Annotated in this window: 51 protein-coding genes (2 of these 51 running past the window's edge); 22 read left to right on the forward strand and 29 right to left on the reverse strand. The window is 61.4% G+C overall.

Annotated features, from left to right (window positions below):
- Positions 1–456 carry the 5' portion of a tRNA pseudouridine(38-40) synthase TruA gene (gene truA / locus DRW39_RS11595; RefSeq protein ID WP_116107206.1) on the reverse strand. Its footprint begins 306 nt before the window's first position, so the window shows 456 of its 762 coding nt (coding positions 1–456); it begins with the start codon at positions 454–456; its stop codon lies off the left edge, out of view.
- A gap of 114 nt (positions 457–570) precedes the next feature.
- Between truA and DRW39_RS11600 the strand changes: the two genes are divergently transcribed.
- Both DRW39_RS11600 and DRW39_RS22640 read left to right on the forward strand, forming a co-directional pair.
- Positions 571–1953: an NAD(P)/FAD-dependent oxidoreductase gene (locus DRW39_RS11600; protein ID WP_116107207.1), complete on the forward strand. Its 1383-nt coding sequence runs from the start codon at positions 571–573 to the stop codon at positions 1951–1953.
- The gene (locus DRW39_RS22640; protein ID WP_232830136.1) at positions 1943–3919 is read left to right on the forward strand and encodes a 4Fe-4S dicluster domain-containing protein; all 1977 of its coding nucleotides are present in this window, start codon (positions 1943–1945) and stop codon (positions 3917–3919) included. The genes DRW39_RS11600 and DRW39_RS22640 overlap by 11 nt, the downstream gene beginning before the upstream one ends.
- A gap of 508 nt (positions 3920–4427) precedes the next feature.
- On the opposite strand, the gene DRW39_RS11610 is transcribed toward DRW39_RS22640, so the two are convergent.
- On the reverse strand, positions 4428–4916 hold the full coding sequence (locus tag DRW39_RS11610) for a hypothetical protein (RefSeq protein ID WP_157976065.1): 489 nt from the start codon (positions 4914–4916) through the stop codon (positions 4428–4430).
- A 595-nt stretch (positions 4917–5511) separates the two neighbouring features.
- Here DRW39_RS11610 and DRW39_RS11615 point away from each other — a divergent pair.
- Positions 5512–6495: a ThuA domain-containing protein gene (locus tag DRW39_RS11615; RefSeq protein WP_116107209.1), complete on the forward strand. Its 984-nt coding sequence runs from the start codon at positions 5512–5514 to the stop codon at positions 6493–6495.
- Between the two features lie 194 nt (positions 6496–6689).
- On the opposite strand, the gene DRW39_RS11620 is transcribed toward DRW39_RS11615, so the two are convergent.
- Positions 6690–8831, reverse strand: a complete 2142-nt coding sequence (locus tag DRW39_RS11620; RefSeq protein WP_116107210.1) for a catalase — start codon at positions 8829–8831, stop codon at positions 6690–6692.
- 408 nt (positions 8832–9239) lie between these two features.
- On the opposite strand from DRW39_RS11620, the gene katG reads away from it, so the two are divergent.
- Complete coding sequence (katG, locus tag DRW39_RS11625) at positions 9240–11540, forward strand: catalase/peroxidase HPI (RefSeq protein ID WP_116107211.1); 2301 nt, start codon at positions 9240–9242, stop codon at positions 11538–11540.
- Between the two features lie 296 nt (positions 11541–11836).
- Here katG and DRW39_RS11630 read toward each other — a convergent pair whose 3' ends face one another.
- Positions 11837–12802, reverse strand: a complete 966-nt coding sequence (locus DRW39_RS11630; protein WP_116107212.1) for a pectinesterase family protein — start codon at positions 12800–12802, stop codon at positions 11837–11839.
- A 403-nt stretch (positions 12803–13205) separates the two neighbouring features.
- Here DRW39_RS11630 and DRW39_RS11635 point away from each other — a divergent pair, with 403 nt between their 5' ends.
- A complete protein-coding gene (locus DRW39_RS11635; protein ID WP_198664856.1) occupies positions 13206–13802 on the forward strand; it encodes a DUF7010 family protein in 597 nt (198 codons plus the stop codon).
- Here the strand turns inward: DRW39_RS11635 and DRW39_RS11640 are convergent.
- The 3 genes from DRW39_RS11640 to DRW39_RS11650 all read right to left on the reverse strand — a co-directional run bounded on the left by DRW39_RS11640 (position 13774) and on the right by DRW39_RS11650 (position 15403).
- Complete coding sequence (locus tag DRW39_RS11640) at positions 13774–14154, reverse strand: VOC family protein (protein WP_116107213.1); 381 nt, start codon at positions 14152–14154, stop codon at positions 13774–13776. The genes DRW39_RS11635 and DRW39_RS11640 overlap by 29 nt on opposite strands.
- Positions 14155–14164: 10 nt before the next feature.
- On the reverse strand, positions 14165–14899 hold the full coding sequence (bla, locus tag DRW39_RS11645; protein WP_116107214.1) for a subclass B1 metallo-beta-lactamase: 735 nt from the start codon (positions 14897–14899) through the stop codon (positions 14165–14167).
- Positions 14900–14989: 90 nt separating this feature from the next.
- Positions 14990–15403: a hypothetical protein gene (locus DRW39_RS11650; protein ID WP_116107215.1), complete on the reverse strand. Its 414-nt coding sequence runs from the start codon at positions 15401–15403 to the stop codon at positions 14990–14992.
- Positions 15404–15521: 118 nt separating this feature from the next.
- On the opposite strand from DRW39_RS11650, the gene DRW39_RS11655 reads away from it, so the two are divergent.
- Complete coding sequence (locus tag DRW39_RS11655; protein ID WP_116107216.1) at positions 15522–15788, forward strand: autorepressor SdpR family transcription factor; 267 nt, start codon at positions 15522–15524, stop codon at positions 15786–15788.
- Positions 15781–16401, forward strand: coding sequence for an SdpI family protein (locus DRW39_RS11660; RefSeq protein WP_116107217.1), 621 nt, complete (start codon positions 15781–15783; stop codon positions 16399–16401). Before DRW39_RS11655 ends, DRW39_RS11660 begins: the two co-directional genes overlap by 8 nt.
- A gap of 13 nt (positions 16402–16414) precedes the next feature.
- Here the strand turns inward: DRW39_RS11660 and DRW39_RS11665 are convergent, their stop codons facing one another.
- The gene (locus DRW39_RS11665) at positions 16415–17287 is read right to left on the reverse strand and encodes a thioredoxin family protein (protein ID WP_116107218.1); all 873 of its coding nucleotides are present in this window, start codon (positions 17285–17287) and stop codon (positions 16415–16417) included.
- Between the two features lie 233 nt (positions 17288–17520).
- On the opposite strand from DRW39_RS11665, the gene DRW39_RS22245 reads away from it, so the two are divergent.
- Positions 17521–17670, forward strand: coding sequence for a hypothetical protein (locus DRW39_RS22245; protein ID WP_157976066.1), 150 nt, complete (start codon positions 17521–17523; stop codon positions 17668–17670).
- A 100-nt stretch (positions 17671–17770) separates the two neighbouring features.
- On the opposite strand, the gene DRW39_RS11670 is transcribed toward DRW39_RS22245, so the two are convergent.
- From DRW39_RS11670 to DRW39_RS11695, 6 genes are all read right to left on the reverse strand, one after another.
- Positions 17771–19237 carry a S41 family peptidase gene (locus DRW39_RS11670; protein WP_116107219.1) on the reverse strand — a complete coding sequence of 489 codons (1467 nt, stop codon included), beginning with the start codon at positions 19235–19237 and terminating at the stop codon, positions 17771–17773.
- A gap of 71 nt (positions 19238–19308) precedes the next feature.
- Complete coding sequence (locus DRW39_RS11675) at positions 19309–19986, reverse strand: phosphonatase-like hydrolase (protein WP_198664857.1); 678 nt, start codon at positions 19984–19986, stop codon at positions 19309–19311.
- Positions 19987–20008: 22 nt separating this feature from the next.
- On the reverse strand, positions 20009–21211 hold the full coding sequence (locus tag DRW39_RS11680) for a TIGR03364 family FAD-dependent oxidoreductase (RefSeq protein WP_116107220.1): 1203 nt from the start codon (positions 21209–21211) through the stop codon (positions 20009–20011).
- A gap of 3 nt (positions 21212–21214) precedes the next feature.
- Positions 21215–22312, reverse strand: coding sequence for an alkaline phosphatase family protein (locus tag DRW39_RS11685; RefSeq protein ID WP_116107221.1), 1098 nt, complete (start codon positions 22310–22312; stop codon positions 21215–21217).
- On the reverse strand, positions 22309–23589 hold the full coding sequence (locus DRW39_RS11690) for a DUF5690 family protein (RefSeq protein WP_116107222.1): 1281 nt from the start codon (positions 23587–23589) through the stop codon (positions 22309–22311). The genes DRW39_RS11685 and DRW39_RS11690 overlap by 4 nt, the downstream gene beginning before the upstream one ends.
- Positions 23586–24173 (reverse strand): helix-turn-helix domain-containing protein, encoded by a 588-nt coding sequence (locus DRW39_RS11695; RefSeq protein WP_116107223.1) that lies wholly within the window; start codon positions 24171–24173, stop codon positions 23586–23588. The genes DRW39_RS11690 and DRW39_RS11695 overlap by 4 nt, the downstream gene beginning before the upstream one ends.
- 270 nt (positions 24174–24443) lie before the next feature.
- Here DRW39_RS11695 and DRW39_RS11700 point away from each other — a divergent pair, with 270 nt between their 5' ends.
- The 8 genes from DRW39_RS11700 (at position 24444) to DRW39_RS11735 (ending at position 38897) form a co-directional block, all read left to right on the forward strand.
- Positions 24444–27722, forward strand: a complete 3279-nt coding sequence (locus DRW39_RS11700; RefSeq protein ID WP_116107224.1) for a SusC/RagA family TonB-linked outer membrane protein — start codon at positions 24444–24446, stop codon at positions 27720–27722.
- Between the two features lie 100 nt (positions 27723–27822).
- Positions 27823–29262, forward strand: coding sequence for a SusD/RagB family nutrient-binding outer membrane lipoprotein (locus tag DRW39_RS11705; RefSeq protein WP_116107225.1), 1440 nt, complete (start codon positions 27823–27825; stop codon positions 29260–29262).
- A 137-nt stretch (positions 29263–29399) separates the two neighbouring features.
- Positions 29400–30317 carry a hypothetical protein gene (locus DRW39_RS11710; protein WP_116107226.1) on the forward strand — a complete coding sequence of 306 codons (918 nt, stop codon included), beginning with the start codon at positions 29400–29402 and terminating at the stop codon, positions 30315–30317.
- The gene (locus tag DRW39_RS11715; protein WP_198664858.1) at positions 30317–30994 is read left to right on the forward strand and encodes an ATP-binding cassette domain-containing protein; all 678 of its coding nucleotides are present in this window, start codon (positions 30317–30319) and stop codon (positions 30992–30994) included. The genes DRW39_RS11710 and DRW39_RS11715 overlap by 1 nt, the downstream gene beginning before the upstream one ends.
- Positions 30995–31208: 214 nt before the next feature.
- Positions 31209–34166, forward strand: a complete 2958-nt coding sequence (locus tag DRW39_RS11720) for a SusC/RagA family TonB-linked outer membrane protein (RefSeq protein WP_198664859.1) — start codon at positions 31209–31211, stop codon at positions 34164–34166.
- Between the two features lie 24 nt (positions 34167–34190).
- Positions 34191–35939, forward strand: coding sequence for a RagB/SusD family nutrient uptake outer membrane protein (locus DRW39_RS11725; RefSeq protein ID WP_116107229.1), 1749 nt, complete (start codon positions 34191–34193; stop codon positions 35937–35939).
- A 72-nt stretch (positions 35940–36011) separates the two neighbouring features.
- A complete protein-coding gene (locus DRW39_RS11730) occupies positions 36012–37109 on the forward strand; it encodes an alkaline phosphatase (protein ID WP_116107230.1) in 1098 nt (365 codons plus the stop codon).
- Between the two features lie 24 nt (positions 37110–37133).
- Positions 37134–38897, forward strand: a complete 1764-nt coding sequence (locus DRW39_RS11735; RefSeq protein WP_116107231.1) for an alkaline phosphatase — start codon at positions 37134–37136, stop codon at positions 38895–38897.
- 253 nt (positions 38898–39150) lie between these two features.
- Here DRW39_RS11735 and DRW39_RS11740 read toward each other — a convergent pair whose 3' ends face one another.
- The 4 genes from DRW39_RS11740 to DRW39_RS11755 all read right to left on the reverse strand — a co-directional run bounded on the left by DRW39_RS11740 (position 39151) and on the right by DRW39_RS11755 (position 42538).
- Complete coding sequence (locus DRW39_RS11740; protein WP_116107232.1) at positions 39151–39573, reverse strand: DUF5946 family protein; 423 nt, start codon at positions 39571–39573, stop codon at positions 39151–39153.
- A 33-nt stretch (positions 39574–39606) separates the two neighbouring features.
- Entirely contained in the window at positions 39607–40710 is a 1104-nt protein-coding gene (locus DRW39_RS11745; protein ID WP_116107233.1) for a Gfo/Idh/MocA family protein, read from the reverse strand.
- 250 nt (positions 40711–40960) lie between these two features.
- The gene (locus tag DRW39_RS11750; protein ID WP_116107234.1) at positions 40961–41452 is read right to left on the reverse strand and encodes a YdeI/OmpD-associated family protein; all 492 of its coding nucleotides are present in this window, start codon (positions 41450–41452) and stop codon (positions 40961–40963) included.
- An 81-nt stretch (positions 41453–41533) separates the two neighbouring features.
- Positions 41534–42538 (reverse strand): family 43 glycosylhydrolase, encoded by a 1005-nt coding sequence (locus DRW39_RS11755; RefSeq protein WP_116107235.1) that lies wholly within the window; start codon positions 42536–42538, stop codon positions 41534–41536.
- A 303-nt stretch (positions 42539–42841) separates the two neighbouring features.
- On the opposite strand from DRW39_RS11755, the gene DRW39_RS22250 reads away from it, so the two are divergent.
- Positions 42842–42994 (forward strand): hypothetical protein, encoded by a 153-nt coding sequence (locus tag DRW39_RS22250; protein ID WP_157976067.1) that lies wholly within the window; start codon positions 42842–42844, stop codon positions 42992–42994.
- Between the two features lie 99 nt (positions 42995–43093).
- On the opposite strand, the gene DRW39_RS11760 is transcribed toward DRW39_RS22250, so the two are convergent.
- Genes DRW39_RS11760 through DRW39_RS11770 form a run of 3 tightly spaced genes read right to left on the reverse strand, consistent with a single transcriptional unit; the run spans position 43094 to position 45970 of the window.
- The gene (locus DRW39_RS11760) at positions 43094–44665 is read right to left on the reverse strand and encodes an MFS transporter (protein ID WP_116107236.1); all 1572 of its coding nucleotides are present in this window, start codon (positions 44663–44665) and stop codon (positions 43094–43096) included.
- Between the two features lie 30 nt (positions 44666–44695).
- Complete coding sequence (locus DRW39_RS11765; protein WP_198664860.1) at positions 44696–45154, reverse strand: SRPBCC family protein; 459 nt, start codon at positions 45152–45154, stop codon at positions 44696–44698.
- Between the two features lie 39 nt (positions 45155–45193).
- Positions 45194–45970: a hypothetical protein gene (locus tag DRW39_RS11770; RefSeq protein WP_116107238.1), complete on the reverse strand. Its 777-nt coding sequence runs from the start codon at positions 45968–45970 to the stop codon at positions 45194–45196.
- Positions 45971–46097: 127 nt separating this feature from the next.
- Between DRW39_RS11770 and DRW39_RS11775 the strand changes: the two genes are divergently transcribed.
- From DRW39_RS11775 to DRW39_RS11785, 3 genes are read left to right on the forward strand one after another with little or no spacing between them, the layout of a single operon-like run.
- Positions 46098–47105 carry a helix-turn-helix domain-containing protein gene (locus DRW39_RS11775; RefSeq protein WP_116107239.1) on the forward strand — a complete coding sequence of 336 codons (1008 nt, stop codon included), beginning with the start codon at positions 46098–46100 and terminating at the stop codon, positions 47103–47105.
- Between the two features lie 57 nt (positions 47106–47162).
- Positions 47163–47849 (forward strand): hypothetical protein, encoded by a 687-nt coding sequence (locus DRW39_RS11780; protein WP_116107240.1) that lies wholly within the window; start codon positions 47163–47165, stop codon positions 47847–47849.
- The gene (locus DRW39_RS11785) at positions 47846–48826 is read left to right on the forward strand and encodes an alpha/beta fold hydrolase (protein WP_116107241.1); all 981 of its coding nucleotides are present in this window, start codon (positions 47846–47848) and stop codon (positions 48824–48826) included. Before DRW39_RS11780 ends, DRW39_RS11785 begins: the two co-directional genes overlap by 4 nt.
- On the opposite strand, the gene DRW39_RS11790 is transcribed toward DRW39_RS11785, so the two are convergent.
- The 3 genes from DRW39_RS11790 to DRW39_RS11800 all read right to left on the reverse strand — a co-directional run bounded on the left by DRW39_RS11790 (position 48805) and on the right by DRW39_RS11800 (position 50812).
- The gene (locus DRW39_RS11790) at positions 48805–49437 is read right to left on the reverse strand and encodes a DUF6624 domain-containing protein (RefSeq protein WP_116107242.1); all 633 of its coding nucleotides are present in this window, start codon (positions 49435–49437) and stop codon (positions 48805–48807) included. The genes DRW39_RS11785 and DRW39_RS11790 overlap by 22 nt on opposite strands.
- Positions 49438–49532: 95 nt before the next feature.
- Entirely contained in the window at positions 49533–50138 is a 606-nt protein-coding gene (locus DRW39_RS11795) for a YdeI/OmpD-associated family protein (RefSeq protein ID WP_116107243.1), read from the reverse strand.
- A gap of 59 nt (positions 50139–50197) precedes the next feature.
- Positions 50198–50812: a hypothetical protein gene (locus DRW39_RS11800; RefSeq protein ID WP_116107244.1), complete on the reverse strand. Its 615-nt coding sequence runs from the start codon at positions 50810–50812 to the stop codon at positions 50198–50200.
- Between the two features lie 236 nt (positions 50813–51048).
- On the opposite strand from DRW39_RS11800, the gene DRW39_RS11805 reads away from it, so the two are divergent.
- Positions 51049–51903 (forward strand): S1/P1 nuclease, encoded by an 855-nt coding sequence (locus DRW39_RS11805; RefSeq protein ID WP_157976068.1) that lies wholly within the window; start codon positions 51049–51051, stop codon positions 51901–51903.
- Between the two features lie 64 nt (positions 51904–51967).
- Here DRW39_RS11805 and DRW39_RS11810 read toward each other — a convergent pair whose 3' ends face one another.
- The 5 genes from DRW39_RS11810 to DRW39_RS11830 form a co-directional block, all read right to left on the reverse strand.
- A complete protein-coding gene (locus tag DRW39_RS11810; RefSeq protein ID WP_116107246.1) occupies positions 51968–52870 on the reverse strand; it encodes a helix-turn-helix domain-containing protein in 903 nt (300 codons plus the stop codon).
- A gap of 5 nt (positions 52871–52875) precedes the next feature.
- Positions 52876–53766, reverse strand: a complete 891-nt coding sequence (locus tag DRW39_RS11815; RefSeq protein ID WP_116107247.1) for an NAD(P)H-binding protein — start codon at positions 53764–53766, stop codon at positions 52876–52878.
- A gap of 341 nt (positions 53767–54107) precedes the next feature.
- Entirely contained in the window at positions 54108–54680 is a 573-nt protein-coding gene (locus tag DRW39_RS11820) for a histidine phosphatase family protein (protein WP_116107248.1), read from the reverse strand.
- A gap of 131 nt (positions 54681–54811) precedes the next feature.
- A complete protein-coding gene (locus tag DRW39_RS11825; protein ID WP_116107249.1) occupies positions 54812–55471 on the reverse strand; it encodes a hypothetical protein in 660 nt (219 codons plus the stop codon).
- A gap of 87 nt (positions 55472–55558) precedes the next feature.
- Entirely contained in the window at positions 55559–55990 is a 432-nt protein-coding gene (locus DRW39_RS11830; protein ID WP_157976069.1) for a DinB family protein, read from the reverse strand.
- A gap of 205 nt (positions 55991–56195) precedes the next feature.
- Between DRW39_RS11830 and DRW39_RS11835 the strand changes: the two genes are divergently transcribed.
- A protein-coding gene (locus tag DRW39_RS11835) for a PQQ-dependent sugar dehydrogenase (RefSeq protein WP_198664861.1) crosses the window boundary here: on the forward strand, positions 56196–57671 show its 5' end (the start). 1887 nt of this gene lie beyond the right edge of the window; the window shows 1476 of its 3363 coding nt (coding positions 1–1476); it begins with the start codon at positions 56196–56198; its stop codon lies off the right edge, out of view.

A 57671-nucleotide genomic window follows, 5' to 3' on the forward strand; every position in this document is an offset into this window, starting at 1 on the left:
GGCCATTTCCATCGCCCAGGTATCCAATTCACCGGGATCCAGCAGGGTGCTGGTGAGGTGGAGGAAGGGATCGGGGCGGGTGTGAAGGTGATAGTCGTAGGTCCTTTCCGCGGCGTCGTAGCGTACGTGGGCACCAGAATCTACCTCCCATACTCGGTAGAAGACGATGTCGTCCGGCAGTAGCTTGTTGAGGATGAAGAGCCAATTGTCGCGCAGGGGTTGCTCGACGTCGAAGTGGAGGTAGTAGTCGCTGGCGTGGACACCGGCGTCGGTACGGCCGCAGCCGACCACTCGAATCGGACGCTGATCGGACCTCAGCTCCCGCGATTTACCGGCTACCTGCGCAACGGCGCCCTCAATCGTTTCCTGTACCGACGGCACGTCGCCCGACTGCCGCTGCCAACCCCGGTAACGGGTGCCGCGGTAGGCGAGCTGTACGAAATAGCGGTGAGGCATGGGCCTAAGATAATCGGCAATTCGGAAGCTGCACAAAACCGTACTCCCGTCCGCGCCGTAACCCTGTCATAATCCGCCGGTAAGACGTAGCTTACCGTCCTACACCAATCGACCATGCACGTAGCCATCATCGGAAACGGCATCGCCGGCATCACCTGCGCGCGTTGGCTGCGCAAGCTAAGCGATGACGTGCGCATCACCGTGATCTCCGCCGAGAGCGACTATTTCTTCTCGCGCACCGCCCTCATGTACGTCTACATGGGCCACCAACGCTGGGAGGACCTGATGCCCTACGAGCCTTTTTTCTGGTCGAAGAACCGCATCGACCTGCGGCGCGGCTACGTGGAGCGGGTCGACTTCAGCGGCAAGACCCTCCACTTCGACGGCGGCGATACCCTCCGATACGACAAGCTGGTACTCGCCACCGGCAGTACGTGGAATAAGTTCGGCTGGCCCGGCCAGGACCTTAACCGAGTAGGCGGTATGGTCAGCGCGCAGGACCTGGAATACCTCGAGGAAGTCACCCCCGCCATCCAGCACGCGGTGATCGTCGGCGGCGGACTCATCGGCGTGGAACTGGCGGAGATGCTGCACAGCCGCCATATTCCGGTCACCCTGCTCGTGCGCGATGCGAGCTACTGGCGCAACACCCTGCCGAAGGAGGAAAGCGAGATGGTCAGCCGCCACATCCGCGCGCACGGCATCGATGTGCGCCACGACACCGAACTGGAAGAGATCGTAGACGACGGTTCCGGCGCGGCGGGCGCCGTAGTAACCAAAAACGGCGAACGCATCGACTGCCAGTACGTAGGCCTCACCGCCGGGGTCAGACCGAACGTCGGCTTCCTACGGGGAACCAGTCTGGACATCGATAAGGGCATACTCGTCGACGAATATTTGCGGACTTCCGCATCCGACGTCTACGCCATCGGCGACTGCGCCCAGCTCCGCAACCCCCGCCCGGGCCGCCAGCCCATCGAGGCCGTTTGGTACACCGGCCGGATGATGGGTGAAACGGTGGCCTATACCCTACTCGACCGCCCGGTAGCCTACGACCCCGGCATCTGGTTCAACTCGGCCAAATTTATGGACATCGAGTACCAGGTCTACGGCGAGGTGCCCGCCCACGGCCGGGAAGGTCTGGCCACGCTCTACTGGGAGCATCCGGACGGAGAGAAGGCCGTGCGCATCAACTACGAAGAAGACGGGGGGGCCGTGCGCGGCTTCAACCTGATGGGCATCCGGTACCGGCAGGAGGTCTGTGAAAAATGGATCCGGGAAGGGGCAAACATCGAGGAGGTGCTCCAGGACCTGGGCATGGCCAACTTTGACCCCGAATTTTACGCCGAGTACGAATACGACATCGTTGCCCTCTTCAACGAGCAAACGGGCAGCAACCTGAAGCTTCGCCGCAAACGCGGACTGGACGCCGTGCTCCGCTTTCTTCATTTCAAAACCCGCACCCCGCGTGCCATCTCCAGCCCCGATGCCCGATAAGCGCACGCATAAGTCTACCATACAGTACATCGGCCTGGGCCTGTTCGTCCTGTCGCTGCTGGTCTTTACGGCCATGCTCGCCCTGGAGCGCTACCGCCTGACCGAGGAAGACCTGATCGCCACGATGGCCCCCGAGCCGGGGGCGGAGGGTGCCGGCACGCCGGAAGCCGGGACCACCGTATCGGCCGGCTCCTCCGGCGGGGCAAGCGAGGGCTCCACGGAGGAGGAGGCGCCGACCGAAGATCCGCTCGCCCGGCTGATCTACGACGTGCAGGCACCCGCCTTCCGGCGGGCTGCCGTAGCCCTCGACCTGACCGGGCAGACCTTCGGCAGCAGCTTCAGTTTCCAGGATAAGGTGGAGGAGGTGTTTCAGGCGGCACGCAGTAGCGTGGACGAAAGCGTCGACGGGCTGATTGCCGCCGGCGAGCTACCGGAGGGAATATCGGAATGGGACGTACGGCTGTCCGAGCCGGTATACTACAGCGATAAGTTCGCCGCGCTCACGGCCACGGCCGAGATCGGACCGGTGGTCGATAACCCCTGGCTATTCCTGGGCCTGACGATCGGCCTGGGCGTGCTGGGCGGGATTCTCTACATCCTTCCCAAGTTCGGCCCCCACCCCGGTATCAAGCACGACCACATCTACCACTCCCAGGTCACGAAGGGCTTGAACCTGGGCTGGCGCGGTTTTTTCCTGGCCGCCACCATCCTCGGTATCCTCCTGTACGGCATCCGGTACATGGCGGGCGACTGGTTCTGGCCGGCGGTGACCGTCGGTATCGCGTTGCTTATCCTGGCCCTGGTGCTCTGGTACGAAGGTTCCTGGCGCAATTCCCCCGCCCGCCCCGCGGATCCGGCCGGGCTGTCGGCCTACATCGGCATATTGGCGGGCACCTACCTCATCGGCTTTTACGTGCTGCTGTACTGGACCCCGGCCCACGTTACCCCCTGGATCACGATGGTGGAACCGCTGAAGACCGCGCTGTTCGGGGGTACGGCCAGTCAATGGTTTCTGTACGGCCTGCTGTACACCCTGGTGATCCTGGTGATGGGCGTACGGATGATCACGAAGTACCGCCATAATAAGTACCAGCTACTCCGTACCGGCTCGGTGATGTTTTTCCAGCTGGCCTTCGCCTTCCTGATCCCGGAGATCCTCGGGGCACTGAATAAACCGCAGCAGGACCTGAAGAACATCTGGCCGCTGGACTACGACTTCTTCTTCGGCTGGCAACTGGAACAGTTCCAGAGTGCCGGGGCGGTAGGCATCTTCATGCTCGTATGGGGCGTCGTGCTGATCATCGTAGGGGTGCCGCTGATGGTGCACCTCGTCGGCAAGCGCTGGTACTGCAGCTGGGTCTGCGGCTGCGGCGGCCTGGCCGAAACCATGGGCGACCCCTGGCGGCAGCTCAGCGACAAGAGCCTCCGCGCCTGGAAGTTCGAGCGGTGGATCGTCCACGGGGTGCTGCTGGCGGCGATCCTGATGACGGCGCTGACGCTCTATTCCTACTTCACCGGCGCCGGCAGCCTGCTCGGCTTCGAGACCTGGAAGGTGCAGAAGTGGTACGGTTTCCTGATCGGGGCGGGCTTCGCCGGCGTGGTCGGCACGGGTTTCTACCCGCTGATGGGTAACCGGGTGTGGTGCCGCTTCGGCTGTCCGCTGGCGGCCTACCTGGGCCTGGTGCAGCGCTTCCAGAGCCGCTTCCGTATCACCACCAACGGCGGGCAGTGCATCAGCTGCGGTAACTGCAGCACCTACTGCGAGATGGGCATCGATGTGCGGGCCTACGCCCAGCGGGGGCAGGACATCGTTCGCGCCAGCTGCGTAGGCTGCGGGGTGTGCGCGGCGGTATGCCCGCGGGGCGTACTCCGTCTGGAAAATTCGAGCGTGGACGCAGGCTACCGCACGGTTCCGGAGCGGGTGATCCACGTTAGCGAGGAGGAGGGGGTTAGCTTGATGGGTTGAGCCGGACACTCGAAGGTGCGAGCACGCTTCGAGGTCCTGATACTTTCCCCGTAATCGATGAGCCCAGGACCTCGGAGTGTCACCTGGCGCTAGCCGGGGACCTGCGAGTGTCCGGAACAAGCATGACCTTCAACTTGGCCGGACACTCAGAGGTGCAAGCACTCTCTGAGGTCCTAGCTCTCTTCCGTTTGGCGATGTATACAGGACCTCGGAGTGTCACCTGACAATAGCCGGGGACCTGCGAGGGTCCGGAACAAGCGTGACCTTCAACTTGGCCGGACACTCGAAGGTGCGAGCACACTTCGAGGTCCTGATACTTTCCCCTTAATCGATGAGCCCAGGACCTCGGAGTGTCACCTGGCAATAGCCGGGGACCTGCGAGTGTCCGGAGCAAGCAAAGCAGATGACTATCAACCCCACGCAATCCGCGTCAGCTATTTGCGGCGGAGCGCAGGTAAAATGCTTTTGAAGGACGGATCAAGTGCATCCCGCGAAGACGGGCCCTTCCTTAAAACCGGACACCGATTCCCATGCCCTCACGCGTACCGCCGGCGTAGAAGATGGGATCTCGTTCCGGTATCTTCCCCAATGCAGGTCCGGAATTATATAGTCCAACGGCTTGCTCGATTCGCTTGTCGGCAGTCGATATGAGCGGGAAGGATACGCCCACTAATACGCCGGCCGCGACGTAGGTCTGCCAGTGGTTCAGGCTTTCATCCCCATCGTCGTCGGAAAGAGCGTCGGCGAGGGCCGTACCGATCAAGAAAGCACCGGCGAAACCCAATGAGCCTCCCCACAACCTGTTCCGGCGACCGCTGCGCAGCAACCGTCGCAACTCCGTGCCTTTCGGCTGATCGCGGATCATTTCGTTCAGCGAGTAGATCTGATTGTCCAGCGTGAATACATAGCCGCCGTACAGCACCCGTGAAGTAAGCTCTTGGGAGGTGCCGGAAGCGGCCAATCCCAGCAAGAAGAAAAGAAGTAGGACATGCTTCATTATCGCAAAACGGCCCTGGCGAAGGGATGTTCCGGTGTATCTGTACGTCCGCGGACGGTTCGTGACATATTCTGAATGGCAATCCTCAGCGATGAATCCAGCTTTTCGTTGCTGCTTACCGGCAGTGGGAAGTTGCCCGGAGCTGGAGCTCCGGGACCCTGGAGGCCGGGTGGCGGAGCTCCAGCTCCGCCCCTATCGCGAGCGTAGCGAGCGACAAAGTAGACTGCATGGTGGCTACTGGAATCCGAGCTGCTTACCGCCATAGAGCGATACCCCCCGGAACTAGAGCTCCGGGACCCTTGGCGCCGGGTGGCGGAGCTCCAGCTCCGCCCCTATCGCGAGCGTAGCGAGCGACAAAGTAGACTGCATGGTGGCTACCGAAATCCGAGCTGCTTACCGCCATAGAGCGATACCCCCCGGAACTGGAGCTCCGAGACCCTGGACGCCGGGTGGCGGAGCTCCAGCTCCGCCCCTATCGCGAGCGTAGCGAGCGACAAAGTAGACTGCATGGTGGCTACCTAAATCCGAGCTGCTTACCGCCATAGGGCGATACCCCCTGGAGGCCGGGTGGCGATACCACGCAATCCATTACCTTATGGCGCTCAAATCGACGATCGTGCGCTTTACCCTCATTCTATATCTCACCTTGCTCTCCGTAACCACCTCCGCCCAAATCAAAGTCCTCATCGTAGACGGCCAGAATAACCACGTGGTCTGGCCGAAGTCTACGATGATGATGAAGCAGTACCTAGAAGATTCCGGTCTGTTCACCGTCGACGTTCAACGCAGCGCTTTTACCTGGAACGCCGACGAGGAGGCCGACTTTCTGCCCCTCGCCGACGCCGGCCCGAGCGAAGACCTCCCCAAACCACAACCCGACCCGGACTTTGCCCCGAATTTCAGTGCCTACGACGTGGTCGTCTCCAACTTCGGCTGGCAGGCCGCTCCCTGGCCGAAGGCCACGCAGGCCGCTTTCGAGGCATTTGTAAAGAATGGCGGCGGCTTCGTCTCCGTCCACGCGGCCGATAATTCCTGGCCGGAATGGAAGGCCTACAATGAAATGATCGGACTGGGCGGCTGGGGCGGCCGCGACGAAAGCAGCGGGCCGTACGTCTACTACACGCACGACGGCGAACTCGTCCGGGACGATAGCCCCGGTAAAGGCGGCATCCACGGCGCCCAGCACGAATTCCCCATAACCGTGCGGGAGAAAGATCACCCCATCACCAAGGGGATGCCCGACACCTGGATGACCACCGCCGACGAGTGCTACGCCATGATGCGCGGTCCCGCCGAGAATATGACCGTACTGGCCACCGGCAAAGATCTTTCCGACACCGCGCCGACCGACCGCCATGAGCCCATGCTGATGGTGCTCACCTACGGCGACGGCCGCGTCTTCCACACCACCCTCGGTCACGACACCGAGTCAATGGAGGGGGTTGGTTTCATCACCAGTTTTCTACGGGGGGTTGAGTGGGCGGCCACGGGCGAGGTGACCCAGGAAATTCCCGACGACTTCCCGACCGCCGACGAAGCTACGCGGCGGAGGTACGAAGCGGTCTCCCGACCGCGGTAGTACAACGCGGTCTCCGACCGCGCAGTAGGATGCGGCCTCCGGCCGCGCCGTTCGAAGCATTTTCCAAATGCGAAGAGCCGAATCTCGCCCCCCATAAAAAAGGTCCCGCCTGCAACAGGCGGGACCTTCCATTTCTGCATCACTAAGTAGATGCCGTAAATCAACGCCCGGAGCTGGAGCTCCGGGACCCTACCCTAAGCCGGCACCATTTTAGCCACCTCCATCCGGTCGTAATTCCGGTGCTGGGCAATGGCGTCTACAAACGCCTGCGGCTTACCGTCGACGAAGACGGCTTTATCGTCGTTCATATACTCGCCTACGTGGGTTGCTTCCAGCAGTTGCACGCCCTCCCCGTCCACGGCGATGGCCTTACAGTGCATGAAGGCTTCGTCCACGAATTTCTTGTACTTGGCCTTCTTCAGCAGCGCGTCGACGGACTTCTGACCGCCGGGGATGTACACCGCGTCGAAGAGGACGCTCTCGGTCATCATGATGCCGGAAAAGACCTCATGCTCGTGTCCCTTGCTGCAGGTGATCGTACCGCCGTGGGGGGCAACGATCTTCACCACGGCGTTCTCGGCTTTGAGCTTGTCGGTCATGGCGGTAAAATCTTCCGCGTCGAAACTGTCGGAGGCCAGCACGGCAATCTGCCGGGTGGCGATGCCCTTACCCATGCGGTGGGTCAGGCTCAGCGCGTCTGATTTGTCGAGGTAGATCTTCTTCTTGGGGGGCTGCATCTTCTCGACGTCCGCGTCGGCGCTGATGGCCTGGTTGACGGGGCCGTCCACGCTGTCGGGCACTTCCAGGCCGAGACCTTCGGCTACCTGCTGCGCGAGTGCTTCGTCGATCTGGCTGATCTGGTAGAGCATGCGCTGCTGGATGTGGGGGTAGGTACACTTGCCGAGTTCGAAAGTGTAGGCATCGGCGGTGTGGGCCTTTTCCCAGTCGGTGAGGCTGCGGTAAAACAGGGCGGGCTGGCTGTAGTAGTCGACGAAGCTTTCGCTGCGGGCCCGGATCTTATTCCCGTCGATGCGCTCGGTGTAGGATTCGAAAGCACCTTCTTTCATCGAAGTGAGGAAGGGACATCCGCCGCCCAGCGTATTCGGGAAGTAGGCGGTTTTGCCTTTGGGTACCGACATCTGCATGTGGCCGTCGCGCTGATTATTGTGCGCATCGGCCAGGGTGCGGTTGATGGGGAGCTGCTCGAAGTTGACGCTACCCAGGCGGCTGAGCTGGGTATCGCGGTAGCTGAACAGGCGGCCCTGCAGCAGGGGGTCGTTGCTGAAGTCGAGGCCCGGCACCATATGGGTGGGCAGGAAAGCCACCTGCTCGGTTTCGGCGAAGAAGTTGTCGGGGTTGCGGTTCAGGGTCATCTTGCCGACGACCTTCAGGGGGACCATTTCCTCGGGGATGAGCTTGGTGGCATCGAGCAGGTCGAAGTCGAACTTATGCTCGTCCTCCTCGGGGATGATCTGCAAGCCGAGCTCCCATTCGGGGAACTGACCGGCGTCGATGGCGTCCCAGAGGTCGCGGCGGTGGAAATCGGGATCGGCCCCGTTGATCTTGACGGCCTCGTCCCAGGTGACGGAGTGGGTACCCTGCACGGGGTTCCAGTGGAAGCGGACGAAGTGGGCGACGCCTTCGTCGTTGATCATCCGGAAGGTGTGGATGCCGAAGCCCTGCATCATACGCAGGCTGCGGGGGATACCGCGGTCACTCATGACCCAGATGTGATTGTGCAGGGCCTCCGGGGTGAGCGATACCCAGTCGTAGAAAGTATCGTGGGCCGACTGGGCCTGTGGGATCTCGCGGTCCGGTTCCGGCTTGACGGAGTGGATCAGGTCCGGAAACTTCATCGCGTCCTGGATGAAGAATACGGGAATGTCGTTGCCGACGAGGTCCCAGACGCCCTCCTCGGTGTAGAACTTCACGGCAAAGCCGCGGACGTCACGCGCCAGGTCGGGCGAGCCCTTGGAGCCGGCTACGGTGGAGAAGCGGGTGAAGACGGGGGTCTTTCGCGAGGTATCATTGAAGATGCCCGCCTTAGTGAACTGGGGAATGGCCTCGTAGAGCTCGAAAATCCCGTGGGCGGCGCTGCCCCGGGCGTGGACGATCCGTTCCGGGATCCGCTCGTGGTCGAAGTGGTTAATCTTCTCGCGCAGCCAGAAATCCTCGAGGAGGGTACCGCCCCGGATGCCCGCCTTGAGGGAGTTACCGGCATCGTTGACCTTAAGCCCGTTATTGGTGGTCATGGGCTGGTCGGTACCGTCGGTGCGGTACTGGTCCAGCTGCTGTTGTTTGGCGTCCGTCCGGACGCCATTGTTCTTGGCACTCATCGTTGATAGATATATTAAATGGCCGGTTAATAGTAGTTATCAACTTTGACGGCCACGGGGTAGAGAGTTTCATCCGCTCCCGGTGGTACGAACTGGATTTTAGGCCAGCAACGGGAAGGATGCTGCGAGAAGTGGTCCCGCCGTATACTGGTCAACCCCAGTAATTACCGGCGTGTTTGGGTGTCCGGGCGGTGAAAAAGGTGGTGGTGAGCGTTTCCGTTCTTTTTGTCGCATTTATCCTGCGCTCCGCCGCAAAAAGAATTTGTGCCGGCTCCGATGGCAGCGTTGAACGTGGTCCGGTGGGCCGATGATTGAACTACGGCCGAAGCATAATCCTTATCATTGATACAAGATGAATCATCGCGCGAGGCCGGCCATTCGGCTTCCCTTCACTAAAATTTAGCCTACATGGAAGACACCAATAATTCGGGAATCAAACAGGAGGCCGCTACCCACGGCCAATCGCAGAACCAGGACAACGACCACGATAACGGTAAGGTCTGGGAAGTAAATGAATCGAGCCGTAGCTGCCCCTTCCTGAGCGGCGCCCACTCCACGGCCAGTGCCGGTACGAGCAACCGCGACTGGTGGCCGAATGCCCTCAACCTGAGCATCCTCCGCCAGCACAATGAGAAGTCCGACCCCATGGGCAAGGATTTCGACTACGCCAGGGAATTCGAAAGCCTCGACCTGGAAGCGCTGAAGCAGGACCTGCGCGACCTGATGACCGACAGCCAGGATTGGTGGCCCGCCGACTTCGGTCACTACGGCCCCTTCTTTATCCGCATGGCCTGGCACAGCGCGGGTACCTACCGCATCCAGGACGGACGCGGCGGTGCCGGTTCCGGCGATCAGCGTTTCGCGCCCCTCAATAGCTGGCCCGACAACGCCAACCTCGACAAGGCCCGCCTGCTGCTGTGGCCCATCAAGAAAAAGTACGGCCGCAAGATCAGCTGGGCCGACCTGCTGGTCCTGACCGGCAACATCGCCCTGGAGACCATGGGCGTAGAACCCTTCGGCTTCGCCGGCGGCCGCGAGGACGTCTGGGAGCCCGCCAGCGACATCTACTGGGGTAAGGAAAGCGAGTGGCTCGGCGACGAGCGCTACACCGGCGACCGCCAGCTCGAAAGCCCCCTGGCCGCCGTGCAGATGGGACTGATCTACGTCAACCCCGAAGGCCCCAACAGCGAGCCCGACCCGATGAAGGCCGCCCGCGACATCCGGGAGACCTTCGGCCGCATGGCCATGAACGACGAGGAGACCGTGGCGCTGATCGCCGGCGGACACACCTTCGGTAAGGCCCACGGGGCCGCCGATCCCGAGAACTACGTCGGTGCCGAACCCGCCGGAGCGGGCATCGCCGACATGAGCACGGGCTGGAACAGCAGCTACGAAAGCGGCCACGGCCCCCACACCATCACCAGCGGACTGGAGGTGACCTGGACCCGGACGCCCACCCAGTGGAGCAACGACTACTTCACCTTCCTCTTCCAGTACGACTGGGAGCTGTACAAGAGCCCGGCCGGCGCCTGGCAGTGGAAGCCGAAGAACGGCGAGGGCGAAGGGCTGATCCCCGACGCGCACGACCCGAACAAGAAGCTGCACCCGTCGATGTTCACCACCGACATCGCCCTGCGCGTGGACCCCGCCTACGAGAAGATCTCGAAGCGCTACCGCGACAATCCCGAGGAGTTCAAGGACGCCTTCGCCCGCGCCTGGTTCAAACTGATCCACCGGGATATGGGTCCGCTGAGCCGCTACCTCGGCCCCGACGTGCCGCAGGAGGAACTGCTCTGGCAGGATCCCCTACCCCAGCGCGACTACGACCTGATCGACGACAACGACGTAGCCAACCTGAAGCAGGCGATCGGCGATACCGGCCTTTCCGTACAGGAACTGGCGTACACCGCCTGGTCGAGCGCCGCTACCTTCCGCTCCTCCGACAAGCGCGGTGGTGCCAACGGTGCCCGGATTCGCTTCGCCCCCCAGCGGACCTGGGAGGTGAACAAGCCGGAGCAACTCAATAAGGTGCTCGGTAAGCTGGAAGAAGTACAAAAAGGCTTCAATGATTCCCAGAGCGGCAACAAGCGGGTATCGATCGCCGACCTGATCGTACTCGGCGGTAATTACGCCATCGAGCAAGCCGCGAAGGCTGCCGGTCACGAGGTCACCGTACCGTTCACCCCCGGCCGCGTCGACGCCCTGGAGGAGAAGACCGACGTGGAGAGCTTCGAGGCCCTCGAGCCCTACGCCGACGGTTTCCGCAACTACGTCAACTCCCGCAACCCGATCAATGCCAGCGGCGAGGAGCTACTCGTGGACCGCGCCCAGCTGCTTACCCTGACCGCGCCGGAAATGACGGTACTGGTCGGCGGTATGCGCGCCATCGGCCTGAACTACGACGACTCGCAGTACGGCATCTTCGGCGAAACGGGTGCCCTCACCCAGGACTTCTTTAACAACATCCTGGACCTGGGCTTCAAGTGGCGCGCCACCGACGACAGCGATACCTTCTTCGAAGGCAAGGACCTGCGCGGTAGCGACAAGACCCTGACGGGCAGCCGCGTCGACCTGATCTTCGGTTCGAACTCCGAGCTGCGGGCCCTGGCCGAGGTGTACGCCGCCGACGACGCCGCCGAGCAGTTCGTTAACGACTTCGTGAAGGCCTGGACCAAGGTGATGGATGCGGATCGCTTTGACGTGAAGTAAGGGACTTGGCTGCCGCGCAGCTCGGTTTTTTATTCAACACAGATTATGCAGATGCGCTTCGCTTAGGCACGGATTCACACAGATTTCCCCGCGCCACCGCCTGGCACAGCAATCGTACAGAGAGGCAATCCGGAAACGGGTTGCCTCTTTTTTTAGATTGAAGAAGTAAGAGGTCAGTGGGTGACGGGTGGGGACGGGGGGAGTTGAAAAGACCAGCAGAGCCGACGACAAAATCTGTGCCCAAAATCTGCGAAATCCGTGGTTAGAAAACAGCAAGCCAAAGGCGATCGAAAAGCCTACTGATCCGCAGGATCCCACCCCCCTAGTAGCGCCTCCAAATCCTGGTACCGAGCAGCATCCTCTTCACTCAGCAGGTGCGCCCACTCCACCCGCTCCCCCGTAGCCGCACCCGGGCCGGTATTCCCGTACTCCGCGTAGTAGGCTGTCCCCTCCTTCGCTTCACTACCCCAGTTATGCCAACCGGCGGGATGCACCACCTCGCCGAGCTCGCAGTTAAAAAAGACCGTTTGCGCATAATCGCGCCACGGTCGGCCCAGGTAGACACTGCCCGCCGGCGCGCTACCCTCGATCGTGCAATTGCGGAAAACGAAGCCCACCGAGTCCTGCTGCTCGGTAGAAGCGGCGGTGATGTAGCCGGGTGATTTGCAGAATATGGTGCAGCTGTCGAAGACCGCCGTCGACCAGCCGAAGATGAAGTCGACCGTACCTTCGATGTAGCAGTTTTTGTAGTACTGCCGGCTCTCCCGGCCGTGCGGGTAAAGGGTATCCTGATTACCGAGGAAGCGGCAGTTGGTGAAGGTGACCCGATCGCCATCGACGCGGACCGCCACTGCCTGCCCGACCGGGCCGGCGGAGTTTTCGAAGGTGATGTTTTCAGCCGAAAAGCCATCGCCAAACACATAGAATGCGGAGGAACCGGAGGTACCGATTTCCTCGCCGAACCTGTTCTCCCGCTGGGCGAAATCGTCGTAGGTGAGGATGGTACTGTCTTGGCTCTCGCCGATGAAGCTGACATTAGTGGCCGTGGGTGGCAAAACCAGCTTTTCCTTGTAAGTACCGTTGCGGATCAGGATGTAGGTGCGGTTCTTCCGTAGGGCGGGCACGGCATCGATGGCCGCCTGGACGGTAGTGAAGTCGCCGTTGCCACCGGCATCAACCGTAAAATCGAAGGGGCGGTCATCCTGAGCCGCCAGGGGCACGGCGTAGATCAGGAGGAAGAAAATCAGGGTCGGAATATTCATCTGTGGTGCAACTGCTTTACGCCACAGTATAGGTCCACTCATCGATTGGCATCCCGATTTAAGTCCCAATTCCTATTCATTTTATCACTATCGGCTCGGTTCTGGGGTGGAAGTCGGGGTTATGGACCTCCCCAGCCAAAAACTAATTGTCAATATGACATTTAATTCCTTATATTTGGCTTACGGCCGGTAGAGAAAAGGTATTGACCCGCCGCAGATTGAATTGACCATCTCCTGATCGCCCCAGAATTCAAGGTTCGAGTTTGTGCAGGCCCTCATCCACCGGATGGCGGCCTGTTTACTTTCAGGCAGCCCGTCGAATAAGGGCGCATATTGGCCGATGTGCTTTGCGGATACGGTCCACCGGATGCAATGTTGCTGTAGAACTTGCATCCATTCCGTTATGCCACCCTCTACACCGCCATCCGACTTCCTATACTATCGCCGCGAAATTATCGCCCGCGCTAAAAGCGGCGTCGAGTTTATGGTGGCGGCGGGAATCGTATGGGCGCTCATTACCGGTATCTGGCTGACCGGCTATTCCGCTTACGACCGTAGCGTAATGACCTTCATTGTGGGGGCGATTATGTTACCGTTGGCCTTTGGGCTGTCCAAGGTGTTTCGGACCACTTGGAAGATTCCCGGCAACCCCCTCGAACCGCTCGGACTCTGGCTTAACTTCGCCCAGCTGTTTTACTTCCCTTTTCTGGTGTACTTTTTACTTCGCGACCCCGAGGCCTTCATCATGGGCTACGCGATCATTACGGGTGCTCACCTCTTCCCCTACGCCTGGTTTTACGATGAGTTGGGCTACGCGATCGGTGCGGGAGTGATCGCGGTGGGTGCCCTGTTTTTGAGGTTATTGATCTCCCCGGACTCGCTTTTCGTCATCCCCCTGTTTGCCAGTGTATGCTTCTTTGCTCTCGCCGGATGGCTGTTTGCGCGAAGGGCGCGGTGGAAGGAAACGTCAATTAATCCTTTACCCGCCACGGCGGATTAAGCCGATATGCTCCCCCGTAATAGAGAATGAGCCGGTTGCCGTCCGGATCCCGCAGTCGCGCCTCCCGCCACCCCCAGCGGCGATCCTCGGGGGGCTCGTCGAATTCGATGCCTTGCTGGATAAGGTTGGCGACGTATCCGTCAAGATCCTCACACTCGAAGTAAACGTAAATGCCCTCGCCACGCGGTAGCTCGTCGACAAGATGAAGCGAGAAGGTCGCGCTGCCGTCCGGGCAGACGAAACGGGCGTAGTGGGGCAGCGACCGGACGATCAGTTGCAATCCCAGGCACTCGTAGAAGGGGATGGCAAGGGTGAGGTTGCGGGAAGGAACCGTGATCTGGTTGAGATTCATGAATACGAAGCTACTCGGGGCTGAACATCCGACGGGTATAGTCCAGCAGCTCCGGGCCGCCTACCGCGCCGTGGCCGGGTACGACGTAGCGGGCGCGGGGAAACTCCTCGCTCAGGCGGACTATGGTATTCGCCCACTCCGAGGTATCCGCGTCCGCCAGGTTCCCCTTGCCGGCACCCATGGCCTTCACCAGGCAGCCGCCGAAAAGTACCTCCTCGCGGGGAACGTAGCCGACGACATTATCCCGGGTGTGTCCGGGGCCGGTAAATACCGTGACCGTGGCCAGTTTGCCGGCGTTTAGTTCGAGTGATTCGTCGAAGGTGCGCAAAGGGGCTGGAAAACCCTGTTCCCGCGCCAACCGAGCCGTCTCCTCGGTCGCATAGGTAGGTATGTCCCGCTCGCGAAAGGCAGCGAAGCCACCCAGGCAGTCCACGTGAAAGTGGGTGGCTACGACGGCCTTCACCTCTGCATCCAGCGTTTCGCTGATGTAGTCAATCAGTTCGGTAGCCGCCGCGTCGGTAGCCGGGCTGTCATAGACAATGGCCTCCCCGTCCTCCACCACGATCAGGCCGTTACAAGGGACCCGTCCAAAATCGTCGGTATCCAGATAGGTGACATGCACGTAGGTGCGGTCGGTGACGCGGTCCACCCGCAGGTTCTCCGTAGCATAGCCTGCGGAAGCGGAGGGGGTGGGCGCACAGCGCAGGAGTAAAGCGAACAGTAATAGGGCGAGTGGGTACTTCATCGAGGGGCATCTTCCAATTCCTACCGGGGGGAAGGGAAGATACGATCATTCCCTTGCTATCTCAGCTAACATGGAGGGGGAGCGACAGGTCTATTCTCTGACGTAAGTGACTGCTTCGTTGCCGGGCGGATAATACATCATCAGCGTATCTCCGCTCAGGGTAAAGGCCGAACAGCTTTCGTTGTCCGGGGTGACCAGATATTGGACTCCCGTCGGCCGTGGCGGTACAGCACGCACGAAGGGACAGGTATCGGTAACCCGGTACGCCTGGAACCGCGCCGGTTCGGCCAGGCCTTCCCCGACGGCAAACTTCAGGCTATCCGGTTTGACCTGTATACTTCCGTGGGGGTAAGACAGCCGCCGCCAGGTACCGAATAGAGGGTCTGCCTCGACGGGCACCGTTTCTGGAACGTCTGAAAGAGGTACCGTCTCGCTCCCCGGGGCACCGCAAGTGGCGAGAACCGCCGCGATGATCAGTAGCAGGATTGGGCGAGCATATTCCATCGGGATGAGGCGTTTATATCAACACCAGGTTGCTCTGACAGTGTTCGACCAAACTTTCCACCTGCGCTCCGCCGCGAAAATTCGAACCTTTTATTTAGATAATTGTCTAAATGTCTAAATGAACGCAATTTTCAAGGCACTGAACGATCCGACCCGCCGCTCCATCCTGGAGTTGCTGCGGCAAGGGGACCTAACGGCCGGGGAGATCGCGGATCACTTCGACATCTCGAAGCCCAGTATATCCCACCACCTTGACATTTTGAAACGGGCGGAACTGGTGCGGGCGGAACGGGACGGGCAATTCGTGCGCTACGCGCTGAATAGTACGGTGATGGAGGACATGATCGCCTGGCTACTGACTTTAAAACCCTCCCAAGATGAGTAAATCGAATGTTTCCCAGCTGCTGTGGATCACCGTGGCGATCCCCTTCCTCTACCTGGCCTACGTATACCCTACCCTCCCGGAGGAGGTGCCAATCCGCTTCGGACCGGACGGGCAGCCGGTGGCTTACGGACCGAAGGCGATGCTGTGGCTGCTGCCGATCGCCGGCCCGCTGCTCATGGCCGTTATCTACAGCTTCGTATTGCCGGAGGCGACCTTTTCCCGGCGCCCCCGCAAACTATGGTGGATGGTGTTACTGACTACCGCTTTGCTGTCGGCCCTTATGGTATACATTATCCAGGGAACCAGCCGGGGTCAATTGATCAACATTCAGGTCATGTTCTTTATAATTGGCGGTCTGCTCATCGTAATTGGGAATTTCATGCCGGTAATTCCGCCCAATCGATGGATCGGTATCCGCCTGCCGATTACGCTGCGGGATGACGAGGCCTGGTGGCGAGTGCATCGCTTTTCCGGTCCGCTGTGGGTGATGGGGGGCGCGCTCATCATCGCGGCGAGCCTGTTCGTGTCCGAGGCAGTCATGCCGTTCGTCCTGGTGGGGACGGTGCTGACCTTGGCGGTGGGCAGTACGGTGTACGCTTACCGGATATCGTAGGATAATCTGCGTGCTACTCCCCGCCGGCCGAACGGAATTTTTCTTCGTACCTGGCGGCTACCTCCTCCGCGAAATCCGCATCCAGTGCCGCCCGCGTGTACTGCAGAGCTACAGCGAACTGCTCCCTGTTTTTTTCGGCCACGGCGGCGTCGAGCTTACTAAACGATACGAACATGAGCGCTATCTCGACATCCAAGGATCCGTATAGCGTGGTATACACTTCCCTGTGCTCCAGCAATCGGTCCGCTACCCGGTCGGGAATTCCCTTGCGAGCGAAGTACACCAGGGTAGAGAAATATGCTTCGCCGAAAATATTTTGCTCCTTGTCCCAGTACGCATGAAAGGCCGCGGAATCAATCTTGGTATTTGTCCGGTTGACATAGTCAATGTAGAAGCCGGGATAGATTGTGCCGTCAACGTGGTTCGAATAGCCTACGACGACCGTATCTCCCCGGCTGCGTCGGAGCGCCTGCTCGCTGAACTCGAAAACGCTGGCCGATAACGATTCGAAATCCTCACCAGGGAAGCCGTACTTCCTGGACACCAGATAGCCATCCGCGTCCAGGATCAGGCCGGTAGGATAGCTGAACACGTGGTGCTTTTTAGACAGATGAAACACGGTGTCGTTTTCGGCATCGTACCGAAGCAGGACGAAATCCTTGCCCAGCACCTGCCGGACGGAGTCGTTCTGAAAAACTTCCTTATCGAGTTGTTTGCAGGGGGCGCACCAGGTCGTGTAGAAGTCGACGAAGACCAGTTTATCCTGCTCCTTGGCTGTGGTCAGGGCCGTGGCATAATTCTGTTCCACGGTTTCCAGCGCCTGCTGGCCCCGGACTGGCAGGAAGGTGAATAGCAGGAGTCCGCAGAAAAGCGCTCGGTATGGCATAGCGTGTCTTTATGGACGGTTACTGCAAAAATTAGGGATGGTTACAGCGCGAGGAGATAACTGATCGAAATTTTTGAATGCTCACCAGGACCCCCTCCGTGATTTTGATTGTAACAGCGGGGAGCCGTGGCCACCGCACTATTTGGTACGCTAAAACTTGTGCATAGGTAGCCGGGTTATAGTCTGGTTATCCCCGGTTGACCAAAGGACGGTCAATCAATAACTCGATCGTTATGGCACTGAAAATTGATAAAACGAAGAAGGCCCCCGGCAAAATCGACAAGGCCGGTACCGGTAATAAGGTAACTGCCCCCAACGCCAAAGGCGGCGCCATGAAGAATGGCACCAAGGCCGGCGGAACTAAGAAGAGCGGCAAGAAGTAGCTCAGGCGTACGGTTCCGTCGTACGGCGCACACGATCGGACCGGCTAGGCCGAAATCATGCGGCGGGTTCTGTAACGGAACACCAGCATTCCGGCGTCAACTAATCGTTCCCGTTATCGCGACCGGTCCGCCGCAGCACCCGTATCGCCTGCCCGATCCAGTCCCGGTCGTAATCGAGCCGGTAATCCGGCGCGATGCCGACCACTTCGTATTTCCACTGGGTACCGTAGCGAGAGGTGGACATCGACAAGCCGAAGCCGTTGCAGGGCGTGTAGACGGTAAACATATTCCCGTAGCCTACGAAGCCGCCGGAGTTATCCCCGAGCAGTACGGTTTTATCGGATTGCCGGGCCGTAAACAACAGGTCCTCACAGGCGCTCGCGCAGCCTTTGTTGTACAGTATCCCGACGCGGCGCGGCGTGTCTAATACCGGCAACACGAGGGTGTCGCTGTATTCCTCGCGGACAAAGGTGTTCGGTTCCGCGGCGCGCATGGCCGCCAGCCCTTCGCGGAAGGCCGCGATGGTTTCCGTGTTTACCTGCGACGAGTCCTGCATGATGCGGTCGAAGTCCGCCTGGTAGAGCGCGATGATGTCCTCGGTGGCGTAGAGTTCGACGGTTTCGTCGTTGACGATCGGGCGGGTGTAGAGGTAAGGCAGGAGCGCAGAAAAATTGCTCGAATTACCACCGCCGTTATCCCGCACATCGATCAGTAAGTACGGATGGCGGCCTATCTCGTCGGCGGCCGCGTGGTACAGCGAATCGAGGGTCCGGGTATGGGAACTCATAAAAGACGGGACCCGCAGGATCACGGTGCTGTCCGCCACCCGGTAGGTGAACGCCCGTTCCGGGTTGAGACTGTGGTTGACCTTGTCCGCCCGTTCCCGTTTGACCCAGTGCTCTCCCAGAAAGCCCGCGCCGAAGCCCACCGCGGTGAGGTACTCCGCGCGATGGTAGCGGTCATAGAGAAAGCCTTCGACCGTCCGGCTGTCCTTCCGTTTTAGCTCGAACTTCACCTGGCCGGGCGTCCAGAGCTCGTTGCGGGCGTCCAGGATCACGCCGGCGTAGTCGCGAAACTCCGTCTGGGCGTCGATCACGGCCACGGTATACTGGGAGTCCGTGGATACGTACACCCCGCGGATATCGGTCAGGGGAAAATCGGTAAGGACCGAATCGTCGGGCAGGGGCAGGGTTTCGGTGTCCCGGTAGAGCGATCCATTGCGGAACTCCGCGAGGTTTGTGGGATCGGATTCATCGACCGTGACCGTTCCCCGGTTGCGCATCTTGGTATGGTTGTCTTGGAAAAACTCGACGTACTGGGTCAGGTAGCGGAAGCAGGCATTCCGGTCGGTCGCCTGGCTCGCCTTTTGCCGCAGGGCATCCCTAAAGTCCGTGTACGCCGCCCGGTTGTCGGCGGTCACGTCCTGGTGAAAGGCGGGGAGATTGGCTTCGAGATACCGGACGACAAAGTCGAACTCCTCCCGGCAGCCGCAGTCTTCGGTCTGGGCCTGGACAGCGCCGGTGCAGAGGATTAGCCCCAGCAGGGCGCAGCGGGCGATACGCTTCATTCGGTGGTGCTTGGCAGGTACATGAGGGTAAGGACGGACCGCCTCCCGCTGGGGTTGCACCGGGGCCGACCCTAAACCAAACTGGCCAAGTCGTCGACCACCAGGTCGGCCCCGGCGGCGACCAGCTGTTCGCGCGACTGTGCCCCGGTGGTGACGCCGACCGTAAGTCCGCAGTCCGCCCGCCGTCCCTCTTCGATGTCCACGGCGGAATCGCCGGCTTTTGCCACGAAGTGGGGCAACTCGACGTCGGCCATCTCCATCAGCCGGTGGATCATGTCCGGCGCCGGCCGACCGGCAGGCACGTCATCGGCCGTGGCCAGAAAATCGTAGTGCTCGCCCGCCCGCCAGGCCATCTTATCCAGCAAGCGTTCGGCGGTCGCCCGGTCGTAACCGGTGTTCAGGCCTACGCTTACGCCCCGGCGCCGCAGCCGGCCGATCAGGTCCGCCGCGCCGGCGAAGGGTTTTACCTCGAGGTCCCGGTAGGCGATTTTGAGCTTATCCCGAAAGCGGATATATAGCCTATCGGCGCCCTTCGGATCCCCGCCTAGCCGGTCGAGAATATCAATAATCGCCTGTCGTTTTTCTTTTCCCGCCCCTTCGGCAAGCACCAGATCCAGATCGAGTACGTAGCCCGCATCCCGGAGGGTGGCCAGCAGCGTTTTGTACACGACGTTGCCTTCGTCCACGGTAGTGCCGGCCATATCGAATACGAAAAGGCGGAGATCGGCGGGGATGCGGAAAGTGTCCAAGCGGAGGAATTTGAGCGGATGATTAGGATGGCGTGGTGGCCGGTTTGCTTGCGGTAACCGGATGCAGCGGCGTACCCGCGTAGAGGTGGTCGATGTGTGCGGCGGAAAAGCCCGGGCCGGCCGTCATCCCCTTCCCCCCGATGCCGGTGACGACGTGGATGCGGTCGCCGATCGTTTCCAGGTGAATATCATGCTCGCGGCACTGACTATAGTAGCCGTTCCAGCTGGCGTCGATCGTCCAGCGCGGCAAGTCGAAGATCTTTTTGGCCTCGTCCAGCATGTATTCGTTGAGCCGGGGGCGGTTTTCAAAGGAGAGCGCGTCTACCTCCCTGGCCGACGCGTATTCGTGGGTATCTCCGAGGATGATCGAACCGTCCGGGCTCTGCTTGAAGAGGATGTGCACCCCCCACTGCTTCCAGAACGCGCCCGGGTCTTCCGTTTCCTTCACGCGGGCGTAGCTCGGGCAGTCGCGGAAGGACTCGTAGCGCCGGATGCTCAGCCCGGTCAGGATGTTGCCCGGTAGTTCCGGGCCGGGGCCGGCCGCGATCCGCAGCATCTGCAGTTTACAGAGCTCGAGGTCGCTGGCGGCCAGCCGGTCGGGAAAGAGGGAACCGAAATCACCGCCGCTGCAGACAATGGCCCGTTCGGCGCGGTATTGATTGCCGTGGTTGTCGCGGGCCTGCACCCGCGCTCCGCCGCCCTTCAGTTTGACGACGCGGTGGCCGGGGCGGTAGTTCAGCCCTTTCTCCGCGGTGAGGTAGGCCAGTACGCGACCGATCATCTCCCGGGCCTCCACGGTCACCTCCTCCGGAAAGAACAGGCCGCCGACGCAGTAGTCTTCCCGCAGGCCCGGGTAGCGTTTCCGGCATTCGGCGGCGGTCAGCAGGTGGCTGGGGTAGCCGTTGTCCCAGTTGATCACGGCCATTTCCTCGAGCAGTCCCAGTTCGTCGTAGTCCGAGGCCAGGTACACGCTGCCGAGCTGACGCAGGGTGATGTCGGTACGCGACTGCAGATCCTGGTAAATGGCCAGGCTGCGCCGCCCGTGCGCCTGCCACCGCGGCTGCATACCCGACGGGACGATCTGGCCGAAGTTGCGGACCGTAGCGCCGCGGGGCGTGGCACTGGCCTCGCAGAGGGTGACCGACAGCCCCCGCTCCAGGGCTGCGGCCGCGTGAAAGGTACCGAGGACGCCGCCCCCGACGATGAGTAGATCGGACTGGGTCATGCCTTACTTTTTAGTGGCCTTCATAACTTCCGTGACCGGTTCTCCCACCTCGGTCGCGGCCGCCGCGGGATAATCGTAGCCCATCAGGGCGGCCAGCGTGGCGGCGATCTGGTCCTGGTAGAGCTGGTTATCGCCGGTCATTTCGCCCCGGGCGGGGGTGTCCGGGCCGATCACGGCGAGCCAGATGGCATCGGAACCGACGGCACCCTGCCCGTGCCCCTTCCAGCTTTCCAGGGGGCTTTCGCCCCGACCGTGGTCGGTGGTGAGGATCAGCGTGGTCTTGCCGGCGTACTGGGGGTCGGACTCCAGGAATTCCCACATGTCCCGCCACATTGCGTCGGTAGCGTGGGCGGCGTCGAGGTAGCGGTTGTAGCTGCCGTCGTGGGCGAAGTCGTCGGTTTCCCCGTAGCTGATGAAAACGATGCGGGGGTGGTCCTTGCGTAAGGTTTCGAGGGCGAAATTGTGGGTGAGCATATCGGGCCGGACGCCGCCCCAGAGCCTCGGGGCCTGCTCCTGCAGTTTATTGATAAATGCCTCCCCCTCCGTCAACTCCCCTTCGGCCACGTTGTAGCCGCTGTTGACGGGGATGCCGCTGCGTTGCTCGTTCACGATCCAGTCGAAAACGTCCCAGCTGCCGAAGGCGACCACCTTACCGGCCAGCTCCTCCTTGCCGTTAAGCCACTCCAGGACGGTGACGTTCGGATTCCATTCTTTATCGTTGCTGGTAATGCGCGGGTCGGCGTATCCGCTGAGGATTTCGTTGTAGCCCGGGTAGGAAAACCACTGGTCGTTACGGCAGTTGACTTTATTGTCCTGCCAGCGGTTGCCGTAGACCATACCTTTTGGAGCGAGCGTACCCCAGAAAAAGGGCATCAGCTGCCGGCGGCGCGCTTCGGGGGTGGCACCGAGATAGCTTTCGGTCATCCGTTCCCGGTCGTGGGTGAAGCGCTCGTCGGCCACCATGCTGTCCACGGCGCCGCCGAATAGCTCCTGCCACCGCAGGCCGTCCATGGTGATGAGGATGACGTTTTCCGTTTGCTGCTGCGCGCAGGCGGCGGCGGAAACAAGGGCGAGCAGGCAGGTAAACAGGTAGGTTCTCATAGTGTAGTCGGATGAAGGGTGGAAGGAAGCGGGGCGGGTGCGTCCCGGACCGGCAGGCGGCGGCGCAGCGCGCCCCAGGCGTACAGACCGAGCCCGAGGGTGACCGTACCGACAAGGTAGGCCAGACCGGTCAGGAAGCCCAGCCAGGGTATATCCGGAGCGGCGAGGCGCAGGAGCAAAACCAATATCGAGCCCGCGTAGCCCCCGGCGTCGGCCAGGTAGATCAGGAAGCCGGCGGTAGCGGCCTGCCGGAAGGCACCGATAAGCCGGTCGAAGTAGATGGCGTTGAGGGGAACGTAGGCCAGGTAGAGCCCCAGCCCGATGGCCACCATCCACGGACCACCGGTCAGGGCACCCAGCGAAAAGGCTCCCGTAGCGAGCAGGATGAGCGCCGCAGCGCCGGTAAAGAGGCCGTGGTAATAACGCAGCGCCCGCCGGTTGGAACGGATACGGTAGCCGATAAATAGAGGCACCAACGTAAGTAAGGCAACCGGCAGCTCGGCCAGGGTAAAGATCTCCGGCGTGTCTCCGTAGCCGAGGTCGGTCCAGAGCTCGGCGGCGAAGTTATCGCGGATGTCGCGCAGGGCGGTGATGAGGACGTACAGGGCCAGTATGGCCACCAAGCCGGGACCGAGCCGGCGCACCAGCGTCCGCCGTTCCTCCCGGGTCATGGGCTTGCGCAGCGTGCGGGCGGCAATGTCCCGGCGGTCGGGCGGCGTCATCCGGGAGAGGCCGTAGATGCACCCCAGCAGCGGCAGGAAAAACAGCGCGCCGGTCAGCGCTGGCATCCAGAAGGGCGACACCTCGTCGAGTAATAGGGAGCCGACCGTCTTGACGGCGCCACTGCTGACGATGAAGCTCACCGCCAGCATCGCGCCGAGGATCTCGGTGGTTCGCCGACCCTCCAGGTAGCTGAAGACCACCCCCCAGATGAGCCCGAGTGGTAGCCCGTTCAGGAACAGCCAGAGTGGGGCCGACCAGTGGTCACCGACGAGCCCGAAAAGCACCAGGGCGAGCTCGGCCACCAAAATGAGCGCAACGAAAAACCGCTCCCGCCCCACCCGATTCAGTTCGGAGATGACGCGGATCCCGATGAATTTGGAGAGAGCATAGCCAAAGACCTGGGCCACGACCAGCGTGGTCTTGAAGTCCAGTACGCCCAGGACCGCGCCCGCCTGCGAAAACTCCGCAGCCGTGAAGGGCTTGCGGAAGGCGTAGGTGCAGAAGTAGGCCCCGAAGGCCAATAATCCCGCGGTGATGGTAGGGGTAGGTCTCACGGGCGCAGCAGTTGATCGTGCAAGTAGACCACCAGCAGCCGGGCGGGTTCTGGCCCGTGATTGCGGGGCACGTGGGGGATGCGACCGTCGTAGAAGAGGGTGTCCCCCGGTTCTAGCCGCAGGGTATGGTCACCGATCTCGTAGTCGAGCGTGCCGGACAGCACGTACTTGAATTCGTAGGCGTCGGTGGTCACACGGTCCCGGCGGGAGCCGGCCTCGATGGTTAAGAGCACGGCCCGCAGCGCGAAGTCCGGCCCCTCACCGGACAGCAGCTGCAGGTAGTCGAAGCCCCTGCTGGCCAGCTCCCGCTCGATGGGTTCGGCCTCCCCGGCCCGACGGTGAACGTAGGGCGTGACCGGCTGGCCGTCCATATCGGCGAAAAAGTCAGCCGCCGGGCATGCCATCGCATCCAGGTAACGGAACAGCAGCGGCAGCGTGGGAATACTCCGGCCCGTCTCCACCTTCGACACCATGCCCTTCGTGATCCCGATGGCATCGGCAACCTCCTGCTGGGAGCGCTTCTGCTGCCGGCGCAATTCGCGCAGGCGGGGTCCGATGTCGAGGAGGGAGGGTTGCGTATTCACCGGGGCAAACTTAGCCCGCCCTACCCCCGCCCCGCAAGGCCACGCGCGCCTCCGGGGCGGAACTTCACGGTAAAATAATGCTGGCTTAATACCCGGCCGAAACGGGTTTCCCGGTGGGAAACCCCGGGCGGAAACGGAAACATTCCCTTAACCCAATCTGCTAGGAATCAATGTTTTACCCCAAACCGCTCTTAACCCAAACTTAAAGGGCAATCCTTGTCCTCACGTAGCGTCGGCTGCCACCTTTGCGGAGAAATTACGACTCACGCTATGAAACGAATCCGCACCCTTCTCCTACTGGCGATCTGCTGCGCCACCACCCTCGGCCTGCGGGCTCAGCAGACCGTCACGGGCCGGGTCACCGACCCCAACAACGAGCCCCTCATCGGCGCCTCCGTCCTCATTCCCGGCACGGGGTCCGGTACGGTCACCAACTTTGACGGCGACTTCGAGATCACCGTTCCCTCCCTCACCGATACCCTGCTGGTCACCTACGTCGGCTACGAAACCCTGCGCGAGCCCATCAACGGGCGCAGCGAGGTCCTCTTCCTGCTCCGGGAAGGCGCCCTCGACCTGAACGCCGTTACCGTCACCGCCCTCGGTATCGAGCGGGAAGCCAAGGCCCTGGGCTACGCCGTCCAGGAGATCGACGGCGAGCAGCTCGACCGCGTCAAGGACCCCAACCTGATTAATAACCTGGCCGGCAAGCTCGCCGGCGTACGGGTCACGGGCGGCGGCTCCGGCATCGGTTCCTCCAGCCGCATCGTCATCCGGGGCGAAAGCTCGCTGAGCGGCGACAACCAGCCGCTGTTCGTCGTCAACGGGGTACCGATCAACAACGATAACGGTAACAACGGCGGCGGCAACGGCAATATGGCCGCCGACTACGGCAATTCGGCCGCCGACATTAACCCCGACGACATCGAAACCGTCACCGTGCTCAAGGGCGCCAACGCCACCGCCCTCTACGGCAGCCGGGCGGCCAACGGCGTAATACTGATCACCACCAAATCCGGGGCCGGTAAACGGGGCATCGGCGCCAGCTTCTCCAGCAATACCACCTTCGAGCGGCCGCTGCGCATCCCCGAATACCAGAATAGCTACGGCCAGGGAGCCGGGGGGCAGTTCGCCTTCGGTGACGGATTCGGGGCCGGCACCAACGACAACATCGACGAAAGCTGGGGACCCGCCTTCGCCGGCAGTCCACTGATCGTGCAGCATAACAGCCCGACCAGTTCCGGACTACGGGCGGGTGACTTCGCCGTCCGGCCCCGGACCGAAGACGGGCAGTTCGCCGACGAAGCCACGGCCCTGCCCTGGACCGCCGCCCCCGGCAACATCGGGGATTTCTTCGAGACCGGCTACACCACCATCAATACCGTAGCCCTGTACGGCGGCGACGAGCAGCGCAACTTCCGCCTCAGCTACTCCAACACGGCCAACGAGGGCATCCTGCCCAACACCGACCTGAGCCGCAATAACCTGACCCTGGACGTCGGACAGAACTTCCTGGACCAGAAGCTGCGGGTACGTGCCAACGCCAACTACATCAACAGCAGCTCCGACAACCGCCCCAACAACAGCTACGGTACCGAAAACGTGATGTACCTCTGGGTGTGGTTCGGCCGGCAGATCGAGATGAACTCCCTGCGTGACTACTGGCAGCCCGGGCAGGAGAATATCCAGCAGTTCAACTACAACTACAACTGGCACGACAACCCGTACTTCACCATGTACGAAAACACGAACGCCTTCGACGAGAACCGGCTACTCGGCAACGTCAACGCTACCTACGACTTCACCGACGAGCTGCAGCTGATGGTCCGCTACGGCCTCGACACTTACGACGAGCTCCGCACCGGCCGGCGGGCCTGGTCCACCCAGCGCTTCCCCCGCGGCCAGTACCGGGAGGATAACATCTTCTTCCAGGAGCGGAACGCCGACTTCCTGCTGACCTACGCGCCGCAGATCGGCGAGACCTTCACCGCCACCATCAGTGCCGGCGGCAACCAGATGACCCAGGAGCGCCGCTTCCGGCGTACCTCGGCCAACGAACTGGCCGTGCCCGGGGTGTACAGCTTTAACAACGCCGCCATTCCCCTGGTCAATAACCAGTATAATAGCCGCCGACGCATCAACAGCCTCTACGCTACCGCCAATCTTGGCTTCCGGAACTTCCTCTACCTCGACCTGTCGGCACGCAACGACTGGTCCAGCACCCTCCCCGCGGCCAACAACAGCTACTTCTACCCTTCCGCTTCGCTGTCCGCGGTGCTCAGTGAGGTGATTGACTTCCCCGCCGCCGTGAGTTTCGCCAAGCTGCGGGCCGGCTACGGCCAGGTCGGCGCCGATACCGACCCCTACCGCCTGCTGGGCTACTTCCAGTTTTCGTCTAATACCTACGGCGGCCAGTTGCTCGGCACGGAAGACAACCTGCTCGCCAACGCCAACCTGAAACCCGAGCGGCTGAATACCCTCGAGTTCGGCGCCGACCTCCGCTTCCTGCGCGGCCGTCTCGGCCTGGACCTGACCTGGTACAACAACGTATCGCGCGACCAGATCCTGCAGGTGCCGGTGAGCCAGGCCAGCGGCTACGGCGCCCGCTATTTCAACGCCGGCGAGATCGAGAGTAAGGGCGTGGAACTGCTGCTCACCGGCGAGCCCGTCAGCCGGGGCAACTTCGACTGGCGCGTCAACCTGAACTTCACCCGCGCCCGCTCCACGGTGAACGAACTGGCCCCCGGCATCGAAAGCTACCAGTTGAGTTCGAATTACCTGACCGTACTGGCCCGTCCCGGCGAACGCATGGGCGACGTGTACGGCACCGGCTTCGTGCTCATCGACACCGAGACCAACGAACGGGTGACCGTGGACGACGTAGCCGACATCAAGGATACATACGCCCACCTCTACGACGCAAACGGCTTCCCCGTCCGCGACCCCAATCTGCGCCGCCTCGGCAACTACAACCCCGACTTCCAACTCGGGCTGAACAACGACTTCCGAATCGGTAACATTGACTTCGGCTTCCTGTGGGACTGGTCGCAGGGCGGCGTCATCATGAGCCGGACGCTGCTGATCGGCGGCACCTCCGGCATGATGGCCGAGACGGCGGAATACGACCGGGAAACGACCGACTTCATCGGCGGCACCACCCGGGTCACCGGCGTGAGCGAGCTCGACCGCAACGGCGTAGTCGCCACCGCCGACGGCACCTACGTACCCAACACCACCGCCCTTAGCGCCCGCGATTTCTACTGGAGCCACTTCAACCGCGACAACGAGACCGTCGGCATGTACGACGCCACCTTCCTGAAGCTGCGCGAGGCCCGCATCGGCTACAACCTGCCCCGGGAGTGGGTCAGCGGCATCGGCGCCCAGCGGATCCGCCTGAGTCTGATCGGCCGCAACCTGCTGCTCTTCACCGAGAATCCTCACTTCGACCCCGAGGTCTTCAGCTACGGCGGGGGCGGCATCGTACCCGGCGTGGAGGACATGGCCACGCCCAGCAGCCGCAGCTTCGGCTTCAACCTGAACGTCGTCTTTTAACCCCCTTTCCCTTCCTGATTTTCTCTATACCTGCGCTCCGCCGCAAAAATTATGGCGGCGGAGCGCAGGAAAAAAAGCTTGTACTAAAAAGTAATGTCCGATGGCACGTCCTTTATCCCTTCTCTTTCTGGCCGTGATGCTGTTCGCCTGCGGTGACCTGGAGGAATTTAACGAAAACCCCAACGCCCCGAGCATCGACCAGGCCAGCCCCGACCTGATCCTGCCCAAGATCCTCTACGAGGTGGGCGACGAACTCACCTCCAGCCTGGCCTGGGGCACCGGCAATACCCTGGCCCAGCTGGTGGCCAGCAACAACTTCACCGGCACCGACCGCTATCTCCTCGGCAGCTACGGCGGCACCTGGAACCTGCTGTACCGCAACGCCCGCGACGCGCAGAACGTCATCGCCCTGGGCGAGCGCCTCAACAATCCGAACTACCAGGCGGCCGGCCTGTTGCTGCGCGGCTTCTGTATGCAGTTTCTGACGGAGATGTACGGCGACGTGCCCTTTACGGAGGCGCTGGGCGGCAAAACGGAGGGTAACTTCCAGCCGGCCTACACGCCCCAGCGCGACATCTACGTACAGCTGCTGGCCGACTACGAGCGGGCCGCCGACCTCTTCGACCCCACCGTGGGCCTGAATGGCGACATCCTGCACGACGGCGATATCCCCCGCTGGATCGAATTCGCCAATGCCCTGCGCCTGCGGACGATAATGCGCCTGGAGGATAAATGGGACGAAGTGGGCCTCAGCGCCGCTGACCTGCAATCCTTCGTGACCGAGGCCAACCACATGGACGAGCTGGAGGACTCCGCCCTGTTGCCCTACCTACCCGTGGGCGCCAACCGCTGGCCCCAGCATACCGGCCGCGTGGGCGGCTTCGACGAAAAACGCATGAGCGTGACCATCGAGGGGGTGCTGGAGGAACTGAACGACCCCCGACTGGGCATCCTCTTCCGGCCGGTGGATAACCCCGACAGCGACGAATACGTAGGCGTGCCGAACGGCCTCAGCGAAGACGCCGCCTCCAACTACAACGGTGGGGCGCTGAATCAGAGTCGCCTCGGTACCCGCTTCCGGGAAGAGCCGGACGCGGTGGACATGGTCTTCATTCACTACCCCGAGGTGCAATTCCTGCTGGCCGAGGCCGCCGAAAAGGGCTACATCGAGGGCGACGCGGAGGCTTTCTACCTGGAGGGTATCCGGTCCACGATGACCTACTACGGCACCGAAGCCACCGACGAATACCTGAGCCAGGAGGGCGTGGCCTACACCGACGACCGCGACGAGAACCTGCGCCTGATCGCGCGGCAGAAGTGGCTGAGCCTGTTCATGGTCGGCCTGGAAGCCTGGTTCGACTACCGCCGCACCGGTCTGCCCGAGCTGACCCCCGGCCCGGACGCGACCCTGGACCGGATCCCCCTCCGCATCCAGTACCCGGATGAGGAGCAGGTGCTGAACACCACGAACTACCAGGCCGCCGTGGCCCGCCAGGGCGCCGACATGATCGGTATGCCGACGTGGCTGCTGGGTGAATGAGCTATTTAGTTGATTAAATATTTACATTGCCGGGTTTCCGTCTGCGGACGGGAACCCGTTTTGCTGTTCCCAGGCAGCGAGTCATGCATGGCAAGCCGTAGCTTTGGGCCATCCGATGTGGTCTGACCGCTTCCCGTATGCACTATTACTTCCGGTTGCAACTCCTGCGGGCCAGCCGCCGCCTGGCCGATTTTGGCTTACCGCTGCCGGTGGCCGTCGGACTGGGGTTGGCCGGCTGGGTACTCGGGGCGGTATATCTCTACGGCCGCTTCACCGCGGCACCTTGGATTTTGCTGGCCCTGACGGTCGCCACCCTCTGGCCGTTGTCGGCCGGGGCGCGTTTCGATCGGCTGGAACGCCTGTTTTCCCGGCGGGACGTCCGGTTGATCCGGCATACGGAGCAGCTGACGGGCGGATCGGTAAGTCTGCTGGTGCTCCTCGGCTACGGGAGTTGGCTGGCGGCCGGGGTACTGCTTGCCCTGCTTTCGCTCCTGGCGGAATTCCGGCGGGGCGGTTCGGGCACCTTCGTACTACCGACGCCCTTTCGCAGGTCTCCCTACGAATCCGCCGTCGGACTCCGTCGCTACGGGTGGGTGCTGCCGCTGCTGTATTTCGTGGCCTGGCAGGGGGTGTCGGCCGATAACGTCAACCTGCTGCGGTTCACCGGGGTGGGCTGCGGGCTCCTGGTCATGTCGTTCTACGCCGATACGCCGCCGCCGGAGCTGCTCCGGATGTACCGGTCCGCTGCCCGTGGATACCTGTGGGGTAAAATCAGGACCGCGGGCTACGCCTATACCCTTTTCGCCCTCCCGATCTGGGTCGCGCTCGGCGTGGTGTGGCCGGACGGATGGGTCCTGCACCTGCTGGTTATCGGCCTGGGTTTGCTGTACATTACGGGTATGATCGTGGTGCAATACGCCGGTTATCCCCGACAGCCTGACTTCCTGCGCTCCGTCGCCCACGTGGCCGGCATGTGTTTTCCCCCGCTGCTCCTGATTTTGCTCGTCGGTTGGTACCGGGAAGCCCGGGGCCGGCTCAAGGCTATTTTGACGTGATGGTCGTCCGCAACCTCACCCGTTCGTTCGGTACGATGCCCGTCCTGCGGGGTGTCGACCTCGATCTGCCGGCGGGCACGGTCCACGGCATCGTGGGTCACAACGGGGCGGGCAAGACCACGCTCTTTCGTTGCCTGGCCGGCTTGCTCGACTGCCGGGGAGACATCCAGCCGCGGCCGGCGGAGGTACGTACGCGGATCGGATTCTTGCCGACCGATCCGAGCTTTCCGAGCTACGTTACCGGCTGGGAGTACCTGAAGCTCTGCTGCGCCGCCCGCCAGCTACCGACCGAGGACTTTGCCGACCAGAACCTCTTCGACCTGCCCCTCGACCGCTACGCGGAGGATTACTCCACCGGCATGAAGAAGAAGCTGGCGTTGTTCGGCCTCCTCGTCCAGCAAAACGATCTATACCTGCTCGACGAGCCCTTCAACGGGGTCGATATTCAAAGCAATCTCCTGATGCAGGCGCTGCTGCGCCGCCTGCGCGAACGGGGGAAAACGGTATTGCTCTCCTCCCACGTCTTCGCGGGGCTACGGGAAAACTGCGACGCCATCAACGTGCTGCGCGACGGACGGATCGAGCGCACGGTAAGCCCGGACGCCTACGACTCCCTCGAAAAGGAATTGCGGGACTACGTCGTCGGCGCACGGCTGGATCGGCTGCGCATCGATTAACATCCGCAGTTACCGGAAACGAGGTCACCCTTTATCTTTCATATACCGCCACGTGAGGCTGCACTATATGGATATCACCGGTAATGCGTAGTAGCCATTAAATCAGGTTAAACTTCCCGTTAAGTAACCGGGCGTGACTTAACCTAAACGTAATGGGTTTCCTGCCCGACGGGTTATGCGGCCAAATACCTTTGTGCCCGCTAACTCACGACATATGAAACTACCGCTTTTCGTACTGTATGCCCTGCTACTGAGTACGTATGGCTACGGCCAAACCCAGGAAATCACCGGATCGGTCCGGGATATTGATAATCAGCCCCTTACGGGCGTGACGATAATGGTCGGAAATTCGGGAATCGGATCGGTTTCCGATATTGACGGATTATTCACGGTACCGGCCGCCGTGGGGGATACGCTACGCCTAAGCTACGTAGGTATGCAGCCCCAGGAAGTCATCGTACCCGCCAGCGGTACCGTGGAGGTTACCCTGGAAAATAATGCCGCCCAGCTGAACGAGGTGGTGGTGATCGGCTACGGTACGGCCAAGCGCTCGGACGTAACCGGATCGATCGCCTCCGTCAGCGACGAGGACTTCAATAAGGGCGTGGTGACGAACCCCGGCCAGTTGCTCCAGGGCAAGGTCGCCGGCGTTAACGTTACCGCTGCCAGCGGGGAGCCGGGTGCGGCGCAGGACATCATCATCCGCGGGGTGGGCAGTCTGCGCTCGGGCACGACGCCACTGTTCGTCGTGGACGGCTTCGCGCTCGACAACTCCGCCAACGGGGTGCCGACCAACCCCCTAAACTTCATCAACCCGGCGGACATCGAAAGTATCGACGTACTAAAGGACGCCTCCGCGGCGGCCATTTACGGGGCGCGGGCGGCCAACGGGGTGATCGTGATCACGACCAAGAAGGGCCGGGCCGGACAGTCGCAGATCAACGTTTCGGCTTCCACCGCGGTGGGATCGCTGGCGCGCAAGATCGACGTCTTCTCGGCCGACGAGTTCCGCAACCAGCTCAACGCCATCAACGGTGTACTCAACGACGGCGGGGCCAGTACCGACTGGCAGGACGAGCTGACCCGCACGGCCAATACCCACCGGGTGAACCTGTCGCTGAGCGGCGGGGCCGGCAGCGGCTCGTACTTCGCTTCCTTCTCGGCCGACGACCAGGAGGGTATCCTGCGCAACAACGACCTGCAGCGCTACGCCGGCCGGCTGAACCTGACGCAGCGGGCGCTGAACGATCGCCTGAGCGTGGCCCTCAATCTTTCCGCCACCCGCTTCGAGAACAACCGCGCTAACAGCAACTCCGTAGTGACGGACATGCTGCAGCTCAATCCGACCTTCCCGGCTACCGACGGCGACGAGCTGCCCGAGCTGGTGGGCGACAACATTAACCCGCTGGTGCGCGAGCGGATCTACGACGATATTTCCCTCAACAACCGCTTCCTGGCCAACATCTCCCCCTCGCTGGAGATCGTGGAGGGCCTGACCTATAAATTCAGCGTGGGGGTCGATTACTCCACTACCAACCGGGACGTGCAGTACATGCCATTTCCCAGCATTACCGACTTCGAACTGGGTAGCCTGGATACCTACACTACTTCTAATACCAACACCCAGGCGGAGAACACGCTGACTTACGAGTGGGACCGTGGCGTACACGATCTGACCTTCCTCGCCGGCCATACCTACCAGCAGATCGAAGTGGATCGGAAGGCCTTCTTTACCGAGGGCTTCCCGAACAACGGCGTGGAGCCCCGTTTCCAGGTTGGTGCTGCCAGCGAGCCGACGCGGCAGTCGGCCTTCGCCACCATCAACGAACTACAGTCGTTCTTCGGGCGGATCAACTACGGCTTCAACGAGAAGTACCTCATCACGGCCACGATGCGGGCCGACGGTTCCTCCAAGTTCGGCACCAACAATAAGTACGGTTATTTCCCCTCCGTGGCCCTGGGCTGGAACATCAGCAACGAGGATTTCCTGGCCGATAGCGACGTGGTGACCTACCTCAAGCTACGCGGTAGCTGGGGGCAGACCGGCAACCAGGAGATCCCCGCCAAGATCACCCAGGCCAGCTTCACCGAAAGCAATACCGGCAACGACACCTACCCCCTCGACCCGAACGCTTCGACGCTGAGTGAATACCCCTACGGGACCATCTACACCCGCCTGGCCAACCCCGACATCCAGTGGGAGGTATCGACCCAGACGAACGTGGGCCTCGACTTCGCGCTCTTCAACTACCGCCTGACCGGCAACCTGGACTTTTTCAACAAGACCTCGGAGAACATCCTGCTGGAAGTCGCCCCCGTCGACCCCATCCAGCCCACCGACCGCTACTGGACGAACATTCCCAATATGGAGATCCGGAACAGCGGCCTGGAACTGGCCCTGAACTACCGCAGCAACGAAAGTCGCGACTTCGTGTACGGCATCGGCGGCAACGTTTCGTACATCCGGAACGAGGTTACCGACTCCCCCTACAGCATCCTGACCACCGGCTCGGTGATCGGGGCCGGGCAGACCGGTGCTACCGTCAACGGCGTCCTGAACGGGGAGCCGATCGGCACCTTCTACGTACAGGAATTCCTGGGCATCGGGGAGGACGGCCTGAACCTATTCGCCGACCGCAACGGTGACGGGGAGATCCTGGACAACGACCGCTTCGCCGCGGGCACGGCCCTGCCGCGGTACATCTACGCCCTGAATGCCGACTTCTCCTGGCGCAACTTCGACCTGGGCCTCAACTTCAACGGCGTAGCCGGCAACAAGATCTTCAACCACGTCGCCCTGTCCATCTTCAATAAGGGTAACCTGGCCAACTCCCTGAACACCACCGACCTGGCGGTACAGTATCCCGACGAGGACGTATCGAACTCGAACCGGGTATCCACCCGCTTCCTCGAGGACGGTGACTTCCTGCGCCTCAACAACGCGACCCTGGGTTACAACTTCGACCTGGACCGCCTGGGCATCGGGCAGGTCGTCCGCAACGTCCGCCTGTCCGTCACCGGGCAGAACCTCCTCCTCTTCACCGACTACTCCGGCTTCGACCCCGAGATCAACACCGGCAGCTCGGTCGGCGACATCCAGACCTTCGGCATCGACTACTTCAGCTACCCGCGGGCCCGGACCGTCCTTTTCGCCCTGGACGTCACTTTTTAATCTCCCCCCAAAAGACTCGAACCGATGAAAAACATCCTTCGCAATAGCATCCTGGTCGGCATCGTCGGCGTACTGAGCGCCTGTACCGACCTGCAGGAGGTCGTCCTGGACGAATCCTTCACCGGCAGCGGCCTGTCGGAAACCATCAGCGGCGCCATCGCTCCGGCCTACGGGCAGGTGTCCTCGACCTGGCGGCACACCAACTACTACGGTCTCCAGCTCATCGCCTCCGACGAGGCCATCTTGCCCCACCGCGGCGGTACCGACTGGTTTGACGGCGGCAAATTCCTGGCCGCCCACACGCACAGCATCACCCCGACCAACGACCTGGTGACCAGCTCCTGGAACGAACTGACCCGCAACATTTCCCGCACCCTCACGGCCATCGAGACCCTGCGTCCGCTGGCGGAGAACGGCAACGACGAAGCCGAAGCGGCCCTCTACGAGATGATCGCCCTGCGCGGCTACCTGAATATGCTCATGCTCGACAGCTGGGGCGTCGTGTTCCGCAAGGAAACCTCCTTGGAAACCTCGGAGGTCCTCCGCGGGCAGGACGCGATCGACTACATAGGGGGTGAGTTCCTATCGGTGGTGGACGTCATCAACACCGACCGGGGATCCGGCCGCATGACGCAGTCGGCCGTCCGGGGCTTCCTGGCCCGCCTCCACCTCAACGCCGCCGTGTACCGGGATCCCTACGGTACACCGGATTTTACGGAGGAGGATATGGACCGGGTCATCGAATACACTTCCCAGGTGATCGATTCCGGTCTGTACGAGCTGAGCCCGGAGTACTTCGCCCTCTTCAACGACGAAAACCACAGCAATCGCGAACTGATCTTCGCCCTCGACCAGCGCGGGGTGCTGGAGCAGGAGCACAGTCGGTGGACGTACTGGTCGCTCACCGGATCCATGTGGGGCCGGCCGGAGTTTCCCAGCTCCGACGGTACGGACGGCCCGGCCATCACACCGGACTTCTACCGTACCTGGACGGAGGCCTACGACGTGGACCCCGCCGCAGCGGATAATCGCTTCTACATGCAGAACCAGGACATCCCGGAGGAACTGCGCGACCTCACGGGCCTATCGCCGGCCAACGACGCGGATCACTACTACTGCACTACCGCCGAGGAATACGAATTTAACCGCGGCATCATCCGGGGCGTCATCTGGGGCCCGCGCAAGGACGAGAACGGTGCCTTCCTCCGCTGCGACGACGATCCGAACGAGTACCGCATCTACCCCGTCATCCAGATCAGGGGCAACGGCCCCGACCGCGACGTCGCCTACGTCGACCACGAACTGCAGGTAGACTTCACCAACGAGGGGCGCCTGCACTCCAAGGGCTACCGGGTATCGAAGTACCAGTTCAGCCGGACCTCGCCCAACGCCAATGACTTCAGCAGCATCGATATCGTCCTGATGCGCTACGCCGAGATCTACCTGATGCGCGCCGAGGCGAAACTAAGACTGGGCGATAGCGCCGGAGCACTGGAAGACATGAACACCGTACGGACCTCCCGCACCGCCCGCGAACCCGTGCCGGCGGCGCTGGAAAGCATCGACCTGGACGTGCTCTACCGGGAGCTCGGCTTCGAATTCTACTGGGAAGGCCTGCGGCGTACCAACCAGATCCGCTTCGGCCACTACGAAGACAGCTGGACGGAGAAGACCGACAGCGATCCGCAGAACCGCCTGTTCCCTATCCCGCAATCGGCCATCGACGGGGCCTCCAATACCCCGGGCTACCTGCGCCAGAACGAAGGCTACTAGCCACCAACAATTTTCTATCGGGGCCGGCGGGGACAGGATTCCCTGCCGGCTATTTTTATCAACTACCTACAGATGCACCATCGCCTTTTCCCGCTGCTGTCCTGGCTATTTCTGGCCTTTAGCGTACCAGTCCTCGCCCAGCATCCTCCCAACGTCATCCTGCTTATCGGCGATGGGATGGGCGTGGCACAGGTATCCTCCGCCTTTTACTTCGGAGAGGGTACGCCGCACTTTCAACGGTTCACCAAGATCGGCCTGGTCAAGACCAACAGTGTCAGTAACAAAGTGACGGATTCCGCCGGGGCGGCCACGGCCATCGCGACCGGGGTGCGGTCGTACAACCGGGCGATCTCGGTTTCTCCCGATACCGTTTCCGTCCCTACCATCCTGGAGCAGCTGCGGGATGACTACGGGTACCGTACCGGGCTGGTCAGCCTGACCTCAATTACCCATGCCACGCCGGCCTGCTTCTATGCCCATGTGGCCGACCGCGATGAGCACCACGAAATCGCCGCCCAGCTGATCGGTAGTGGAGTGGATTTCTTTGCGGGTGGGGGACTGGATTACTTCACGCGCCGCGCCGACGGACGGGACCTTTACCGCGAACTGGCCTCCCAAGGCTACCGTCTCGATAGCCTGGAGCTTTCCCCCGCCGACCCCAGCCGCAAGAACGGCTACCTGCTGGCACCGGAATCCCTGCCTTCGAAGGTCGAGGGGCGGGGCGACTTCCTGCCTGACGCCGCCCGGATGGGGCTGGATTACTTTACCCGCCAGGAAGCGCCCTTCTTCTTCATGGTGGAGGGATCGTACATCGACTGGGCCGGACACGCAGAAAACGACACCATGCTGATCCGCGAGGTGGCGGATTTCGACAAAACCCTGGGCATCCTCCTGGATTACGTGGAAGCACATCCAAACACCCTGCTGGTCGTAACGGCCGATCACGAAACCGGCGGCGTGAGCCTGGCGAAAAAGTATCACCCCCAGGTGGTCTTCGGACAGAAGAAAGAAATACCCGCGGAGGTAGCCGTCAGTTTTAACTCCAATCAGCACAGCGCGGAGCTCGTCCCGATCTTTGCGAAGGGAAAGGGCGAGGACCTCTTCCCGGGGATCTACCAGAATAACGAAATTTTCACGCGCCTGCTCCGGGTCGTCCGTTCGGAACAATAACTCAGGGCCGCCAAATCAACGTATATGTCCATTCGCCATCATCTCCTCTTCTCTCTTATTCCGGCCCTAGCCGTATCTCTCACCGCCCAGGAAACCTACCGGGTCCATTCCCATAACGATTACGTCCAGGAAGTACCTTTCTGGCGGGCGTACAGCGCCGGTGCGGAATCCATCGAAGTGGACCTGGTATTGCGTAACGATAGCCTATATGCGGCCCACGGTGCCGGAGACATCGTAGCGGGGAAAACCTTCGCCGGAGAATACCTGGGGGCGCTGGACGGACTGGCTCGGAAGGGCACCCTGCGGCCGGTACAACTGCTCGTGGACCTGAAGACGGAGGCGTACGCTACTTTGGATGAAGTGGTTACCGCCATTTCCGCCTACCCCGCCCTGGTGGACAACGACATGGTGACCTATGTCATCTCCGGCAACCGGCCGGCTCCCGATGATTACGACGACTATCCTGGCTTCATCTCGTTCGACCACCAGCGGCTGGACGACCTGGACCGGGTGAACCTCGACAGAGTGGCCCTGATCAGCCAGTCCTTTACCCCCTACTCCGTCTGGAACGGCTACGGCCGGATGACGGCGGGGGACCTGGCGCGGGTAGACTCGGTGCTGCAGCTCGCCGCCGCGACCGGCAAGCCCTTCCGTTTCTGGGCGACACCGGATACCAAGACGGCCTGGGCCCGCTTCGCTGAAATGGGGGTGGGCTACATCAATACGGACAAACCCGCCGCCGCCCGCGCATTCCTGGATCAGTTGGACGAACGTACGTTTAAGGTGGAGTCGCCTTCCCCCGTCTACGTACCGGAGTATGATTTTGACCCCACGGGGCAGCCGCAAAACATCATCCTGCTGATCGGCGACGGCAATGGTCTGGCGCAGATCTCGGCGGCCCGACTGGCGAACGGCGGGGAACTGACGATCACCAAACTGCGGGACGTGGGCCTGATGAATACGGCATCGGCCGACGATCCGGTCACCGATTCCGCGGCGGCGGGGACGGCCATGGCAACCGGCCAGAAGACCAACAACCGCGCTATAGGCGTGGACACGGCCGGTCAGCCGCTTCCCACTTTGATCGAGATCCTAAGCAAGCGCGACTACCGAACGGGCATTGTTACCACCGATGCTATCTGGGGCGCTACCCCCTCCGCCTTCTACGCGCACACGCCGGAACGGGACGATACCGAGGCCATTGTCGATGACTTACTGCGTAGCGACCTATCCTTCTTCGTGGCCGGCGGAGCGTCACAGGAGCAATCTATTGAGGCCCGGTTCACTACCACGCCGCTGGAAGACTTTCGGGAACTGACTAAGCCAACCGCCGTTTACCACGGTACGGAAAAGATGCCGACGGTGCGGAACGGCCGGGGGGACTTTCTGCCCCGCAGCGTTGAGAAGGCGCTTTCGGTGCTGGAGACCGACGAGCGGCCCTTCTTCCTGCTGGTGGAGGGGGCCCAGATCGACAACGGGGGCCACGCGAACGACATCGCCACCGTAGTCACCGAAATGCTCGATTTCGACCGCGCGGTGGCCGAGGCGCTGCGTTTCGCGGACCGCGACGGCAGCACCCTGGTGATCGTCACCGCCGATCACGAGACCGGTGGACTGGGCGTAGCGGGTGGGACCCACGACAATACCGTACGGGCCGATTTTTTGAGCGTGGACCATTCCGGTATTCTGGTGCCGGTATTTGCTTACGGTCCCGGCGCCGAGGCTTTTCGGGGGGTATTTCAAAATACCGAGATCCATGGCAAGATTATGGAGGCGCTGACCCGGTGACCAAAATATCCCGCGTGCCGGCGAGGCGCTTTGGTAAGAAAGGGACAGGGTATTATGCCCGGATTAACCGATCAGCTCCATTTCCTGCGCTCCGGCGCCCGAAAAATTAGGTAGGGGAAGGCTTATTACGCGGGTGGAAAGCGTTGCCCCTGCGTGCACGGTCGAGTATGCACTGGTTTCGACATTGCCCTGCTGATATCCGGGAAAATAGCTCCCCCTTTCGTGCAAGTAGGTTGCGCCCGGTCATTGGTAACTAAGCAAAGCTACCCAGGCGATTACGGCAGTAGGTGGCGATGGTATCGTGTAGCGGGGCATAGGCCTCCCAGACCGAGCGGCACCACTCCAGAATCATGACGTCCCGTTCAGTGCCCGGAGGACAGGCGAGCACCTGGTCAACCGTAATGCAACCCCGCTCCACCGGGGGCGTCAGCACGGGGAAGTCCGTTTTATCCGTTGCCAGTTCCACGTGCGCCCGCTGTACCTGCCGCCCCGTGAAGCCCCGGTCCAGGGTTAGGTGCAGCCCCACCAGCGCATACAGCAGGCCGATCGCCTTCGTCTCCGGCCCGGCGGTTTGGGCGGTATAGGCGTCGACGATGTGTTGGTGTACGAAGCGGTCGCGGTCAGGGTGCGCCAGGGTATAGTAGCTGAGCTGATGGTAGGCTTCGGAGAGTTGCATTCGGGAAGCTAAGCGAGCGCTTGCGTGTTTGTATTATTCCAGGGTAACCGTTCGCCCGCTGGCCGCGCTCCGCCGCGCCGCGTCGAGGATGTCGACCACGGTCAAGTTATTTTCGAGGGCGGACAGGTCCGTCGGGGCTACCGTAATGTGGCCCCGGATAACGGCTACGAAGTAAGCGAAGGGGTCATCGTAGGGCGCCGGACGGTCTTCCAGTCTCATCGATTCCTCCGCGTAGCCGTCGTAGCCTTCCGCCATCCGTATCCGCAGGTCGTGACTATTGTCGGCGTATACCGCGCCGGTGAGCCCGTAGATCTCCAGATCTTTACGCCCCATCGGCCAGTTCCAGCTCGGCTGCAGCAGCGCCACCGCGTCGGGGTAGGTCAGTATGATGATTGCCTCGTCTTCCACCTCCGGATTATTCTCTGCCTGTAGCTGCTGGGTGACGGCGGTTACGGTGAGTGGGCGCCGCCCGTCCATCAGCCAGGTCATGAGATTGGCGCCGTAGCAACCGAAGTCAGTGAGCGCGCCCGCACCATTCAGTTCGGGGTCGGTCAGCCATTCCAGGAATTCCGAGTCCACGCCGATCTTCTTCGGGCCGCGGTGGCCGTCGCGCGCAATCACTTTCCTGATGTCGCCGACGCGGTTCTCCTCCTTTACCAGTTCGTAGGCCTTATGGTTAGTGGGGTACCAGGTCGTTTCGTAGTTGGTCAGCAGGTGAATCCCGTGCTCGCGGGCGAGTGCTGCCATGCGGTGGGCGTGATCGGCGTTTACGGCCAGGGGCTTTTCGACCATGACGTGTATCCCCCGCGGAGCGCAGTATTCCACGATGGTCAGGTGATCGTAGATGTTCCCGAAGGCGGCCACGGCTAGGGGCTGACGGGCCGCTACCATCGCCTCCAGCGTCGGATATACCAGCTCGGGGTCAAAATCGTATTGGTCTCGATAACGCTCCACGAGAGTATCGTTGTCCTCCACGATACCGACGATCTCGATGTCGCCCCTGTCCTCGCTGTTGAAGATGCCGTGTACGTGGGAGTGCGTAAGCCCGACTACTCCTACGGCTAGCGGATCGGACTGGCTGCGCAGTGGTAAGGCGGCCAAAAAGACTGCGGTGAAGAGTATCGGATATTGGAGCATGGCAACGGATGACTTAGCAAGGGAAGATAGGATTTGAGACTGTACATCCAACTGTGTCTACAACTGTTTTTGATGAATGAGTACCTCTTCTAACCCCTCGCGCAAGTTTGCGGACTTCGAGGCGGACCTGATTCAGGGTCTGATGAACAAACAACCACTGGCCGGTCCCGATGGACTGCTCAATGGCTTATTCACAACGCCAGGAGGACATACTTCTCGATGAAAATCACCAAAAAGCGGGGTGCCCTTTCTATCGATCTTTAACGCCTGCTCTGCCAATAAACCTTCCCTCGCCCCTTAACCACGTCACCGCCCGCGCAACGTTACGGGTTAAGCTTGCCTCCGTCTTCAGATTAGTGAGGTAGCGGATCACCTGCTGCTGCAGGGAGGGGGGAAGGCCTTCGAATGCTTCCCGGGCCTCCGCATCCGCCGCCAGGGCGCCCGCGAGCGCGGGGTGCAGGGGCAGGCTACGGTTGCGGGGATCGTAGGCAATGCTTACTTCGACCGGCTCCCCTACCCGCCGCGGAGAATCGGGCAACATCGTGGTATTGACGTACAAGCGCCAGGCTCCGGCGTACCGCACAAGGGTCTGCGTATAGGCCACCCCGTTGAGAGTTCCGTGCACCGGGATGGGCCCTTTATCGCGATCGGCCGCCCGGAACAGTTCGGTCAGAATCGATTCCGGTACGGAGACAAATGGATTGATGCCGATGATCTCCAGTGAAGCCTCAAACGGGTGCATACGTAATGAACTTAGTGGGCCGGCTAACCCGTCTGATGCCTGCGGCCTGGTAAAAGGGCTTTTACCTGCGCTCCGCCGCCATCAGTCTTCCTCCGCCTGCCGGAAATCCGGGAATCCGCTGGCCGTCCAGCGGATGACGCGGGCGCGGGTGGCGCGGTCGGGGTTTTTTAATTCGGCACCTTCGATCTCTTTGTAGTCGCGGGCGTGGTAGATCATCACGGTGTTGCCGTCCGCATCGGTGGTGAAGGAGTTGTGCCCGGGGCCGTAGCGATCCACCTCCTCATTGGAAGAAAAAACCGGGCCGGGTGATTTGTGCCATTCGGTCGTATCCAGCAGGTCGGCGTCCTCGTCGATCCAGAGCAGGCCCACGGCGTAGTGGTCGTTGGTAGCGCTGGCGGAGTAGGTGACGAAGATTCGATCGTCGCGCTTGATCACGGCGGGCCCCTCGTTGACGTTGTACTTGATGCGCTCCCAGCTGTATTCGGGTTGGGTGATGACCACCTGCGGACCGGTCAGCGTCGTCGGGTCACTCATCTCCGAGAGGATAAGGGAGGTTCCGTCGCCATCGCGCTCGGCCCAGATGAGGTAGCGCTTGTCGTGGTGGGTGAAGGTGGTCGCGTCGAGGGCGAAATCGTCCCGCTCGCTGGTGATCTGTCCTTCTTCGGTCCACTCGCCGGTCATGGGGTCGTCGGATTCGTTCGACAGCACCCACATACGGATCTTCCAGATGTCCTCGGCCTCCGCGGCAGCGAAGTAGATGTACCAAATTCCATCGATACGGTGGAGTTCCGGTGCCCAGATGTGGTGGCCCATCACTCCGCTGTAGTGCTTTTCCCAGAGCGTCTTTTCCTTGGCCTCTTTAAGTTCATTAATGCTTTTCGCGCTGCTAATTACGATCTTGTCGTAGTCCGGTACCGTAGCAATGAGGTAATACGTGCCGTCGTCCGCGCGATAGACCCAGGGATCGGCGCGCTGTTCGGCTAGGGGGTTTTCGAAGGAGGTGGTAGGTATATCCTGCCGGGAACCTTGCGCTGCACTGGTAGTCTGCAGGGCAAAAAACAAAATCAGGAAACTCAGATATCGCATGATCGTAGAGTAGCAAATGGATCGAAGCGACCAATATACGGGCACCCGGGCAGCCAGCTAAGATTTTAATTGTGTTTATGACAATTATAACGGATCGTCTCCTCCCCGGAGTAAACACGACTCTATGAATATGGCGGCGGAGCGCAGGTAGAAACTACGCAAAGACCGCCAAACTTTAACTAAAATAATCCAAATTTAAACCGGAATATAAATGAATGACTGGAACATGTTTTCCCAAACATGGGTTTGAACATAATTATCTAACGTTGGATCGGATTAACATCGATCCCAAACACTAACAACATGGCTAAGCAAACTACCGATTCCAAGAAAGCACCTAGCAAACCCGCCACCGGCGGTAAGGCAGGTGCCAGCGCACCCAAAACCGACAATACGAAGGGCGGCGCTAAGGCGGGCGACAAGAAGAGCAGTGACAAGAAGGGCGGCAAGAAATAACCACCCGGACGGTTTCCGTCGATCTTTTACTACAGGCCGGAAGCGAGGATTCGCTTCCGGCTTTTTTGTGCATTGCTGTCTGGGAAAGGGCGGACTCCTTTACTCGTGTTCGCCGTTCAAGACCTCCCGTTCCATTTGCACTCCGTTGTTTGCCAGCCACTCCTCAAACCGCCCTTGCATATCCGCGTCGTGCCGGGTCGTCTGCATGCGGACGCCGGCATAGGGCGTTCCCAGAATCAGGTCGACCTCCTCGTCGATTCGATCCGCGTCCGGATGGTCGATGATGCGCCGACGCAGGGCTCCCGAACGGTAACGACTCCCGCTCAAGTCCGCCAGTCGATCCAGGAGCGGCTTCCGCAAATGGCCGGGAAACGTGTAGGTTGTACGAAGGAGCTGCTTTTTCGGGGCCGAGGTCATACCGGCCGCCTCCACCGAAAAGAGCGGATCGCCAATGGACAGGTCGAAGTGGCTGGCTTGGTCCAGCCGCAGCCGCCGGGCCAGGATCGTGAGCACCAGCAGCGACCCGGCCGCTGCATAATGACTGATGGCCAGTGTCGTGAGGTCGGCTATCCACCCCCAGGCCGCCGAGCCAATCGCCAGGCAGGCGGAGGTCGACATCAGATAGAAGGCCAGCCCGCGCGCGCCAAACCACCGGGGCAGGGCGTATTGCGTACTGGTCATGACGGTGGTATAGCCCGTCTGCCAGGCCGCCCCGCAGGCCAGCACCGCCGCTAAGCTGAGGGGTACGGAGGTCGACCAGCCCAGCACCGCCAGACCGGCCGCCATCACGGCTCCGGCCAGAAAGATCATCCGGTTCGCGTTTAACCGTCGGGTTACGCCGCCCAGCGTTACGCCACCCAGCACGGCACCCGCCCCCACGGCACCGACCATATACCCGTAAAGGTCGGCCTCCCCGGACAACCGCTCCCGGGCAACCAGGGGCAGCAGCGCGAATAAGGCACTCGCGGAAAAGAAAAAGCTGACGGCCCGCAGCGTACTGTCCCGCAGCGCCGGGGAGTGCCGGTAAAAGCGCACCGCATCGCCCATCGCCAACCGCAAGGGAGGCTGACGGCCGTACTCCAGGTTCTCGCGGTCGTCGCGCCAGAACCAGATGTAGATCCACACCGTCAGAAAGCTGACGGCATCCGCCCAGTACGGCAGATCGAGGGTATAACGGGTGATCAGGTACCCGCCCAGCACCGGGCCGATCGCCCGGCTTAGATTGAAGGAAATTCCGCCGAGGTTGACCGCCGAACGAAGTAACTCTTTGGGTACGAGTTGGGGGATAATGGCCGACATCAACGGTCGCGAGAACGCCGCCCCTAAGCCGTTGAAGAAAGTAAACAACAACAGCAGCGGCACCGTAGCCCGATCAGCATACACGATCCAGGCGAAGACCGCCGTACTGATGATGAGTAGCCCCTGGCTGATGAGCAGGTTCAGCCGCCGGTCGTACACGTCGCCCAGCGCCCCCGCCGGCAGGGCAAAGAAAAACAACGGAACCATGGTGGCGGTCTGGACCAGGGACACCATCAGTGCGGAGCCGTCCAGCTCCGTCATCAACCAGCTCGACCCCACCGTAAACAGCCACGTACCGATGTTCGATACGAGCGTCGCCGTGACGAACAGCCACAGGGGCCAGCCGAGCTTGGGTGGGTCCGGTTTTTGCATCCGTGATAAAGGCGGTCGCCGGGGGAAAGTTTAGCCCAGCAGTTCACGCCAACGTTCGGATTCCGCAACCTGATTGATGATGGCATTCCGGCGGGTCAGCAAATCTTTCATATAGCGTTCCAGGAACAGCCGGTCGGCTACCCTGCCCAGCCACCCCAACGGCGCGGTGTAGTCGAAGCTATCCGTCATCGTGGTATATCCTTCCTTTTCGTCAAATCGGTGTTCGTGGCGGAAGCGTTTAAATGCCCCCTCGACCATCTCGTCCACGAAGTAGTTAGGTCGATCGTACCCGGTTATCCGGGCCGTCAGGGTCTGATACACCCCGAAATGCCGCGCCCGCCAGGTGACGGATTCACCGGCTTCAATAGGGCCGGAGGTTCGTCCCGCGATGGCCGTCTCGTTCGTTTGCGCGGTGGATACCTGGTGCAGATCGATACTGCGGGCCAGATCGAAAACGATCGTCCGATCCGCTTGGATCAACGTTTTCACGTGAATGCACGGCATGCCCGATCGGAGCCTCGCAGAAAGCTATTTGCTATCCTCCGACATCCCCTCCAGTCGCCAGCCACCCGCTTCGAGCAGATAGGCCAGGGTCTGAAGCCCGGGATTATCATCGCCGATCGAGCGAGTGGCATCGGCCAGCGAAAAAAGCAGATCCGATACATCCTCCCCGTCGATTTCGGGCGCGCTTAGGGCTTGCTTCAGTGATTCCAGATCGGAAACGATCTCGTCCGCTCCGTCCATACCGCGCAGCTCGGCCAGCCAGCCATCGATGTTTTCCGTGGCCGCGCTGACGGGCAACGTGGTGATATCGGCGGCTTTGCCTTTCGCGGCTTGGAGGGTTTTGTCCAGCAAGCTTTCCCCCTGAAAGGCCGTGCTGGTGAGCTTCTCCCCACCGGCCTGCAGCGCGGAGACCAGCGTGGATATACCGGGGGTGGATCCGGCCACCTGCCGGGTATCTTCCGCCAGCGAGACGAGGATCATGCCGGCTAGTTGACCATTTACGGGCGACTCGCCCAGGGCTTCGCTCAGGCTTTCCAGGTTACCGGTCACCTTATCGGCTCCGTCCACGTCCTCGAGCTGCTCCATCCAGGTGTCGATGTTGGACTGTGCCGCGTCGATCGGCAGGGCGGTGAGGTCCCCGCCGTTGGATTCGACGGCGGCGTTGGTTGCCTGTAGCGTTCCGGCCGGGTCATCGGCTTCCATGCTTTCCTCGGTCGTGTCGGTGGTGGATTCGGTTGTGGTATCCGAACTGTCGCAGGCAACCGCTAGGGTAGCCAGCAGGAAGAGGTATAGGTAGCGCATCGTGTGTTGTTTTTCTACACTTGGAATAGCAAGGGTGAGATTAGGTTCATCTGTGCCCGTCAGCGGTAATTATAGCGGGACCATCCGCGTTACTCCCCCGAATGGCGCCCCCGCCTAACTTTGCCGCATGACTTCCCTGATCGTACAGAGCATCCTGATTTTTCTCCTGGTTGGCCTGGCCCTGTTGCTGGCGGTTTTGCCGCACAACCGCTTCCGCCAGAATCTTCCGCTCAGTATCGCCCTCCTCCTGATGGCCCTGCATACGCTGACGGACCTGACCGTCGACCGGCCGCTACTGGGCTCGCTACGGTGGCACCTGGCATCCGCCCCCCTCATCTTTCTGTACGGTCCGCTGCTGTACCTGTACTGCCGGCGCCACCTGCGGGTACAGGTGGGCTTGTCAAGAGCACACCTCGCTCCCCTGGTCGCGGCCATCATAGCTTACCTGGTCTTCGGCTTCTCCCACTTACCCTACTTCGGCTGTTTTCTGCTGCAGTACGCCTATTACGCCCGGGCGGTGCACCGACTGACCGGCGAGAAGCACTTGTCGGCGACCGGACGGGGTTGGCTCCGATTCATTACCTACAGTTTCGGCGGGGTCTGGCTGGCGGCCGTGGGGGCCACGCTGCTTTCCAACGTCGGACTGGAATTCGCGGCCACCCGGATAGAGCAACTGGCCTTTAGCCTCGGGGTGGCCTTCTTCGCTGGGGTGGTCTACTTCGTCGTGGCCCGGCCCGGCCTGTTCATGAACGTACAGGTCGCCATACCGAACCGAACGCGGAGTGCCCATGAGCTCGACCCCGCGAGCATCGCCCGCATGGAGCAGCTCGACCGGCTGCTGGACGAAAGCGACGGGCTACTGGAAACCGCCCTCGACCGCGAGACACTAGCCGCGCGACTGGGCACCGACCCCCAACAACTCTCCGCCGAAGTAAATACCTACTTCAGCGTGAGCCTGCCCGAACTCATCAACCAACGGCGAGTGGCCGCGGCGGAGACCTTACTCCAAACCACGGACCGCACCGTCAAGGAAATCTACTACGCCGTGGGATTCAACTCCCGGTCGGTTTTTAATACCAACTTCAAGCGCGTCACCGGCTATACCCCCTCCGCCTACCGAAATCGGCATAAATAGTGTTCGGATTTCGAAGGTCGAACGGCCCGATCGGGTATACGGCCCACTTTTGGGGCCATGATAAACAGCCATAACACTCCCCTACCGCTTCGCCCGGCCTGGTGGATCATCCTCCTGATTTGCTGCTGGCCGGTCGTCTCCCGCGCCCAGGTGATCCCCGGCCCCGCCGACGAAAAACACCAAATCGGACTGGGCTTCGGATTTGATCACGCGCTGCCCGCCGTACACCTTCAGTATAGTCGTCAGCTACCCGGGCGATCCCTCGCCGTGAGCATGCGGCTCTCGCAGGCCATGTCCCTGCTCGGCTCGGGAAATTTCGGGCTCCGGCTCGGACTGGATAAGTGGTGGCAACCCTCCGATCGGTTCGCCATCGCGGGTGGCGCCGCCCTCCGGTATACCCGGGCCGATAACCTGACGGGCACCTACCAGGGCCTGGGCTATACCCTCCACCTTAGTCCGCTGCTGCGGGCCGGTGCGTACACCGTCGGGCCCCGCTTCGCCTTTACTTCCTACCCGGCCACCCGCATCGTGCACTCCGACTATTCGCAAGAATACCTCTACGCGGATGCCCGGGACGGTTGGTACGGTACGACCAGCAATCTGCTGCGCTTCGGCGCCGTGCTGTCCCGAACCATAGGCCGCCAGGAAATCACCCTGACCGGCGGCTTCCAGACTTCCGGCCAATTCGACCGGCTGCTTCCCCCCCTTTATTTCAATTTCCTGTTCAACCTCCGTTTGCCGTGAAGTACCTGACCCTGATATTCTGTACCTTCCTGATCCTTTCCACGGGCTGCAGCAAGCTCGATCCCGCCCAACCGGGCAACCTAGTACCGGCTACGGTGATGGAAGACCCCACGATCCCCTCCGTACGGCTTTCCTCCACCACCCTGCACGTTCGACGACTGGGTGATCCCGAGAAACCGAAGCTCTTCGTGTTGGAGGGCGGTCCGGGCGACGACTTCCGCTACCTGCTCGATCTCGACACCGAAATAAACGGCCGCAGGCTATCCGATGACTACGAGCTGATCTTCCACGACTACCGCGGTTGCGGACTGTCACAGCGCCACCCCCTGGACGAGCTGACGATGGCGCATTCCCTCACCGACCTGGAGGAACTGGTGGATCGCTTCGCCCCCGACGAGCCCATCTCCTTCATCGGTCACTCTCACGGTGCCGTCGTGGCCACCCAGTACCTCAACGAGCACCCCGAGCGGGTGGGGCGCATCGTACTGATCGAACCCGGCGCGCTTTCGGTGAAGATCAACGAAAACCTGCCCGCCGCCAACGACGTCAACCTCTTCGGCCCCGACCTTAACCGCATCCTTTGGGCCAAGCAAATGATCGGCCTCGACAATCATGCCTCGGCGGACTACTTCTTCGGCCTGGCCCGCATCAACTCCGACAGTGAGAACCGCGGCGAAAGCTGTCCCTCGCTCAACTACCGCGGTGGGGCGGCGGCCGCCCTCGCCATTGCCATCGACGAAGTGAACGACGGCGACTACGACTTCACCACCAAGCTCGACCGCTACCCCGGCAAAGTCCTGTTCATCAGCAGCGACGAGAGCGACCTGGGCTACGACTTCCAGCAAGCCAACCAGGTAGACCTGTTTCCCAATTCCGAGCACCGGAAGGTGGAAGGCACCGGCCACAACGGCCTGATCAACTGCCGGACCGGGGAGACCGTCGGACTGATCCGGGCTTACCTGGAGGAAGTGGACTGAGGCGGATGGATGGGCCGGATCCAGCCCACCCGACGCTTCCATCCCTCCATGGCTTGCCTAATCGCCGTGGGATCGGTGGGTGGACGCCGCCCTTCCTCCGCGGCCTGGCTTCGCATCTCCCGGGTTTGTTCTTCCAGCGAGTTCAGCCCCAGCCCTTTTCTCCGTTCGTTTACGCTGGCCAGGTCATCGCAGGGTTCCGGGCTGAGTTCGCCGTTCGCATCCCAGTCGAATAGCAGACCGTAGCGCTGGGGCCGGTTTTCGAGTACGGCAATCCGGTCCTTGAGGTAGGCCAGGTGCTGAGGGTACTCCTTTCCTTCCGCGACGGCCTCCTCCATCAAGCGGGCACATCGACGCATAAGGTCCGGCTTGCCAATGGCATGCTGCAAAACCAACCAGGCCGTGGAATTCCCCGGCCAGCCGACCTTATCCGCCGTGGGATAGCCGATCTCGTCGATGATGACACCCAGTACGGTGGCGTTATGGTCATGCACGGCAGCCATCTCTTCAGGGTACCAGTTCTGTGGATCGAGTTCCTTCGAAGTTCGGGCGTGCAGCGCTATATCGGCGTCCCGGAGAGCGATCAGGGTCCGGGCGTGGTCGGGATACGTCATATGCTTTCTTGCTTATTGGCTAGCATTCTACCTGCGCTCCGCCGCAAAAAGAACCGCCTTCGTTTGGCAGGGTCTCCCACATCGCTCCGGGGCAGTCACGCAACATCTTTAGGTCCTGCGTCCCGCCCTTTGGCATGATGGGCCTTGACGTTGCGGGATGCCTTTTCCACTGTAATCCGGATGCGTTTCTCCCGGGTCGGGGCCGTCTTCGCGCTCTTGATCCAGTACAGGATGAGTCGTTTGCCGGAGTCGGGGAAGCGGTCGTAATAGTAGGCCGCCTTATCGGTAGCGGCCAGGGCTGCTTCCAGGTCGGGCGGCATGACGAGTTGCTCCACGTCATCGAGCCAGGTCCAGCAGCCATTGGATTGTGCCACCTCTACCAGTGCCTCGCCGGCGGGGGTCATGCGTCCTTCCGCGCGGAGGCGCTCGATCTTCGCTTTATTGATGCCCGACCAGGTGCTTTTGGGGTTGCGCGGACTGATCCGGATGATCGTCCGCTCCGCGTCCAGCTTCCGGGTCTGGCTATCCACCCAGCCGTAGCACAGCAGCTCGTCGACCAGCTCGCTCCAGGAGACGTGGCGGTGGCCGGCGACCTTCCGGTAACGGATCAGCCATACGGAGGAAGAGGTGGCGTGATTGGCCGCCAGCCACCGGCGGAGGTCTTCGGTGGATTCTATTTCCAGGTGGTCGTCGTCGGTCATGGGCGGCGGAGCTATCGGAGGTGGAAAATAGGCCATATCCGGCAATCCGGCCGGCTGACCTAATCCAGTACGCTTAAGACCACCGGCCAGAACAGATACAGGAACGGGAATAGCAGTAAGCCCATCCAGCGGTAATCCTCCCGGGCCGGGTCGGCTAGCCTGACGGACGGCTGCTTTGCACTCGTTGAGAAGGTTTTCCCGGCCGCGTCACCCGCGAGGAAATGATGGCTGACCTGGTCCGGGTATCGGTCGCACAGCACGGTGTTACGGATTTCGGTCAACCCGCCGCCGCCGTACACCAGGCGGTAGCTCGCGTACTGCCCATCGCCGGCCACCTGTTCCATTCGTTGCAGCGGGAGGGCCTTACCGTCGGGCCCGTATAGCAGCAGGTGCTCCCGGAGGCTGCGTTCCACCTGTTGGGACCAACTATCAGCACCCCTAGCCGGAAGGTAGGTGGGATTGTAGCCGACCAGCGCCGCGTCCGTCGTGCGTGGGATTTCGGCCAGCACTTCCACGGTATTGTTTTGCTCGGTCAGGGTATAGTAGGCGTCGTGCTGGTCGCCGGCCCGCAATAGCGAAGCGAGGCATACGGTGCTGATCAGCAGCAGAAACCGCAGCGGGCCAGGGAGAGCGGAGAAAAAAGGTATTCGAGGGAGAGTAAAGGTTTGGGGCATAGGCGATCGCATTAGGCAAGGATTCAACCTTTTTGCAGGCAAAAACCCTTCGAAGAGGCGGTTGAATCACTTCTGTAAACGAAGTCGCTTAGGTCTGAAGTCTATTGTTATCGTTTAGCGCTCCCCTATTGCGCCGGAGCGCAGGTAAAATGAATTTCGGGAACGATCGGTGCATAACCAACATCCGAGACCCCGGCCAGCTAACGACAAGGTGCGGTATCCTACCTTTGTGCCCCATGATACGCGTCCTCCTGCTCCTTCTCTGCTGTTACCTGCCCCAATTCCTCTCCGCCTGGGGAGCGAACGGCCACCGCATCGTGGCCCACATCGCCTACGAAAATCTCAACGACGCGGCCCGCGAGCGGGTCGACGCGGCCCTCGGCGATAACTACCTCTCCCAGGTGAGCACCTGGCCCGATTACATCCGCGCCGAATCCGGTTGGGACTTCGCCAGCCCCTGGCACTACATGACCGTGCAGCCCAACAAGACGGTAGCCGAGGTGGCCGAGGAAACCGCCCGGGACCCCGGTATCTACGACGTCCAGGAAGCGATCGCCTTCATGACCGACGTCCTGGCCGGCCAGGAAGAAACCCGCCAGCGGCTGACCGATCTATTACAGGTTAACAAGGTCGAACCCCTTGCGGGCTCCCTGGACGCCACCGCCCTGGCCTTCCTCATCCACTTCATCGCTGACGTCCATATGCCCCTTCACGTCGGTAAGAACCGGGATTTGGGTGGCAACAGGATCACCGTGCTGTTCTTCGGCGACCGTTACAACCTGCACTCCGTCTGGGACACCCAGATCATCGAGGCCGAACGGCTGAGCTTCACCGAGTTCGCCGCCTACGTGAGCATGCACACCCGGTCACGGAAGGCCGAATGGGCTGACGATGCCCCGCAGACCTGGATGGAAGAGTCCGTCATCCTGCGCGAGCGCATCTACAATACCCTCTACGACCGCACCGACCGGGAGACGGGCCTGCCCGACCTGGGTTACGACTACACCCACGACTTCCTGCCTATCGTGGAGGAGCGCCTGGGGGCGGCGGGCTACCGGGCGGCGGCGGTGCTGAACCGGGTACTGGGGTAAACCGGCCGGGAAAGTAAGTATGAAGCGCATCGGCTTTCTTTTCCCGCGCTCCGGCGCAAAAAAATCAGGAATAGGCCGCGCGAAAGGCCGTGGGCGACTGCCCCGTCTTGGCCCGGAACAGCTTGCTGAACGACTGCGGGTGCTGGAAGCCCAGGCCGTAAGCGATCTCGCTGACGGGCTGCCGGGTCGTGGACAGCGTGGCCTTGGCCCGGGCGATCAACCGCTCGTGGATGTGGTCCTGCGTACTGCGCCCGGTGAGGCTTTGCAGGGCGCCACTGAGGTAGTTGGGGGTCACGTTAAGGGCCCGGGCAACGTCCTGTACCGCCGGCACCCCGCTTTTGATCAGCACTTCGTCTTGGAAGGCGGCATCGAGCACCTGCTCCAGCCGCTCCAGGATTTCGTGGCTCGATCGCTTGCGCGTCAGGAACTGCCGGCGGTAGAAGCGCTCGGCGTAACTCAGTAGGACACCGAGGTGGTTCACCACGATGTCCTGGCTGAATTCGTCAAGGTTGCTGGCCGCTTCCTGCCGGATGTTTTGCAGGACGGTAACGATGACCTCCTCTTCCCGGGCCCCCAGGTGTAAGGCTTCGTTGATGGCGTAGTCAAAGTATTCGTAGCGTTTGATGCGCTGCGCCAGGTCGGTGCCCCACAGTAAATCGGGATGCACCATCAGGTACCACCCACCGTGGGGGCCCGCCTTTTTGACCCCTACCTGGTAGACCTGACCTGGGGCCATGCAGAAGAGCACGCCCCGGTCGAAGTCGATGAGCTGGCGCCCGTAGCGGACGGCCGCCCCCACGTGTTGCTTGAGGCCGATGGCGTAAAAGTCGTTGACGAGCAACTCTTCGGAGGTATTGACGGTCATCTCCTCGAAGCGGACCACGCTCACGAGCGGATGATCGGGGGGCGGCAGGCCTCGCAGGTCGTGGTAGGCACTGATGGTCGGTATCCGTAGGGTGTCAGCCATGGCGATTACTTTTTCCCGGCGTAGGCGGCCGCGAAGGTGGGAGCGTAGTCCTCCAGTTTAACCCGTCCGGACCGCTCCGGTTTGTGGCGCAGGAAGTCTTCGGCCAGGCGACCGTTGCGCAGGCTCCGGTTCAGGTCGGTGAGGTCGTCGGCCATCTTGGCGTGCATGCCGTGGTCGAGCATGGCCTGGCGTACCGCGTCGTCGGGGATCACCTGCCACGCCAGGTCGGGCTTGCCGATGGCCCGGCCGAGCACGGCAGCGATCTCGTGGCCCGTGCGCTCGTCACTGTACACGTAGCGGATCCGCCGCTGCTCCCCGGGCCGCTCGATCTCCTCCACCACGGCGTCCGCGATGTCGCTCGGCGCTACCATATAGAGCCGGTCATCGCCGCCGTAGTTCGTCAGGATCTTTCCCGTGGCGCGGATGGTACCCAGCAGGTTGAGCAGGTTGTAGTAGAAATAGGTGGGGCGCACGATGGTAAACTGCACCCCGTCGAGGGCATTGAGCTCCTCCTCCACGTAGTGGCTGCCGAGGATGACGCCCGTGCCGGCGTCGAGTTGTGCCCCGAAGGAACTGAGGTGGATGACCCGCGGTACGCCCGCGCGGCGGATAGCCGCGGCGTACTGCTCGCCGACCTTGCGGTAATACGCGTTGTTGTCCGGCACGCTGTAGTCCGGTGGGACGATGCAGTAGACCAGGTCGGCACCTTCGAAGGTGCGTGCCAGGAAGTCCGCGTCCTGCACGTCGCCGATGGCGGGGGTGGCCCCGAGGGCGGTGATGGCTTCCGCCCGGTCGGGGGAGCTGCTGATGACGGTCAGTTCGTGGCCGCGGGAGGCCAGCCGTTCGGTGAGGGGTTGTCCGATGTGGCCGAGGGAGCCGGTTAATACGATTTGCATGTTGGTAAGTTTGTTTGGTCTATCCAACAGGGGCGGGGTAGTCCGCGATGTAGCCGAATCTCGGGGCTTTGTAGCCGATTCTCGGGAAATTGAATTTGGGCGGCGGGGCGCAGGAAAACGGCCCGCGAAAGCCGGGGGAAATAGCTACCGCCGTGAGGGATCCGGTCGGCAGACCAGCCTCCGCTGCGCTGCGGCTGGGCGGACGACCTTTGGCTTTGGGACCGGTCGAGGCACGCTACGCAGGTGGTTTTGAAAGAGGCGACAAGGCCGGACAGGTACCCCGCCGAAGACAGCTGCGCGGCGCATTTATACCAGACTCCCCGGACCACCCCCGGAAGAGATCACTTGATGTGTTTCACACAGTTGTACAGCTCGCAGCTCCAGTCGCCTTGCCGGTAAGTGAGCGCCGTAACGGAGGTATTCCGAAGCCGCTCCTGGCAAGCTGCGGGGGGAAGCAGATGCAGCAAAGTCTGTCTTAAAATGGCCCCGTGACTTACGATCAACACATTCGCATCAGGGTGCCGGTCGACGATCTCGGTTACAAAGGATAATCCGCGACTTACAATGGATTCCTTCGTTTCGATGCCTAAAGAATGGGTTCTCCAATCATCCCCCCATCTCGACACCCTTTCCTCGAGGGTAGTACCTTCTATTTGGCCGCAACCCATTTCCCGTAACCGCTGATCCAATACCAGGCTGAGGCCGATGGCTCTGGCGATGATCTCGGCGGTTTCCCGGGCACGGGATAAGTCGCTTGAGTAGATATAATCCCACGCTTCGTCGCGCAGGCGTTCGGCCAGTGCTCGGACCTGGCTTCTCCCCGTTTCGTTTAGGGGAATATCGGTCTGTCCCTGGATTCGCTGCGCTGCATTCCAGTCGGTGATTCCGTGACGTATGAACCCGATTTTCGTCATGCGCTTATTCCCGTTTGCGTTTCCTGGCTGCCGCCACGTAAAATATAGGCGAAAACGGCCGATTGCTCCCGGAACTTACCCGTCCGGTCGGCAGACCAGCCTACGTTTCACTGCGGCTGGGCGGACGACCGTTACGTTCCGGTGCCGACCCAGATGTCCCCGACCGGAATGCAGTACACGCGGCATGGATGCCCGTTCACATCCGTACCCGGCTCCGTGCGGTGAGGCCGTTGCAACAATCGGCCGATGTAGGCGCGGTCTTCCTCGTAGTGTTTCCGGCTGGCGTACATAGCTGGATCGCCGGGGTCATTATTCGTTAGGTAGGTTTCTTCGAGACAGTGTCGCCAGGAGAGGCGATCCAGCTGGACATCCAGGCTTCCGTAGCCGGGTAACGGCTTTGTTTGCCCCTCCGGTGGCGCCGCAAATACCTTTTCGTAGTGCTCGATGCGATCGCCGAGCGCACATACTACCTGAGACTCGGAAAAGTGCGGTTCATACAGCCACATTTTGAGGTAGTACGGGGCCGGGTAGCCCTCCAGGTCCCGGGACCAGGACGTATAGATGGACAGCAGACCGCGGAGTATCCGGAGTTTGGTCTTGCCGTGGGGCTCTTTGATACCGTATTCGGTCTTGGCCCACGAACTCCAACCCCAGGGCGTGACGCGGAGCCTGGCGACCTGATGGTGACTATGCTCGAGGCCAGGGAGATCCAGCCTTTGGTTTTCGGCTACCCAGCGGTCGATCGTGCGCCAGTGGCGACGGTGGCCTCGGATTTTTCTGGCTTGGGGCATGGTCACGCTAACTTTTATGGTTTCTCGGGGGGGATATGCTTTTCCTAAACGGGTCTGGCCGGCAGAATAGCCTCCGCTGCGGCCGGGCTACCGAACGTAATAGATATAGTCCGTCACGATCGGGTTTAGTCCGACGGAGCGAAAATCGGCAATGAGCTGCCCGCGGTGGTGGGTGGTGTGATTGGCGACGTGGAAGAGGATGTCGCCGACGGTATTGGTGAAGCGGTCGCCCCGGGTATTGACGTAGGCGATCGGCTTCCCGGGGTCACATCGTTCGAGGATCGACAGCGTATCCCGGTAATTATCTTCGTTGATGGCGGTGCAGTCGTCGTAGGTATGGATATCGTTGAGCCCGAAGGGCGGGCGGTCCAGGATGCGGGCGTTCCAGATCTGGTGGGCGTTCAGGATGTGGCAGAATAGGGGATAGCTGCGGGGCGGCAGCTCGTGACCGTGGGTATCGAGTTCGTACAGGAGGCGTTCGTTCGTGGCCCGGTGGTAAGCGAAAATGCGGTCGAACACGGCGTGCTGATTTTTTTTACAAATTACGCCCGGTCGCCGGTGTTTGCCTACCGCGGGAAATAAGCCCGGAATGCCGCGGCATGGCATTTACCGGACAGGGCAAAAGGATTATTTGTTAAAATATTGGTTTTCAGAACCTAATATGCTTTTGCAGGTTGAGGCTATTGAATTATTGTGTGCTAAACCCCGGTTCCTAACCACCCTCATGCCTCCTTACCTCAACGGGGGCGTGGATCTTTTCACCGGAACCCTTTCTTCCATGCGCACGAATCTCTACCTGTTCTACCGTTGCTTTCTTTCCCTTGCCCTCCTGTCCCCCCAACTTACGATGGCGCAGGCGGACATCTCCTACGAGAACGCCTTTCCTAACCTGACCTTCGATCTTCCCGTCGAAATTCAGCACGCGGGTGACGGCACCGACCGCCTCTTCGTACTGGAACAACCGGGACGGATCAAAGTCTTCGCCAATGATCGCGGCGCTACCGCTTCGGAAACCTTCCTCGACCTGACGGGCATCGTCAGCTTTTCCTCCGGCCAGGAGATCGGTTTGCTCGGCCTGGCCTTTCATCCGCAATTCAGCAGCAACCGCTATTTCTACGTCTACCACACGCGGCAGAGCTCGGTGTCCGGGGTGAACGTCGAACTGGTCCTGGCCCGCTACCGGGTGAGCGCCACCAATCCCAATCGGGCGGACCCCAACTCCAGATTGGAAATCTTCAGTTTCGATAAGAACCAGCGCGAATCCAACCACAACGGCGGCAAGATCGCCTTCGGACCGGACGGCTACCTGTATGCCTCCCTCGGCGACGGTGGCGGCGGCGGCGACCCGCAGGGAAACGCCCAGAACCTGAACACCATCTTCGGCAGCATCCTGCGCATCGACGTGGACCTGGACGGCAGCAACCCCGTGGAAACCAACCCGGACGCCCCGAACGGCCGCTACGAGATCCCCTCCGACAACCCCCGTGTCGGTCGCAGCGGACTCGACGAACTGTACGCCTGGGGCATCCGCAACACCTGGAAGTTCTCCTTCGACGGAGCAACTGGACGGCTATGGGGCGGCGACGTCGGCCAGGGCGTGCTGGAAGAAATCAACCTGCTGCAGCGGGGCGGCAACTACGGCTGGAACCGCTTCGAGGGCACCGGCACGTACCGCAGCGCGACCAGCCTCGTCACTACGCCGGATACCAAGCCGGTCTACACCTACAACCACGATAATGGCGATCGGTCCATCACCCTCGGCTACGTGTACCGGGGGCGGCTGACCAACCCGGCCATCAGGGATAAGCTCCTCTTTGCCGACTACGTTTCCGGCCGGGTCTGGGCCATGGACTACGACGAAACGGCGGGCACCGGCTCCGCCCAACTGCTCTTTCGCACCAACGGCGAGCCCGTTTCCAGTTTCGGACTAGACGAGGCCGGGGAGATCTACTTCAGCGAGTACGATCGCAGCGGCAGCATCTTTCGCATCGTCGACGAGAACGACACCACACCCACCACGACCGCCGTTGACGGCCTCGGTAGCTGGCAGGCACTCGGTAGTGGCATCTCCGGAGTGGTGGACGCGATCGCCACCGACGGCGACCGCGTCTACGCCGCCGGCAATTTCACCACGGCCGGTGGGCGGACCGCCAATAACCTCGCGGTGTACACCCCCGGAGACGGTTGGCGAGCACTCGCT

The organism is Lewinella sp. IMCC34191, from assembly GCF_003390935.1.
Taxonomy (GTDB): Bacteria; Bacteroidota; Bacteroidia; order Chitinophagales; family Saprospiraceae; genus Neolewinella.

Coding starts and splice junctions, on each gene's coding strand:
- DRW39_RS11600 (WP_116107207.1), top strand. CDS start 571: ATGCACGTAGCCATCATCGGAAACGGCATCGCCGGCATCACCTGCGCG.
- DRW39_RS22640 (WP_232830136.1), top strand. CDS start 1,943: ATGCCCGATAAGCGCACGCATAAGTCTACCATACAGTACATCGGCCTG.
- DRW39_RS11610 (WP_157976065.1), bottom strand. CDS start 4,916: ATGAAGCATGTCCTACTTCTTTTCTTCTTGCTGGGATTGGCCGCTTCC.
- DRW39_RS11615 (WP_116107209.1), top strand. CDS start 5,512: ATGGCGCTCAAATCGACGATCGTGCGCTTTACCCTCATTCTATATCTC.
- DRW39_RS11620 (WP_116107210.1), bottom strand. CDS start 8,831: ATGAGTGCCAAGAACAATGGCGTCCGGACGGACGCCAAACAACAGCAG.
- katG (WP_116107211.1), top strand. CDS start 9,240: ATGGAAGACACCAATAATTCGGGAATCAAACAGGAGGCCGCTACCCAC.
- DRW39_RS11630 (WP_116107212.1), bottom strand. CDS start 12,802: ATGAATATTCCGACCCTGATTTTCTTCCTCCTGATCTACGCCGTGCCC.
- DRW39_RS11635 (WP_198664856.1), top strand. CDS start 13,206: ATGCCACCCTCTACACCGCCATCCGACTTCCTATACTATCGCCGCGAA.
- DRW39_RS11640 (WP_116107213.1), bottom strand. CDS start 14,154: ATGAATCTCAACCAGATCACGGTTCCTTCCCGCAACCTCACCCTTGCC.
- bla (WP_116107214.1), bottom strand. CDS start 14,899: ATGAAGTACCCACTCGCCCTATTACTGTTCGCTTTACTCCTGCGCTGT.
- DRW39_RS11650 (WP_116107215.1), bottom strand. CDS start 15,403: ATGGAATATGCTCGCCCAATCCTGCTACTGATCATCGCGGCGGTTCTC.
- DRW39_RS11655 (WP_116107216.1), top strand. CDS start 15,522: ATGAACGCAATTTTCAAGGCACTGAACGATCCGACCCGCCGCTCCATC.
- DRW39_RS11660 (WP_116107217.1), top strand. CDS start 15,781: ATGAGTAAATCGAATGTTTCCCAGCTGCTGTGGATCACCGTGGCGATC.
- DRW39_RS11665 (WP_116107218.1), bottom strand. CDS start 17,287: ATGCCATACCGAGCGCTTTTCTGCGGACTCCTGCTATTCACCTTCCTG.
- DRW39_RS22245 (WP_157976066.1), top strand. CDS start 17,521: ATGGCACTGAAAATTGATAAAACGAAGAAGGCCCCCGGCAAAATCGAC.
- DRW39_RS11670 (WP_116107219.1), bottom strand. CDS start 19,237: ATGAAGCGTATCGCCCGCTGCGCCCTGCTGGGGCTAATCCTCTGCACC.
- DRW39_RS11680 (WP_116107220.1), bottom strand. CDS start 21,211: ATGACCCAGTCCGATCTACTCATCGTCGGGGGCGGCGTCCTCGGTACC.
- DRW39_RS11685 (WP_116107221.1), bottom strand. CDS start 22,312: ATGAGAACCTACCTGTTTACCTGCCTGCTCGCCCTTGTTTCCGCCGCC.
- DRW39_RS11700 (WP_116107224.1), top strand. CDS start 24,444: ATGAAACGAATCCGCACCCTTCTCCTACTGGCGATCTGCTGCGCCACC.
- DRW39_RS11705 (WP_116107225.1), top strand. CDS start 27,823: ATGGCACGTCCTTTATCCCTTCTCTTTCTGGCCGTGATGCTGTTCGCC.
- DRW39_RS11710 (WP_116107226.1), top strand. CDS start 29,400: ATGCACTATTACTTCCGGTTGCAACTCCTGCGGGCCAGCCGCCGCCTG.
- DRW39_RS11715 (WP_198664858.1), top strand. CDS start 30,317: ATGGTCGTCCGCAACCTCACCCGTTCGTTCGGTACGATGCCCGTCCTG.
- DRW39_RS11720 (WP_198664859.1), top strand. CDS start 31,209: ATGAAACTACCGCTTTTCGTACTGTATGCCCTGCTACTGAGTACGTAT.
- DRW39_RS11725 (WP_116107229.1), top strand. CDS start 34,191: ATGAAAAACATCCTTCGCAATAGCATCCTGGTCGGCATCGTCGGCGTA.
- DRW39_RS11730 (WP_116107230.1), top strand. CDS start 36,012: ATGCACCATCGCCTTTTCCCGCTGCTGTCCTGGCTATTTCTGGCCTTT.
- DRW39_RS11735 (WP_116107231.1), top strand. CDS start 37,134: ATGTCCATTCGCCATCATCTCCTCTTCTCTCTTATTCCGGCCCTAGCC.
- DRW39_RS11740 (WP_116107232.1), bottom strand. CDS start 39,573: ATGCAACTCTCCGAAGCCTACCATCAGCTCAGCTACTATACCCTGGCG.
- DRW39_RS11745 (WP_116107233.1), bottom strand. CDS start 40,710: ATGCTCCAATATCCGATACTCTTCACCGCAGTCTTTTTGGCCGCCTTA.
- DRW39_RS11750 (WP_116107234.1), bottom strand. CDS start 41,452: ATGCACCCGTTTGAGGCTTCACTGGAGATCATCGGCATCAATCCATTT.
- DRW39_RS11755 (WP_116107235.1), bottom strand. CDS start 42,538: ATGCGATATCTGAGTTTCCTGATTTTGTTTTTTGCCCTGCAGACTACC.
- DRW39_RS22250 (WP_157976067.1), top strand. CDS start 42,842: ATGGCTAAGCAAACTACCGATTCCAAGAAAGCACCTAGCAAACCCGCC.
- DRW39_RS11760 (WP_116107236.1), bottom strand. CDS start 44,665: ATGCAAAAACCGGACCCACCCAAGCTCGGCTGGCCCCTGTGGCTGTTC.
- DRW39_RS11770 (WP_116107238.1), bottom strand. CDS start 45,970: ATGCGCTACCTATACCTCTTCCTGCTGGCTACCCTAGCGGTTGCCTGC.
- DRW39_RS11775 (WP_116107239.1), top strand. CDS start 46,098: ATGACTTCCCTGATCGTACAGAGCATCCTGATTTTTCTCCTGGTTGGC.
- DRW39_RS11780 (WP_116107240.1), top strand. CDS start 47,163: ATGATAAACAGCCATAACACTCCCCTACCGCTTCGCCCGGCCTGGTGG.
- DRW39_RS11790 (WP_116107242.1), bottom strand. CDS start 49,437: ATGACGTATCCCGACCACGCCCGGACCCTGATCGCTCTCCGGGACGCC.
- DRW39_RS11795 (WP_116107243.1), bottom strand. CDS start 50,138: ATGACCGACGACGACCACCTGGAAATAGAATCCACCGAAGACCTCCGC.
- DRW39_RS11800 (WP_116107244.1), bottom strand. CDS start 50,812: ATGCCCCAAACCTTTACTCTCCCTCGAATACCTTTTTTCTCCGCTCTC.
- DRW39_RS11805 (WP_157976068.1), top strand. CDS start 51,049: ATGATACGCGTCCTCCTGCTCCTTCTCTGCTGTTACCTGCCCCAATTC.
- DRW39_RS11810 (WP_116107246.1), bottom strand. CDS start 52,870: ATGGCTGACACCCTACGGATACCGACCATCAGTGCCTACCACGACCTG.
- DRW39_RS11815 (WP_116107247.1), bottom strand. CDS start 53,766: ATGCAAATCGTATTAACCGGCTCCCTCGGCCACATCGGACAACCCCTC.
- DRW39_RS11820 (WP_116107248.1), bottom strand. CDS start 54,680: ATGACGAAAATCGGGTTCATACGTCACGGAATCACCGACTGGAATGCA.
- DRW39_RS11825 (WP_116107249.1), bottom strand. CDS start 55,471: ATGCCCCAAGCCAGAAAAATCCGAGGCCACCGTCGCCACTGGCGCACG.